Source organism: Nocardioides sp. F233 (assembly GCF_057813895.1).
In genome coordinates, this window is record NZ_JBVASH010000003.1 from 897,328 (window position 1) to 945,335 (window position 48,008).

The window sequence follows — 48,008 nt, forward strand, 5'->3', positions numbered from 1 at the left end:
CCTCACCGGGGCCGGCGGCTACTTCTGCGCCGGCATGGACCTGAAGGCCGCCGACGACAAGCCGCCGTCGGAGAGCTTCGAGTCCGGCGCCTACGACCCGACCACGATCAAGGGCCTGCTCAAGGGCTTCCGGCTCACCAAGCCGCTGATCGCCGCGGTCGAGGGCCCGGCCATCGCCGGCGGCACCGAGATCCTGCAGGGCACCGACATCCGGGTCGCCGGCGAGTCGGCCAAGTTCGGTGTCGCCGAGGCCCGGTGGTCGCTGTACCCGCTGGGCGGTTCCGCGGTCCGGCTCCCCCGCCAGATCCCCTACACCGTCGCGGCGGAGCTGCTGCTGACCGGCCGCACCCTCGGTGCCCCGGAGGCCAAGGAGCTCGGCCTGATCGGCCACGTCGTCCCTGACGGCGAGGCGCTGGCGAAGGCGCACGAGATCGCGGACAAGATCGCGGCCAACGGCCCGCTCGCCGTCCAGGCGATCCTCAAGACGATGCGCGACTCCGAGGGCAAGCACGAGGAGGAGTGCTGGGCCGACGACGCGAAGATCGGCGCAGCCGTGTTCTACTCCGAGGACGCCAAGGAGGGCCCGCGCGCCTTCCTCGAGAAGCGGGCGCCGGAGTTCAAGGGCCGCTGAGAACTCTCAGCTGCGCGCCGCCGCCAGGTGGTCGTCGAGCCAGGCCGGGAAGTCGACCAGGCACGGCAGCACGACGTCCGTCCCGGCGGCGCGCAGCTCCTCGGCGGTGCACCCGCCGGTGAGCACCGAGACGCTGGTGACGCCGGCCGCCAGCGCGCCCTCGACGTCGTGGACGTGGTCACCGACGTAGATCGACGCGCCCTCGCGCCGCAGCACGTCCGCCTTGCCGACGCCCCACACCCAGCCCTCGAGCAGGTCGACGTCGAGGCCGGTGTGGTCCAGGTGCAGCTGCGCGTTCGGGGCGTACTTGCCGGTGACCACGACGACCCGACCGCCGTGGCGTCGTACGGCGGCGATGGCGTCGTGCGCGCCGGGCAGCACCGGCACGTTGGCGATCGCGTGGTCGGGGTAGAGCGCACGGAACCGGTCGCCCGCGGCCGGGATCACCTCGGCCGGCAGGTACGGCGCGAGCAGCATGTCGAGCGGCGGACCGAGCTTGTCCGTCATCTCCTCGACCGGGAAGTCCACACCCAGCTCGCGCCCGAGCTCCAGCAGCACGTCCCGGAAGCCGGGCACCGTGTCGATGAGAGTCAGGTCGAGATCGAACCCGACGACGAGATCCGCCATGGGCGCACGCTATCCGTCGGGATCCGGCGAGGCGTGGGCGGACGGCGACTGGGGAGGATGGGGCCATGGTCGCCCTCCTCGTGTTCACCCTGTTCGGGCTGGTGCTCGTCACGGTCGTCGTGCTGCTGGTGCTCGCCGTGGTCGCGAGCTCGAAGCGCGCGGCCGCGCGACGCCAGGGCCTTGCCGGCCTGGCGTACCAGCGCGAGTGGGAGTACCGGTCCAGCGACCCCGCCCTCGTCGAGCGCTTCGACGGCGCGCCGTTCGGGCGCGGCCACGCGCGCCGGGCCGTCAACGTCCTCGTCGGACGCCACGACGGACGACCGTTCACTGCCTTCGACCACCACCACACGACCGGCAGCGGCGACAGCGCGAGCCACCACGTGCACTCGGTGCTGGCCCTCAACCTGGGCGTGCAGGCGCCGCCGCTCGCGGTGGGCCCGACCACGATGGTGGGGCGCTGGATGGACTCGCTCACCGGCCGCGACATCGAGATCGGCGACCCGGCGTTCGACGCGTACTTCACCGTGCACTCCCCCGCACCGGAGTTCGCGGTCGACGTCCTGCTCTCCGACGTGCGCGCGGTGATGCAGCAGCACCCGAACGTCGCCTGGCGGATCACCGGCGACTCGTTGCTCGTCATCCGCTCGGGCGAGCACTCACCGGAGGAGATCGACGCCAAGCTGCACCTGATGGACGCCCTGCTCGACCGGATCCCGGAGCGGGTCTGGGAGCGGCTCCGGGCCGAGTGGCCCCACCAAAAGTAAAACATTCTCAGGTTTTCTGGCGCCGGCGTCGGCGCAGGAACATAGTGATCCTCGCACTTCCTGCGCTGCTCCCATCCCCCCTCACTGGCAGGTGAACACCGTGCGTCCTCGGATCTTTTGTGCTGCCCTCTCGACGGTCACGATGCTGGCCGTCCTCGTCCATCCCACCGCGGCCCAGGCCGAACCGGGATCGCCCGGTACGCCGGCCGCGGGGGCTGCGGTCACCTGCGCCTCGCCGCCCCAGAGCGACGGCGCGACGCCGGAGAACCGGGACCGGTTCGTCGACCTGTGGTCCGACCGGTTCGCCGACAACGCGTGGCGCAAGCGGTTCATCGCGCTGACGAAGGTCCCCGACGACATCCTCGCCGAGGGCTTCCACGCGCTGCCCGAGGCCACCCAGCTCTGGCTGAGCGCCTGCCTGCTCGACGACCTGCTCACCACCGCGGGCGAGCAGCCCACCGCACAGGACCGCGAGCGGCTCCTCACCGGCGTCGCGCTGGTCATCTTCGGCAAGAAGAGCACCGCGAAGATGCGTGAGGAGCTCAACGAGCCCGCTCCGCCGCCGCCCGCCGACACCCCGCCGGTGAACCGCGACCTGACCGGCCAGCAGCTCGATGCCATGACCGAGGACCTGGCCGACGCCCCGACGCTGACCTCGGCGCAGCAGCCGCGGACGTCCGTGGCCGCGCCGAACGCCAAGGTCTCGAGCAACATCACCGCCGGTGCGCCCTCGTCGTTCAACGACAAGCTGACCGCGCTGCCCGCCGTACCGCTGGTGCTCGACGCGCTGGACGCGCTGCTCCAGGAGGTCAGCAAGGTCCAGGGCAAGCTGTTCACCCTCCCGGTGCTCAACCTGCTCTCGCCGCTCTTCTACAAGATCTGCGCGGAGTCCGCGACGATGGAGCTGGCGTGCAGCGTGTCGGTGCCGGTCGGCGTACCGGTGCCGGCCGACGTCACCGGTGACCACCTCCCGGACGTGCTCGCGCAGCTCACGCCGCTGACCAACCTGATCGACGTGGGCGCCAAGTTCTCGGTCGCCCGGCTCAACGGCAACATCGACCTGCCCGCGCACGTGTTCGCGGTCTACGACACCCCGGTGGTCAAGAAGCGCATCACCGTGGGCATCGACGGCCGCGGGTCGACGCTCGGCTGGAGCAACTCGGCGAAGGTCGTCCTCAAGAACGTCGTCGCCGCCCTGACCGGTGACATCCAGGTCGCGGCCAACGTCTCCACGACCCACCCCGGCGCCACCGAGGCCCTCACGTTCGGCGTGAAGTCGCTGACGGGCGGGAGCGCAGGAGTGCCGGCCACCGAGCAGGACCCGCTGACCGGGTCGGTACAGCTCAGCCCGTTCCCGACGACCCTCGACGTGGGCGCCCGGATGACCCACAGCAGCACGCGGAGCAAGGACACGATCACGGTCGCGACCCCGACGCCGACGAAGGTCGACGCCGTCGTCGACCAGGCCGTCACGTCCGGACCGGTCGACAGCAACCGCCGCTTCACCGCCACCGTCGACCAGCTGCCCAGCAACGTGCAGATCGACCTCACCCGCCAGGGCAAGCACCAGAACATCGAGTACACCGCCAACAACGAGATCGGCTTCGTCCAGGCGACCGACACCACCACGCCGGACGTCACGCAGCCGACCAAGGTCGACCACGCGGTCTACCAGGTGCACGGCGTACCGGCGCACATGCAGGTCGACCTCGACGGCAACCTGATCGAGTACGGCGCCAGCGACACCATCGACAAGGTCTACGCCGGCGTCGAGCGGATGAACGGCGATGCCGTCACCGCCGAGGTCCGTGACATCCCCGACCACGCGAAGGTCATGTTCGACGGCAAGAACTCCGTCCTCGACTGGGACGCGTCGGCAGCGACCACCAGCGTCGCGGCCTCCGCGCACCTGACGGCGGACACCCTCGGCACCGACCGCGCCTTCGACGCGGGGCTCACCATCGACTCGATCCCCGCGAAGTGGAACGCGAGCTGGGCCGACGGCAACGTGCTGTTCGAGGCACCACAGGCCGGGATCGGCGCGATCACGGCGAATGTCACCAACCACGAGACCTACCAGACGCTCCCGGGCGACCACCTCAGCGCGTACTACGACGAGGCCTCCGGCAACCTGGACGCGAGCCTGCGGATCAGCAACCTGCGTCGGGCGGCGTTCAGCAAGGTTCCCGACACCGGCAACGGCGGGGGCTTCGAGGCTGGCCTCGACATGGGCGACCACGGCGCCTTCGCCTTCTCCGGGGAGGTCCACGCGGCCCTCGGGGACCTGAAGGCCACCGGCAACCTCACCAACCTGCCGGCCAGCATCACGCTGCGCAGCGAGGGCGGCCGGATCACCTACACCGGCGACTCGCACCCGGACGCCACCATCTCGGTGGCGGCGGGCAAGGCAGCGGCCCTGGCTGCCACACCGGAGCCGCCGCAGGTCCACGGTGTCGCGGTTCGCGACGGCGCCAGCGGCACCGACAAGGCGGTCCGGGCGAAGGTCTACCTGACCGGTCTCCCCACGGGTCTCGACCTGGACACGGTCCACGGCACCTACACGCTGACGGGCTACCACCCGACGATCGGCACCCTGGTCGTCGACGCCGTGCTCCAGGCCCTGGCCCCGAAGCCGCTGAGCCTGCAGCTGCAGCAGGGCGTGCCGACCGCGACGCCGGTCGACATCACGATCGGGCCGATCACCACGGCGACCCGTCCGGACGGCACCCACACGATCGCGCTCGACTACAACGCGAGCCAGCCGCTCGGCGCGTTGCACGCGAACGCGACGTACGACAACACCGACGAGGCGCAGCTGGACATCAGCGCGATCCCCGCCTCGATCAGCGTCGACGCCGCGTTCGGGGCCGACACGAAGACCGTCAACGTCGACATGAGCCAGGGCATCAGCGACATCACCGCCGCCTACAAGCATGTCGGTGACCTCGACCTGGCGGCCTCGGTGCACCTGCACGACGTACCGAAGACGGTCGACATCACGATCGGGAAGGACACCACCTCGGGCGGCGGCACCACCGTCGACGCACCGGTGTTCACGATGGAGACCGACGCCGCGGGCCTGGACATCGACGCCTTCGCCTCGGCCGCGATCACCGACCCGGTCGACGCCACCGCCGCGGTCGCCCTGACCGTGACGAACCTCGGCAAGACCGTCACCGCCGCGCTCGACGGTGCCCGGCTGCACCTGACGTCGACGCCGGCCACCGAGGCGTTCGCGCTCGAGGCCGCCGGGCGGGTGCAGAAGACGATCGACCTCGGTTGGGACGGCGGCATCTTCCAGAACAGCGGCCACCTCGCCGCCGACCTGAGGATCAAGCGGGTCACGCTCGGGCTGACCGACTTCTCCGACGTGAACCTGCGCCTGGGCTTCACGACCGGTCTCGACGGCAGCTTCGGCACCTTCACCTTCGGCCAGGACAGCAACCTGACCGTCGGGCTCGAGGAGCACTTCTCGGTCTACATCGACTGGCCCGACCCGCTCGGCTCGGACACGATCCCGCTGGTCGACATCGACGCGCTGACGATCCCGTTCGGCAACGTCGCGCCGCGCTGGCACATCAACACGAACGTCTACGGCCGGATCTTCCACATCCCGGTGCTGGAGTTCGGGATCGCGAACTGCGGTGTCACCTTCGACGCCCGGCCCGCACCCGGCTACACGACCGGCGGCAACACGTTCACCCTCGGCCAGCCGCCCAACGACGGGACCCACACCCCCGCCTGGCTGATCACGCCCGACATCAACCTGCTCGGCTTCTCGCTGCCGGACTTCGGGCTCGACATCATCGCGTACTTCCTGTCACCGTACGGCCACGGGATCGACGCCTACCCGGAGTGCGAGTGGGGTCCCTGACGAAGGAGCCGCACGCCATGACCAAGCACGGTCCGGCCACCCTGATCCTCGGGGGGCTGGCCGTGCTGGTCCTGGCCAGCGGCTGCAGCGGCGGGTCGGACGAGCCGAAGGGCGCGCCGGCCACCGAGCTGACCGAGATCACCGTGGAGTGCAGCCGGTACGCCGACACGGCGAAGCGCATCACCGACGCCCAGACGGCGCTGTACGACGGCAAGGAGTCACCCGACGACGCCGCCGCTGTCGACGCCCTGGTGAAGGAGCTGGACGCGTTGCAGGAGGGCGCGCCGTCCGACGTACGCACGGCGCTGACCGACCTCGGCGAGGGCTTCCGGTCCGCCCAGCAGCTGCTCGCCGACCCGACCGAGGCCGACCGGGCCCAGCTGGCCGAGCTCACCCCGAAGCTGTCCGAGGACGGCCAGACGGTGACCGGCTGGATCGTCGAGCAGTGCGGGAAGTGAGCCGTCAGCGACCGGTGCGCTTGCCCGCCCAGCGCAGCGGGCTCGCCGGATCGGTGCCGCGCCGGCAGCTGCCGACCTGGTAGGACAGCGTGCCGTCCTTGACCTTGCGCTTCTTCGCGACCAGCTTGCCGCCGACCTCGATCCGGTAGGTGGTGCCGTTGTCCTGGGTGCCGGCGAAGACGCTGGTGAACCGGCCGTTCTTCCTGACCTTCATGGTCGGCATGGTCTGCTGCACCAGCTTCACGTCGAGCCCGCAGACCACGTTCATCGTGACCAGCCAGCCCTTCACCGTGCGGCCGTTCTTGGCCACCTTGAACCGGATGTCCAGGCGGTCGAGCGGGTTCGGCTCGGTCGGCACCTCGGCGCCCGTGTAGCTGCCGTCGGGGCCGGCGGCGGCCTGGGCCGGCACGGGCGACGAGGTGAACGAGGTCAGCAGCAGGGTGAGGGCCGCGAACGCCACGGCGAGGGCCCGAGAGAGTCGACGCATGCCGGGCACGGTAGCACTCAGCCGACGGAGCGCTCCCCCGTCCAGAACCGCGCCCGCAGCGCCTTCTTGTCCGGCTTGCCGAGCGCCGTGAGCGGCAGCGCGTCGACGGCGAGGACGTCCTTCGGCGACTGCACGGAGCCCTTGCGCTCCTTGACCGCGTCCTTGATCTCGGCGACGACCTCGTCGGTCAGCTCGAAGCCCTCACGCAGCACCACGACCGCGGTGACCGCCTCGCCGAACTTCTCGTGCGGCGTACCGATGACACCGACCTGGGCGATCGCCGGGTGCTCGGCGATGACGTCCTCGACCTCGCGCGGGAACACGTTGAAGCCGCCGGTGACGATCATGTCCTTGGTGCGGTCCACGATGTACCAGAAGCCGTCCTCGTCCTCGCGCGCGACGTCACCGGTGTGCATCCAGCCGTCGCGGAAGGTCTCCGCGGTCGCCTCGGGCAGCTGCCAGTAGCCCCCCGAGAGCAGCGGACCGGCCACACAGATCTCGCCCGGCTCCCCCGGCGCGACCGGGTTGCCGGACTCGTCGAGAAGCGCAGCGCGCAGGTACGCCGACGGCCGGCCGCACGACGTCAGGCGGGACTCGATCGGAGCGCCCGAGGCGTCCACGTGGTCGCCCTTCGGGAAGTAGCTGATCACCATCGGCGCCTCGGACTGCCCGTAGTACTGGGCGAAGATCGGGCCGAACCGCTCGATGGCCTCCTTGAGCCGGACCGGGTTGATCGCGGACGCGCCGTAGTAGACGGTCTCCAGCGACGACAGGTCGCGGGTGCGCGAGTCGGGGTGGTCCATCAGCGCGTAGAGCATGGTCGGCACGAGCATCAGCGAGTTGATCCGCTTCTCCTCGATGGTCTGCAGCACCTCGGCCGGGTCGAACCGCGAGGACACGAACAGGGTGCCGCCCTTGAGCACGACCGGCACGAAGAAGGCCGCGCCGGCGTGCGACAGCGGCGTGCACATGAGGAAGCGCGGCTCCTCGGGCCACTCCCACTCGGCCATCTGGACCTGCGCCATCGTCGAGAAGGCACGGACCGTGCCGATCACGCCCTTGGGCTTGCCGGTCGTGCCGCCGGTGTAGGTGATCGAGGTGATGTGGTCGGGCTCGAGCAGTGCGGCCTGGAAGGGCTGCGGCTCGAAGGAGGCCGCCACCTCGGTGAGGTCGGTGCCGACCTCGGCGAGCTCGGGCGGAACGGCGCCGATGGTCAGGACCTGCTTGAGGCCCGGGCACTTGCCGAGCAGCTCGACCGCGCGGGCGGCGAAGTACGGGTCGATCACGAGGGTGGTGATGCCGGCGTCGTTGATGACGTAGGCGTGGTCGTCGGCCGAGCCGAGCGGGTGCAGCGAGGTGCGCTGGAAGCCCTGGGTCTGGCCGGCGCCGAGGATGAAGAGCACCTCGGGACGGTTCAGCGCGAGCAGCGCGCCCGGCGTACCGCGTCCCGCGCCGAGCGACTCGAAGGCCTGGATGTACTGCGAGATCCGGTCCGCGGTCTCCTTGCCGGTCAGCGTCACGTCGCCGAGGTGCACGATCGGGCGGTTCGCGTGGCGCTTGAGGGCGGCGACCATGAGGTGGCCGTTGTGGGCAGGCATGCGGAGCGTGTCGGTCACCCCCGCAGACTAGAACGTGTTCTACGCGGCGGGCAAGAAACCCCTACCAAGGTCGCGGCAGCCACCTTCCCGCGACCGATGTGGCCCGCCGCCACGCCGGCCTAGCGTCGCCCCATGGCGTACGACGACCTGGGCTCCACCCGCGAGGACAAGTTCTGGACCCACGTCATCTTCGCGGCCGGCGGCGTCCTGCTCCTGACCGTCGGGCCGCTGCTGGCGCGCTGGCTCGCCGACGTGCCCTTCGTGCCGCTCAAGGACCCGCTGCGCTGGGTCGGCGACTTCGACCAGCCGTGGGCCTGGGTGGCGCGACCCGCGATCGGGCTGGTCGCCGGGCTCGTCGTGGCCTTCCTGGTGCTCGTCGACGAGTGGCGCCTCGAGGTCCACGACGACGCCGTCGTGGTCGTCCACGACCGGGACCGACGCCGCCTGGCCCGGGAGACGGTCGTCGGGGTGCACCTCGACGGGAAGAAGGTGGTCATCGACGGCACCGACGGCCGCCGGCTGTTCGAGAAGCCGGTGGAGGCGAAGCGCGAGCGGATCAAGGCGGCGTTCACGGCCCGCGGCTACCCGCTCGAGTCGGAGTAGCCGGAGGAGCCGGGCGCGTCCTCAGGACCGGTCGGCGAGCCGGTGGGCGAACGCGTAGGCGGCGGCAGCGGTCCGGGACGAGACGTCGATCTTCGCGAAGATGTTGCTCAGGTGCCGCGCCACGGTCTTCTCACTGAGGAACAGGGCTCGGGCGATCTGCAGGTTGGTGCTCCCCCGGGCCACCAGGCGCAGCACCTCGACCTCCCGCGTGGTGAGCCCGTCCGGGAGAGCCGGGGCCAGCAGCCGGTCGAGACGCCCGAGGTCGTCGCGGGCCACGAGGTCGGCGAACGTACGGCGCGCGACGGCCAGCTCCGCGAGCGCGGAGTCCTCGTCGCCGAGTGCCCGGAAGGCGAGTCCGATCAGCGTGCGGGCTCGGGCCGCGTCGTACCGGGCGCCGAGGTCCAGCCAGAGCCGCCAGCCCCGGCGCAGGAACGGAAGGGCGCGGGCCGGGTCCCCTGCGGCCAGGCACACCGCTCCGCGGGCGCAGGCCGCCTGGGCCGTGAGAGCGGGACAGGCGAACGACTCCGCGATGGCGTCGAGCTCGTCCGCGGCGACGCGCGCGGCGGCCAGGTCCGGCTCCGCGAGGTGGATCTCCACCGCCGCCGGCAGCAGGCGGCAGCGGTGCACGGGATCGACGAACTCGCCCAACAGCCGGCGGATCGCCCCCGAGGCAGCCTCGCCCCGGCCGCTGGCGAGCCACAGCAGCGCCAGGCCCGGCTGCGGGTCGTGGCCGTGACCGGCCGCGGCCTCGTAGGCGGCGGCCGCGTCGTCGTGCTCACCGCGCAGCCGCAGCACCTCGGCACGCTCGTAGACCGCCACGCCCGCAGCCGGGTCGTTGCCGTTGGCTCGGTAGCGCTCCAGTGCGACGAGGATCTCGGCCAGCGCCTGGTCGTACTCGCCACGCCAGCGCATCGCCTGGGCACGGTGCGCCGCACACTGCCCGGTGAACGGCACCAGCTCGGGCTGGGCGTCGCACCACCGGGTGAGGACCGCCGTCCACTCGGTCATCCGGCGGAAGTCGCCGATCTCCTGACAGGCCTCGATCAGCGAGCAGATCGCCATGCCGGCGACGATCGGTGACACCTCGCCCTCGCTCACGCAGAGCATCGCCTCGTCGAGGAGCGCGACCCCGGCGCGGACCTCGCCGCCGTAGAGGAGCAGCCGGCCCTGGCTCGCCAGGCCCTCGGCGAGGAGGTCCGGGTCGTCGTGCGCCCGGCCGGCCTCGGCGATCCGCGTCGCCACGGCGAGCGCCTGCGGCATCTCGCCGCCGAAGATGTGCCGGTACATCCGGTGGATGTCCAGGTAGGCCCACTCCACCGCCCCGTCGGCCTCCTCCTCGAGCAGCCGCGCCGCCCGGGCCGCCCAGCCGCTCCCCTCGGCCTCGCGGCCGCTGATGAGCAGCACGAAGGCCAGCCAGCAGGCGGCCCGGACCGAACGCAGGTTCGCGTGGTCCCGGGCGTGGGCCCGGAACTCGCGCTGCCAGGCCTTCAGGCAGGTGTCGCGGTCCCCGGCCAGGTAGGCCGCGACGGCCAGCGCGCCGAGATCGTCGGGGTCGAGGTCACCGTCGGCGGCCGCGAGCCGGTCACGGGCGCGCGCCCACTCGCGGCGGGCGAAGGCCGCGCGGCCCTGGACCAGATCATCGACACCCATGGCTGCCTCTCTCGAAGGCTACGCCGCCGCAACCTCCTGGTGCCGCCGCTGGCGCTGCACGATCCGCCGGGCGACGTACGACGCGTCCCGGCACGCCCCGGTGATGAGCATCGACGCGGCGGCCGACTGGAACGCGAGGCCGCAGAAGAACAGACCGGGCGCCTTCTCGACGACGCCGCGGACCTCCTCAGGCCAGCCTCGCCCGTCGAAGACCGGGACGTCGATCCAGTCGAAGGCCTGCTCGAAGCCGGTGCACCAGATGACGTTCGCGACGTCCAGCGCCCGACCGTCGGCCAGCACCGGTCGGCCGTCGTGGACGTCGACGACCCGCTCGGGGACACGCTGGACGCCGCGGGCCAGGAGGTCGGAGCGCTTGACCCGCAGGGCCGGGCCGCCGTGGAAGCGGAACTCGTCCATCTCCTTGCGGCCGATCGGGGTGCGGCGGGACAGGACGTGCCGGAAGAGGAACACGATGACGGGGAAGGCGACCTTGAACATCGGCGTGCCGAGGCGGACCGGGATCTGACCGGGGTCGCGGCCGCACAGGATCACCTCGCGCGACTCGGCCAGCTCGAAGGCCACGTCGGCGCCGGAGTGGGACGCGCCGACCACGAGCACCGGCCCGTCCCGGAGCTGGCCGGGCCGGCGGTACTCGCTGGAGTGGAGCTGCATGGTCATCGGGTCCAGCCGGTCGGCGTAGTCCGGCACGAACGGCGCGCGACCGAAGGTGCCCGTGGCGACCACGACGTTGTCGGCGGTGACCGTGCGCTCCCCCAGCCGTGCGACATACCGCCCGTCCACTGCCGCCAGGTGGTCGACGCGCTGGCCGAGGTCCACGGGCAGCGCGAAGTGCCGGGCGTAGGACTCGAAGTAGTCGGCGACCTCGTCCTTGGCCGGGTAGCTCCAGGGCGGTGCCGGGAACCGGAGGCCCGGCAGTCCGTCGTACCGGGCCGGGCTGTAGAGGCGCAGCGTGTCCCACTGCCGACGCCAACCGTCGCCGATCCGTTCCTGGGCGTCGACGACGAGCACCTCGCGGCCGTGCCGCTGGAGCTCGTGCGCCGTGGCGAGGCCGGCCTGGCCGGCTCCGATGACGAGGGTCTCGACATGCTCGTGCGCCATGACCTGCTCCTTTCGCGTCGGTGGGACCTCCACGCTAGGAGTGCGGCCGGGGCGCCCGCATCGGGCGAACCACCCATCGCCCCGGCCGGCGATGAGAGGGTCGACGCACGATCAGCCGGCGCGCCGCTCGACCGGGGCGACGAGCGGCCGCACGCCGCCGAGCCGGCGGTGGAACCGAACCTGGTCGGCATGTGCGTCGAGCAGGTCCCACAGCGCCCGGTGGGCGGCCCACGGCAGCGGATCGTCGCCGCTGCTCCAGCGCTCGCCGAAGCTGATCCACACCGGCACCCACGCGGCCGCGCAGTCCCAGGCGCCGCGCTGTGCCTCGACGAGGCGGCGGCGTACCTGGAACGCCATGCGCGGTCCGTCGGCGCAGATCGGCGCACTCCGCACGGGCCAGACCCACAGGTCGAGCTCGACCAGCTCCAGCTCGAGGTCAGGCAGCAGCGCGGGATCGACCAGCACCGTGGCGACGTTCTCGTGCGGCTCGCGCCTCATGCCGAGGACGGTAGCCCGCACCGCCGACGGGCGCCCGCGGATCAGGCCAACAGCTCGGCGATCCCCCGGATCTCGGCGGCGCTGCGGCAGGACAGGAGCAGCGTGGTCACACCGGTCTCCTCCCACTGCGCGACCCGCTCCTTCACCTCGCCGGGCGTGCCGATGATGTGCATGTCGTCGACCAGCTCGTCGGGGATGAGCGCGGTGGCCTTGGCCTTCTCGCCGGAGAGGTAGAGCTCCTGCACCTCGTCGGCCAGGTCGCCATAGCCCATCCGCGTGAAGACCTGGTGGTGGAAGTTCTGCTCCTTGGCGCCCATGCCGCCCATGTAGAGCGACACGAACGGCTTCATGCCGTCGATCACCATCTGCTTCTGCTCGGCGTTCTCGACGACCTGCAGGTGGCAGGTGGCGGCGATCTCGAAGTCGTCACGCGTACGACGGGCGCCGGGTCGGGCGAAGCCCTCGTCGAGCCACGGCTGGTACATGCCGGCGCTCTTGGGCGTGTAGAAGATCGGGATCCAGCCGTCGGCGATCTCGGCGGTCTGGGCGACGTTCTTGGGACCCTCGGCGCCCAGCCAGATCGGCAGGTCGGCGCGCAGGGGGTGCACGATCGGCTTGAGCGGCTTGCCGAGACCCACGGCGCCGGGGCCGTCGTAGGGCAGCGGGTGGTGCGGGCCGTCGTTGGTGACCGGCGCCTCGCGGGCCAGGACCTGGCGGATGATCGAGACCACCTCGCGGGTGCGGGCGAGCGGCTTGGAGAACGGCACGCCGTACCAGCCCTCGACGACCTGCGGACCGCTGACGCCCATGCCCAGGATCACCCGGCCACCGGTGAGGTGGTCGAGCGTGAGGGCGTGCATGGCGATCGAGGCTGGCGTGCGGCCGGACATCTGCACGATCGAGGTGCCGAGCCGGACCTTCGAGGTCTCGCGGCCCCACCAGGCCAGCGGCGTGAACGCGTCGCTCCCCCACGCCTCGGCGGTGAAGACCGCGTCGAAGCCCGCGTCCTCCGCGGCGGCGACGATCTCGCCGACGCCCTGCGGGGGCTGCGCGCCCCAGTACCCCAGCTGCAGTCCCAGTTTCATGGGTCGCATCATGCCGTGACCCGACACGCCATTTCTAGAACATGTTTCACTTTTGGGCAGAACATGTTTCACTTTGGGCCATGAGCCGCACCCTCTCGGCGCCGGTCACCGTCGCCTTCGACTACACCCGATCGACCGGCCCCGTCGTCGGTCGCTTCCTCTCCGGACTCCGCGACGGAGTGGTCGTGGGCGGACGGACCTCGGCCGGTCAGGTCGTCGTCCCGCCGCTCGAGTTCGACCCCGTCACCCACGAGGCGACGACCGAGTTCGTCGAGGTCTCCTCCGTCGGCACGGTCACGTCCTGGACCTGGGTCCCGGAGCCCGTGAAGGGCCAGCCGTTCGACCGGCCGTTCGCCTTCGCCCTCGTCACCCTCGACGGTGCCGACGTGCCCTTCCTGCACGCCCTGGACGTCTCGTCGCCCGACCAGGTGACGACCGGCATGCGGGTGCGCGTGCGCTGGGCCGCCGAGCGGGTCGGCCACATCAACGACATCGCGTGCTTCGAGCCGCTCGCCCCCGGCGAGGCCGCTGCCGCCGCCCCGTCTGCCGCGTCCGACGAGGCGGTCACCGGCGTCGTCACCACCGTCTCCCTCGACTACCTCTACGCGGCCTCGCCCGAGGAGTCGCTGTTCTACCGCGGCCTCAACGAGGGCCGGATCATGGGCCAGCGCTGCCCCACCTGCCAGAAGGTCTACGTCCCACCGCGCAGCGCCTGCCCCACGGACGGTACGCCGACCGTCGAGGAGGTCGAGCTCTCGCAGACCGGCACGATCACGACGTTCTGCATCGTCAATGTGCCCTTCCTCGGCCAGAAGATCACCCCGCCGTACGTCTCGGCGTACGTCCTCCTCGACGGCGCGGACATCGCGGTCCTGCACCTGATCCTCGGCGTCCCCGCCGACGAGGTGCGGATGGGCATGCGGGTCAAGGCGGTCTGGAAGCCGGAGGACGAGTGGGCGTACTCCCTGGAGAACATCGACCACTTCGCGCCGACCGGCGAGCCGGACGCCGACTTCGACACCTACAAGCACCACCTCTGAGACGGGAGACAAGGACAGATGCGTGACGTCGCCGTCGTCGGGTTCGCCCAGCGACAGATGCCTGAGTTCGACGGGTCGCCGACCTGCGTCGAGCTGCTCGTGCCGGTCTTCAAGGAGCTCTACGAGCAGACCGGCTGGACCCGCAAGGACGTCGGGTTCTGGTGCTCCGGCTCCTCCGACTACCTCGCCGGACGTTCGTTCTCGTTCGTCCAGGCCGTCGACGCGATCGGCGTGATCCCGCCGGTCAACGAGTCGCACGTGGAGATGGACCTCGCCTGGGCCATGTACGAGGCGTGGCTCAAGATCCAGACGGGCGAGGTCGACACCGCCCTCGTCTACGCCTTCGGCAAGAGCTCGGCGGGCGTGCTGCGCCGTACCCTCGCCCTCCAGCTCGAGCCGTACACGATGACGCCCCTGTGGCCCGACACCGTGTCGCTGGCCGGCCTCCAGGCCCGCGCGGGCATCGACGCCGGCATCTGGGACGAGCGCGCCATGGCCGAGGTCGCCAACCGCTCGCTCACCGACGCCGAGAAGAACGAGCACGCCATCCGCAAGGGCGGCTCGTCGGTCGAGGAGCTGCTCGCCCGACCGATGTACGCCGACCCGCTGCGCAAGCACGACTGCTCCCCCGTCACCGACGGCGTGGCGGCCCTCGTGCTCGCCGCCGGCGACAAGGCCCGCGAGGTCCGGGAGCGTCCCGCCTGGCTCACCGGCATCTCCCACTACGTCGACCCGATGGGCATGGGCGTGCGCGACCTCACCCGGTCCCCGTCGGCCCAGCGGGCCGGTGCGGCACTCGACCTCGGCGGCGTCGAGGTGGCCGAGCTGCACGCGCCGTTCAGCCACCAGGAGCTCATCCTCCGCACGGAGCTCGGGCTCGGCGACGACATCGCCATCAACCCGTCCGGCGGCGCGCTGGCGAGCAACCCGATGTTCTCCAGCGGTGGCATCCGCGTCGGCGAGGCCGCGAAGCGGATCTGGTCCGGCGAGGCCGACAAGGCCCTCGCCCACGCCACCAGCGGCCCCGCCCTGCAGCAGAACCTCGTCTGCACCCTGGAAGGAAGCATCTGATGGGCAAGCAGCCTGCAGCGATCATCGGCATCGGGCAGACGCACCACCGCGCGAAGCGCGAGGACGTCTCCATGGCCGGCCTGTGCCGTGAGGCCATCGACCGTGCGCTCCTCGACGCCAACCTGACGCTCGACGACATCGACGCGATCGTCGTCGGCAAGGCGCCGGACCTGTTCGAGGGCGTGATGATGCCCGAGCTGTTCCTCGCCGAGGCGCTCGGCGCGGCCGGCAAGCCGCTCCTGCGCGTCCACACGGCCGGCTCGGTCGGTGGCTCGACCGCGATCGTCGCCTCCTCGCTGGTCCAGGCCGGCGTCCACAAGCGGGTCCTGACGGTCGCCTACGAGAAGCAGTCCGAGTCGAACGCGATGTGGGCGCTCTCGGTGCCGCTGCCGTTCAACATGCCCGTCCACGCCGGCGCGGGCGGCTACTTCGCGCCGCACGTGCGGTCCTACATCCGCCGGTCGCAGGCTCCCACCCACGTGGGCGCGATCGTGGCAGCCAAGGACCGCAACAACGCGCTGAAGAACCCCTACGCCCACCTCCACAACGAGGGCACGACCGTGGAGTCGGTGCTGGCGTCGCAGATGCTCTGGGACCCGATCCGGTACGACGAGACCTGCCCGTCGAGCGACGGCGCCTGCGCACTGGTCATCGTCGACGAGGACACCGCCAAGTCGTCGCCGAACCCGGCCTGGATCCACGGGACGGTGATGCGGTCGGAGGCCACCACGGCAGCCGAGCGCGACCAGGTCAACCCGCAGGCCGGTCGCGACGCCGCGGCCGCGCTCTGGAAGCAGGCCGGGATCACCTCACCGATCGACGAGATCGACGCGGCCGAGATCTACGTGCCGTTCTCCTGGTTCGAGCCGATGTGGCTGGAGAACCTCGGCTTCGCCGCCGAGGGCGACGGCTGGAAGCTGACCGAGGCCGGCGAGACCGCGATGACCGGCAAGATCCCGGTCAACTGCTCCGGCGGCGTGCTCTCCTCCAACCCGATCGGCGCCTCGGGCATGCTCCGCTTCGGCGAGGCCGCCCTCCAGGTCCGCGGTGCGGCCGGCGAGCACCAGGTCGACGGCGCCCGCAAGGCCCTCGGCCACGCGTACGGCGGCGGCTCGCAGTTCTTCGCGATGTGGGTCGTCGGCGCGGACAAGCCGACCAGCTGACGCACCTGCAGTTTCGGCGGGCGCGGGGGTGGCTAGGTTCACGACGTGAGTGACGCGTCGTACCCGCCGCCCCCGCCGCCCGGTCCCCCGTACGGGTCGCCGTACGGCGCTCCTCCGGCACTCCCGCCGCAGGGCAACGCCCAGGCGGTGGCCGCGTTCGTGCTCGGCGTCATCGCGCTCGTCCTCGCCGCCGTCCCGCTCGTCGGCGCGGTCGGGGTGGTCCTGGCGCTGATCGGCGTCGGCCTCGGCATCGCAGGACTGGGACGCGGTCGCCGGGTCGGCCGCGGCACCCGCCTGGCGGGCTGGGGCATCGGGCTGTCCGTCCTCGCGCTCGCCGTGTGCGCGGTGGTCTCGTACTACACACTGCGCTACCTCGGGGACTGGTTCGACACCGTCGACCCGCCCGAGCCGAGCGCCGAGGTCGGCGAGTGGTTCACCACCGACGACGGCGACCTGGCCGTGAAGGTCACCGCACTCACCTGTGGACCCGCGCAGGACGATCCCACCGGTCCTGACGTCGGCTGCGACCTCACCTTCGAAGCACGCAACGACAGCGACGAGACGATCTCCCTCGGCGACATCACCGTCAAGTCGGTCCTCGACGGCGCCTGGGGTTCGGTCACCCTTCAGGATCCCGTCGATCCCGACGGCTACTCCCACAGCTACTACCTCGAGCCCGGCGACTCGGTCACCCTCAACGGGAACATCCGGCTCGGGAACGGCGAGCGGTTGGACGGGATCGCGTTCGATGCCAACGACGCATCGAGCCACAGCGCGGTCGTCGTCGATGCCGGGGAGGCCTCGTCCGGTCAGTAGGCTGAGCCCTGTGATCGAGCTGCGCACCCCCACCCAGATCGAGCAGATGCGCCCCGCCGGGCGCTTCGTCGCCTCGGTGATCCAGGCCCTCTCCGAGAAGGCCGCGGTCGGCGTCAACCTGCTCGAGCTCGACGCCCTGGCGCACCAGATGATCAAGGACGCCGGCGCGGAGTCGTGCTACATCGACTACCACCCGTCCTTCGGTGCCAGCCCGTTCGGCAAGGTGCTGTGCACGTCGGTCAACGACGCGGTGCTGCACGGCCTCCCCCACGACTACACGCTGCAGGACGGCGACCTGCTGTCGGTCGACTTCGCGGCCTCCGTCGACGGCTGGGTCTCCGACTCGGCCCTCTCCGTCGTCGTCGGCACCCCGCGGGAGGAGGACGTCCGGCTGATCGAGGTCACCGAGAAGGCCCTCGCGGCCGGCATCGCCGCCGCCCGCGCCGGCAACCGGCTCGGCGACATCTCCGCCGCCATCGGCGACGTCGCCCATGCGGCCGGACTCAAGGTCAACCTGCAGTTCGGCGGCCACGGTGTCGGCCGGACCATGCACGGCGAGCCGCACGTCGCCAACGACGGCCGCCCCGGCCGCGGCATCAAGCTCCGCCCGGGCCTGGTCATCGCGATCGAGCCCTGGTTCCTGCACACCACCGACGAGATCGAGTTCGACCCCGACGGCTGGACCATCCGCAGCGCCGACGGCTCGCGCGGCGCGCACGCCGAGCACACCGTGGCGATCACCTCCGGCGACCCGCTGGTGCTCACCGCCCGCGACTGACCCCCGCCCGTCGGGGTACCGCCTGCGTCACGACCCCGAGCGGCCGGGAGGTGGGATGGAGCGGCGCACCGTGGGCGTCGAGGAGGAGCTGCTCCTCCTCGACCCCGGGACCCGGGCGACGACGCCGCGCGCCGAGCAGGTGCTCCGGTACGCCGCGGCGCACGACCCGGAGCCCGCGGACGAGCTCGACCACGAGCTGTTCGCGCATCAGCTGGAGACCCGTACGCCGCCGGTCGACGACGCCGAAGACCTGCACGCGCACCTGGTGCGGCTCCGCGCACGCGCCCGCCGCGCCGCGGAGGCTGTGGGTGCACGGACCGCGGCCACCGGCGCCGTGCCACTGCAGGGTGGTCCGCCCCGGACCACCCGCGACGACCGATACCTCGCGATGGTCGAGACGTTCGGGGAGATCGCCCGTCCGGGAGGGACCTGCGGGCAGCACGTGCACGTCCAGGTCGACTCCGACGAGCAGGGCGTGCGTGCGATCGACGCCATCACACCGTGGCTCCCGGTTCTCCTCGCCATCAGCGCGAACTCGCCGTACTTCCACGGCCGCGACACGCACTACGCGTCCTGGCGGGCGGAGGCCTGGACGCACTGGCCCAGCGCCTGCTCGACCGAACGCTTCGGCTCGGCGGCGGCGTACCGCGCCCTCGGCCGGGCGCTGGTCGCCTCGGGTGCGGCGATGGACGACGGCATGCTCTACTTCGACGCCCGCCTCTCGGCCCACCAGCCCACGGTGGAGATCCGGATCGGTGACGTGTGCACCGACACCGACGACGCCGTCCTGGTGGCGGTGCTGGTCCGCGCACTGGTCTGCCGCGAGATCGACGGGGACGGGCTGCCGAGCGGTTGCTGGCGAGCCGAGCTGCTTCGAGCGGCGCGCTGGCGGGCGGCACGATACGGCCTGACCGACCGGCTCCTCGACCCGGTCACGGGCGCCCTGACGCCGGCGCGCCAGGTGTTGAGCGGACTCGTCGCGACGGTGCGGGAGCAGCTCGAGACGTACGACGACACAGACGTCGTCCACGCGGGGGTGCCCCGCGTCCTGGCCGAGGGTGGCGCGAGCCGGCAACGTGCCGCCTTCGAGCGCAGCGGCGGCAGCATCCCGGCGGTGGTCGACGACCTGGTCAGCCGCACGAACGCGGGCTGACCAGGTCGGTCTAGCTCAGTGGCTGACGCCCCAGATGAAGCCGAAGATGCCGGCGGCGACGCCCAGGCCGACGATGATCCACAGCGAGATCCAGGCGAGGGAGTGCATCCCGTGCTGGTAGTGGTTCTCGGAGAATCCGGGGAACTGCTCGGCGTTGATCTCGCTCATCGCATCGTCCTTCTGATGATCGGCGTCCTGCACGAACAAACGCTACTGCATCCGCGGCATCAACGATCCTCGGTCTTCGTGACGACCGCGAAGGCCGCATCGAGGTCGACGTTCCACTCGACGCCCGTGCGGTCGCGGACGTCGGCCTCGTACGCAACGCCCGGGTCGTCGCTCGCGCTGGCCTCGAGCAGGGTGCCCCCGCCGACGGCGTCCAGCGCCGCCTTCTCGACCGACGCCCGCTCCTCGGCGGAGAGCACGCGGTCGTCGGCTTCGTTCGTGTCGTTCGTGTCGTCGTCCTGGTCCTGACCCACGACCGCGAGGTCCGCGTCGAGGGTGATGTCGACCTCGGCGCCGTCAGGCCGGTGCACCTCGACCTCGTAGGCCTCACCGGCATCGTCGCTCTTCTCGACCGACACGGCCTCGCCGCCACCGGCGGCCTTCTCGGCTGCAGCGGCAACCCGATCGCGCTCGTCGCCACCGACCTCGTCGTCTCCGGAGGTCGCCCACACGGTGCCCCCGACGGCCAGAGCGGCCACGGCGACGACGGTGGGGATGAGGACGCGCTTGCTGCGCAGTGCGGTGTTCATGACGGTTCCTTGTCTCGGAGGGGATCGTTCTGCCCGACCCTCGCACCCGTGTGCTGAACCCTCGCTGAATCCTCCTGAAGACCCCTTCAGCCCGGCAGGCGTACGACGAAGCGCGCGCCCCCGAGCGACGACGAGTCCAGCGCCACCGATCCTCCGTGGGCCGCCACGACCTCACGCACGATGGCCAGGCCGAGGCCGCTGCCGCCTGCGTCGCGGCTGCGGGCGTCGTCGAGGCGCCGGAACCGCTCGAAGACCCGCTCGCGCTCGGCCACGGGCACGCCGGGCCCGTCGTCCTCGACGCTGAGCACGACGCCGTCCCCCTGCTGCCGGACACTGACAGCGACCCGCTGGTCGGCATGCCGCACGGCGTTGTCGAGGAGGTTGCGCACCACCTGGCCCAGCGCCACGGCGTCACCACGGACCCGGCCGGGACCGACCCCAGCGGTGTCGATCTCGGGACCCCGCTGCCGGCCACGGCGGGCGTGGACCAGGACAAGGTCATCGACGTCGACGTCGACCCGGGGCATCCGGGGCGCGCCCTCGCCGGCCCGGGCGAGCACGAGCAGCTGGTCGACGAGCAGCTGCATCCGCAGCGACTCCTCCAGCACGGTGGCGGCCAGCTCGCCCTCGGGCAGGGCGCCGGGGTGGGTCTGCGCGACCTCAGCAGCCTGACGCAGGCTGGCCACTGGGGAGCGCAGCTCGTGGGAGGCGTCGGCGACGAACTGCTGCTGCAGGTCGCTGGCCTCCTGCACCCGGCCGAGCATCAGGTTCATGGTCCGGGCGAGCCGACCGATCTCGTCCTTGCCCGCCGGGACGGGCACGCGACGCTCGAGGCTCGATCCGCTGATCCGCTCGACCTCGGTCCGGATCCGCTCGACGGGGCGCAGGGCGCGCCCGACGACCAGCCAGGTCGTGGCGCCCACGACGAGCAGCAGCAGCGGGACCCCGACGAGCAGCGGCACCGCCAGCGCCGCGGTCGTCTCGTCGAGGTCCTCCAGGGACACCGCGACCGCGACGACGCCGTCGGCCCCCGTGTCCTCGGTGACGACGAGATAGCGGTGCTCGCCGCCGCGCAGGGCGACCGTCTCGCCGTCGTCCAGCGGGATGCGGTCGCTCAGGGACGCCGACGCAGCGAGGAGCTGCCCGTCCGCGTCGGTGACCTGCCAGACGACGTCGTCGGGCTCGTCGTCGGCCTCCCCCGGCGCTGGGAGGCGTCCCGCGTCGACCTGGGCCACGAGGTCGCTCGCACGGTGCTCGGCCGTCGTCTCGGCTGCGTCGCGCAACGACGAGCGCACCGCCAGCACGAGCAGGGCGGCGGCGAGGACCAGGGTCACCGCCACGACGAGGACGGCCGCGAGCGTCGTACGCAACCGCACGTCAGCCTCCGTCGCTGGCGAGGCGGTACCCGGCGCCGCGCAGGGTCTCGATCGCCTCGCGGCCGAAGGGGCGGTCCACCTTGTTGCGCAGATGGCGCACGTAGACCTCGACGATGTTGGGGTCGCCCTCGAAGTCGCCGTCCCAGACCGCGTCGAGGATCTGGCGCTTCGACACGACGTCGCCGCGGTGACGGGCGAGGAAGGCGAGCACCGAGAACTCGCGAGCGGTCAGCGAGATCTCCACGTCCCCGCGGTGCACCCGGCGGGCCGCCGGATCGACGACCAGGTCGCCGATCTCGAGCGCCGTCGGGCGTTCCCGGGCCCCGCGTCGCGCGACCGCCCGGAGCCGGGCGACGAGGACGGGGAACGAGAACGGCTTGGTCAGGTAGTCGTCGGCCCCGGTGTCGAGGCCCTCGACCTGGTCCCACTCGCCGTCCTTGGCGGTCAGCATCAGGATCGGGGTCCAGTTGCCCTCCTCGCGCAGGGCCCGGCACACCTGGTAGCCGTTGATGCCCGGGAGCATCAGGTCGAGCACGATCGCGTCGTACGGGTTCTCGCGGGCCAGCCACAACCCGTCGGTCCCGTCATGGGCGAGGTCGACGGCGAAGCCCTCGGCGCCGAGGCCGACCTGCAGCGTGCGGGCGAGCCGTCGCTCGTCGTCGACGACCAGGACACGCATGCGACCTCCGGGAAAGGCGTTCAGGGTGGCCCCATTCTCACGGAGCCACCCTGAACCTGCGCTGAAGAGGGGCGCTACTTGGTGTTGTAGTTGACCTGCATCTCCTTGATGGCGTTCAGCCATCCGGAGCGGAGGCGGCGCGGCTTGCCCACGAGCTCGATGTCGGGCGCGAGGTCGGCGATCGCGTTGAAGATCAGGTTGATCTGCAGGCGGGCCAGGTTGGCGCCGAGGCAGTAGTGCGCACCGTGGCCGCCGAAGGCGACGTGCGGGTTGTTCTCGCGCAGGATGTTGAAGGAGAACGGGTCCTCGAAGACGGTCTCGTCGAAGTTCGCGGAGGCGTAGAACATCGCCACCCGGTCGCCCTTCTTGATCGCCTGGCCGGCCAGCTCGGTGTCCTTCTTGGCGGTGCGCTGGAAGACGGTGACCGGGGTCGCCCAGCGGACGATCTCGTCGATGGCCGTCTCCGGGCGGTCCTTCTTCCACAGCTCCCACTGGTCGGGGTGCTCGAAGAAGGCGTGCATGCCGTGGCTGGTCGCGTTGCGCGTCGTCTCGTTGCCGGCGACGGTCAGCAGGATCACGAAGAACCCGAACTCGTCGTTGGTGAGGGCGCCGTGGTCGTCGTCCGCGCCGACGCTGATCAGCTTGGTGACGATGTCGTCCTGCGGGTTCGCGCGACGCTCGTTGGCGAGGTTGTCGAAGTAGACGAGGATCTCCATCGAGGCGACCGCGGGGTCGGCACCGATGTCGGGGTCGTCGTAGCCCATCATCTGGTTGGACCACTCGAAGAGCTTCTTGCGGTCCTCCTGCGGGACGCCGAGGAAGTCCGCGATCGCCTGGAGCGGCAGCTCGGCGGCGATGTCCTCGACGAAGTCACCGGAGCCCTTGGCGACGGCGCCGGCGACGATCTCGCGGGCGCGGTCCTCGAGGACGGTCTTGAGCGCGGCGATCACGCGCGGGGTGAAGCCGCGGGAGACGATGCCGCGCATCTGGGTGTGGTCCGGCGGGTCGTGGTGGATCAGCATCGCGCGCTGGACCTCGACCTGGTCGCGGGTCATGTCCGGGGCGAACCGGATGATCACGCCGTTCTCCATGGCGGACCAGTTCTCGTTGTCCTTGGAGACCTGGCGGACCTCGGCGTGCCGGGTCAGCGCCCAGTAGCCGGTGTCGAGGAAGCCGGCACGAGCCTCGGGGACCTGCTCGATCCAGCGGATCGGCTCGTTGGTCCGCAGCGCACGGAACTCGTCGTGCGGCACGGCCACTTCGTTGATGTCGGGATCGGTGGGATCCCATCCCTCCGGAATGAGGAGCTCGGTCACGCGACGAACCTTTCGCTACTGGACGACCATGGGGGGTGGAACACGTTCTAAAGGCAACCGTACAAAGCATCGCGGCAATACGAAAGGGTTTCGTGAAATGACTTTTTTCGTGGCGCGGCCCACACGGGGCCACGGCTAGAACGTGTTCTACTTCGGTGCTACCGTGCGGACATGGGCAACCCTGTGATCGTCGAAGCAGTTCGCACCCCCCTGGGCAAGCGCAAGGGCTGGCTGGCCGGCCTGCACCCGGCCCAGACCCTGGGCTTCATCCAGGCCGAGGTGCTCCGTCGCGCCGGGGTCGACCCGGCCCTCGTCGAGCAGGTGATCGGCGGCTGCGTCACCCAGGCGGGCGAGCAGTCCAACGACATGGTGCGCCGGGCGTGGCTGTACGCCGGCCTCCCCCAGGCCACGGCCGGCACCGCGCTCGACGCGCAGTGCGGCTCGGGCCAGCAGTCCACCCACCTGGTCAACGACATGGTCGCCGCCGGCACCATCGACGTCGGCATCGCCTGCGGCGTCGAGATGATGTCGCGCATCCCGCTGGGCGCCAACGTCCCGCCGGGGATGGGCGACCCGCGCCCCGATGACTGGTCGATCGACATGCCCAACCAGTTCGAGGCCGCCGACCGGATCGCGAAGAACCGGGGCATCACCCGTGCCGACCTCGAGGCCCTCGGCCTCGCCTCGCAGGCCAAGGCCCGGGTCGCCGTCGACGAGGGCCGCTTCAAGCGTGAGATCGCCGCCATCGAGGCACCGGTGCTCGACGACGAGGGCAAGCCGACCGGTGAGACCCGTCTCGTCGACGCCGACCAGGGCCTGCGCGAGACCACTGCCGAGGGCCTGTCCAACCTGCGCACCGTCCTCGAGGGCGGCCTGCACACGGCCGGCACGTCCTCGCAGATCTCCGACGGCGCCGCCGCGCTGCTCATCATGGACGAGGACAAGGCCCGCGCCCTGGGTCTCACCCCCCGCGCCCGGATCAAGGCCCAGTGCCTGGTCGGCTCGGACCCCTACTACCACCTCGACGGCCCGATCGACGCCACCCAGCGGCTGCTCGACAAGACCGGCATGGCGATCAGCGACTTCGACCTGTTCGAGGTCAACGAGGCGTTCGCCTCGGTCGTGCTGTCCTGGGCCGGCGTCCACGGCGTCGACCTGGACAACGTCAACGTCAACGGCGGCGCGATCGCCCTGGGCCACCCCGTCGGCGCCACCGGCGTCCGGCTGATCACCACCGCCCTGCACGAGCTGGAGCGGCGCGACCAGAGCACCGCACTCATCTCGATGTGCGCCGGCGGTGCGATGGCGACCGGCACCATCATCGAGCGGATCTGACGCTCGTCGCACGCCTGAGCGAGAGGGTGGCCCGCAGCTGCGGGCCACCCTCTCGGCATCTCCGGGCTCAGCCCTCGGTCAGCGCCGGCCGCGCTTCTCGCGCGGCTGCACCTTGATCTCGATGGGCGTGCCGACGAACCCGAACTCCTCGCGCAGCCGGCGCTCGATGAACCGCTCGTAGCCCTGGTCGAGCTTGCCGGTGGTGAACAGCTTGAACACCGGCGGCGCGCTCTGCACCTGGCTGCCGAACAGGATCCGCGGCTGCTTGCCGCCGCGCACCGGGTGCGGGTGCTCGGCGACGATCCGGCCGAGGAAGGCGTTGAGCGCGCCGGTGGAGATCCGGGTCTCCCAACCCTCGATGGCGCGGTCCAGCGCGGGCACCAGGCGGTCGATGTGCCAACCGGTCATCGCGGTGATGTTGATCCGCGGCGCCCACTGGACCTGCACGAGGTCGCGGTCGATCTCGCGGTCGAGGTAGTAGCGGCGCTCGGCGTCGACGAGGTCCCACTTGTTGAAGGCGATCACGAGCGCCTTTCCGGCCTCGCGAACCTCCTGCAGGATCCGCATGTCCTGCTCGGCGATCGACTCGTTGCCGGCGAGGACGAGCACGCACACCTCGGCGCGCTCGATCGCGGTGGAGGTGCGCAGCCACGCGTAGTACTCGTGGCCCGAGGCCTCCTTGACCCGCTTGCGGATGCCCGCGGTGTCGATGAAGCGCCACTCGCGGCCACCGAGCTCGACGAGCTCGTCGACCGGGTCGACCGTCGTACCGGCGACGTTGTCGACGACGACACGCTCCTCGCCGGCGAGCTTGTTGAGCAGCGAGGACTTGCCGACGTTCGGGCGGCCGACGATGGCGATCCGGCGCGGGCCGCCGATCTCCTCCGCGACCCGGTCCGGCGCCTCGGGGAGCACGGCGAGCACGGCGTCGAGCAGGTCGCCGGAGCCGCGGCCGTGCAGCGCCGAGACGGTGAAGGGCTCGCCGAGCCCGAGGTTCCACAGGCCGTGGGCCTCCGCCTCGGCCCGCTCGTCGTCGACCTTGTTGGCGGCGAGCACGACCGGCTTGCCGGACTTGCGCAGCACCCGGACGACGGCCTCGTCGGCGTCGGTGATGCCCACCGACGCGTCGACCACGAAGAGCACCGCGTCAGCGAGGGTGACGGCGACCTCGGCCTGGGCCTTGATCCGCTCGGCCATGCCGCGCGCGTCGGGGTCCCAGCCACCGGTGTCGACGAGCGTGAACGCCCGACCAGCCCACTCGGCGTCGTACGACACACGGTCGCGGGTCACGCCGGGGATGTCCTCGACGACGGCCTCGCGGCGACCGAGGATCCGGTTCACCAGGGTCGACTTGCCGACGTTCGGGCGGCCGACGACGGCCAGCACCGGGACCACCCCGGTCGGGGTGTCTTCACTCATCACGTTCTCCTTGCGGGAGCGGGCCGGGCAGGCTCCGCCCCGTCTCGTCCAGGGCTTCGACCAGCTGCTTCTGCATGTGGGCGCGCAGTGCTGCCGAGGTCGATGAGACATTCTCCCGCGTCCGGGGCCACGGGACCGCATCGACGACGTAGGGCTCCCCCACGACGATGTCGATCCGGGCTCCCCGGGGAGGGAGCGAGCTGCTCCTCCCGCCCGGTTCCCGGGACCCCAGGAAGGTCAGCGGTACGACGGGCGCCCCCGTCACCAGCGCCAGGTACGCCGCCCCTCCGTGGAACCTCTCGAGGTCGCCCGGCCCCCGTGTGCCCTCCGGGAAGACCCCCACCGCATGCCCCTCGCGGAGCACCCGCAGCGCGATCCGCACGGCGGCCGGGTCGGTGTGGTCGCGGTCGAGCGGGATCTGCCCCGACGCCCGCAGGAACGGCCCCAAGGGCCCTGCGAACATCTCGGTCTTGGTCAGCGCGTGCACCGGCCGGGGCGCGAAGATCGCCATCAGCGGGCCGTCGACGAACCCGATGTGGTTGCCCGTGACCACGGCCGCGCCGTGGTCCGGGAACCGCTCCGGGTGGTGCACCCGCACGTCCCAGCGGCGCCGGATCAGCCAGCGCGAGGTACGACGCCCGCGCACGAGCAGTCCGCGCGCCGGGGTGGAGACCGCGTCGCTGCGCGGGTGCTGGGTGTGCGCGCTCTCACGCGCTCCCGCGGTCACACGCGCTCCATCACCAGGCCCACCACGACGTCGACGACCTCGTCGAGGGTCAGCTCGGTCGAGTCCACGTGGACCGCACCGTCGGCCATGGTCAGTGGCGCCACGGCCCGGCCGGAGTCGATCTTGTCGCGGGCGAGCAGGGACTCCCGGGTGGCGGCGACGTCGGCGCCACCGTTCTCCAGGGCGCGGCGCGCGGCGCGGGCCGCGGGGTCGGCGGTCAGGTAGACCTTGAGCTCGGCCTGCGGCCACACCACGGAGCCGATGTCGCGGCCCTCGACGACGATGCCGCCACGGGGTCCACCAGAAGGGGCGATCAGCTCGCGCTGGAGCTCGACGAGCCGGGTGCGGACCTCGGGAACGGCGCTGACGGGTGAGACGGCACCGTTGACCTCGTCGTTGCGGATCTCGACGGAGACGTCGCGGCCGTCGACGGTGATCGTCGGCGCGAGCGGGTCGGTCCCGGAGACGAGCACCGGCTCGCCGGCACGTGCCGCGACCGCGGCCGCGTCGTGCACGTCGACGCCCCGGTCGAGCATCCACCAGGTGATGGCGCGGTACTGCGCACCGGTGTCGAGGTAGCGCAGACCGAGCCGGTCGGCCACCGCGCGGCAGGTGCTGGACTTGCCCGAGCCGGAGGTTCCGTCAACAGCAACAACGACATTCACCGGCACGTTCACGGCCCGCACCTTACCGGTGGGTCACCCAGCCCCTCGACTCCAGAGCAGCCCGCAGCTCCTCGGCACGGCCCACCACGACGTCCAGCTCGACCTGACCCACGGGGCGGCCGGGGTCGTGGTCGATCCGCACGTCCTCGATGTTGACGCCGCTGTCGCCGGCGTCCGAGAACAGCCGCGCGAGCCCGCCCGGCTGGTCGGGAAGGGCCACCCGGACGGCCTCCATCGGCTCCGGCGCCGCACCGTGCTTGCCCGGGATGGCGCGGGTTCCGGCCTGTCCGTAGGCCAGCAGCGACTCCAGGCCGACCCGGTCGCCGCCGGCAACCGCCTCCAGCGCGAGGTCGAGCCGGTCGCGGACCTCGGCGAGCAGCGCGGCGACCGCCGTCGCGTTGCCACCGATGATCTGGCTGTACAGCTGCGGGTCGCCGCCGGCGACCCGCGTGACATCGCGCACACCGGTGCCCGACAGGGCCAGGTGCTCGGCCGACGCGCCCGCGAGGGTGCCGGCGACGAGCGAGGCCATCAGGTGCGGGACGTGCGAGGTACGTGCGACGGCGCGGTCGTGCTCGACCGGGCTCAGGTGCACCGGCACCGCGCCGCACACCAGGGCCAGGGCCTCGACCACGCGGGTCGCCGACGAGGTCGCGTCCGGCCCCGGCGCGATCGCCCACGGGCGGCCGTCGAAGAGCTCGGCGTTGGCCGAGAGCGGACCGGAGTGCTCGGTGCCGGCCATCGGGTGGCTGCCGACGTACCTGCTGATCGCGGCGTGCCCGGCGACCGCGGCCAGCGGACCCGCCTTGACGCTGCCGACGTCGGTGACGATCGTCTCGGGTCCGACCGTGTCGAGGACCTGCTTGATGACCGTGCCCAGCGCGTCCGGGGGTACGGCGACCACCACCAGCTGCGGCACGTCCTCCTCAGTGCGTGCCCGGCCGGCGCCGAGCCCGGTCGCCGTACGCACGTGGTCGGACGTGGTGTCGGTGAGCAGCACCTCGAGGCCCGCACGACGGCAGGCCAGCGCGATCGAGGTGCCGATCAGGCCGGTCCCGACGATCTCGACCGGGCCCGTGAGCAGACTCGTCTCAGACACGCAGGCAAGGCTAGGGGATCAGCCGCTGGTGTCCGCGCCGGGCTGGTAGGACCCGAAGGACCAGTGGTTGCCCTCAGGGTCTCGGACGCTGCCACCGCGGCCGCCGTAGTCCTGGTCGACCATCGGGCGCTCCACGCTCGCGCCGGCCGCGACGGCGGCGTCGAAGACGGCGTCGGGGTCGTCGGTGACGAGGTACGCCGCCCCGGTTCCGACCGGCTGCAGGGGCGCGTCGGCGCGCACCGCGCCGAACATCAGGCCGCCGCCGGGCGGCCACAGCCACTCGGCGTGGACCACCGTGCCGCTCTCGTCGCGGTGGGTGGCGTGCTCGACGAAGCCGATCGCCCGCAGCCACGCGGTCATCGTGTCGGTGTCGCGGAACTGCAGGGCGGGCCAGAGCCGGACTCGTGCCGCTGCGTGCTCAGTGCTCATGGGACGAGCCTGCTCCTCCGTCGTCGTCGCGGTCTTGAAGGAACGGGAACTCCTCGCGCAGCCAGGTCGTCGGTGTGCAGCCCGCCAGCGCGGTCCACTCGCGCGTCAGGTGCGCCTGGTCGGCGTACCCGCACGCCGCGGCCACCTCCGCCAACGGCCGGCGCCCCAGCAGGCCTCGTGCGGTCTCCAGCCGCGCCACCCGCTGGAAGGCCTTGGGCGCGAGCCCGCACTCCGCCCGCACCAGCGTCCCGAGCCGGCGCCGGCTGTAGCCGACCTCCTCCGCGACGTCCGCCACCCGTGCCCCCGACGTGAGCAGGGCGAGTGCGTGCGCCACCTCCGCCTGCGGTGCCGGGTCTCCCCCGCGCGCCGCCAGACCCGCCAGGGTCCGATCGACCAGCGCCACCCGCGCAGGCCAGGACGTGAGTGCGGGCAACCGCTCCGGCAGCTCCCGCAGCGCGTGGGGGACGACGGCCTCCTCGAGATCGGTCAGCGCCCCGGACAGGTCCGCGGCCGGACACCCGAGCAGCACCCGGACGCCCTCGACCGTCAGCGCCAGCTGCACGCCGCGCTGCGAGCCGTCGTGGTGGATCGCCGCCGGCTCGGTGTGCAGCCCCGACAGCGACGCCCAGGCCGCGTGCATGGTCGCCGGCCGGCCCGCCCACGACACCCGCAGCGGGACGTCGAGCGGCAGGACCAGGGTGATCGTCGTGGACGGCAGCCCGCGGTGGACGCCGGGCGCGCCGAAGTCGACGTCGTACGGGATCCGCGCGACGACGTACCTCCGCAGGGCCGCAGGCACCGGTGGGACCGGGATCACCCGACCCACGGTAGGTCTAGAGACCGACGAGCTCCAGCAGCTGGCCGAGCTCGTCGTCGGACAGCTCGCGCAGCTTGCCGCCGCCGAGCGTGCCGAGCTCGATCGGCCCGAACTTCGTCCGGCTCAGCTGGCGCACCGGGTGCCCCACCTGGTCGAGCAGCCGGCGCACGATCCGGTTGCGACCCTCGTGGATCACCAGCTCGATGATCGACTTGTCGGCCGCAGTGGCGATCATCCGCGCCCGGCGTACCTCCACCGGGCCGTCCTCCAGCGTCACGCCGGCGAGCAGGTCGGCGACGGTGCCCTTGGCGAGCCGGCCGGCCACCTCGGCGACGTAGGTCTTCTCGACCTCGAACGACGGGTGCGCCATCCGGTGGGCGAAGTCGCCGTCGTTGGTGAGGAGGAGAAGGCCCGACGTGTCGGTGTCGAGGCGCCCGACGTGGAACAGGCGCTCGGGCCGGTCGGCCACCAGGTCGGAGAGGGTACGACGCCCCTCCGGGTCGGACATCGTCGAGACGACGCCGCGCGGCTTGTTGAGCACGAGGTAGACGTGGTCGGAGATCGGGGGCAGCCGCTTGCCGGACACCTTGATCACCGCGGTGCGCGGGTCGACCTTGGTGCCGAGCCGGGTGACGACCTCCCCGTCGACCTCGACCTCGCCCTCGAGCATCAGCTCCTCGCAGCGGCGTCGCGAGGCGACGCCGGACTGGGCGAGCAGCTTCTGCAGCCGGATCTGGCCGTCGTCGTCGACGGCGATGTCACGCGTCATCGTCGGTCTCCTCCACGGTCTCCTCGACCGGCTCGGCCACGCTCTCGCGCAGCTCCTCCTCGACCTCGGCGAGGTCGGGCAGGTGCGGTGCCAGGTCGGGCAGCTCGTCGAGCGAGACGATGCCGATCCGCTCCAGGAAGTAGGTCGTCGTCCGGTACAGCGTGGCGCCGTGCTCGCCGTCGCGGCCGGCCTCCTCGACCAGGCCGCGGCTGAGCAGGGTCCGCATCACGCCGTCGACGTTGACGCCACGCACCGCCGACACCCGGGCCCGGGAGACCGGCTGCTGGTAGGCGACCACGGCGAGGGTCTCGAGCGCGGCCTGGGTGAGCCGGGCCTGCTGGCCCTCGAGCACGAACGCCTCGACGACGGGGGCGAGCTCCTCGCGGGTGTAGTAGCGCCAGCCACCGGCGACGTTGCGCAGCTCGAAGCCGCGGGCCTGCTCGTCGTACTCGGCAGCGAGGGCGGCGAGCGCCTCGACGACCTCCGCCTCGGGGTAGCGGGCCGCGGTCGCCAGGGCCACCGCGTCGAGCGGCTGGTCGGCGACCATGAGGATCGCCTCGAGCGCCGGCCGCAGCGCGGCCACCGGCTCGGTGGCGGCCTCGGCCTCGTCGGTCTGTTCAGTCATCGCTCGGATTCTCCTCCGCGGGCGTGTCGTCGTCGGGGGTGTCCTCGGCCGGCACCGCCCCGTCGAACTCGTCGGTGATCAGGTCCTCCACGTCGACCGCGTCGTCGCCGGTCCAGCGGACCGTCAGCTCGCCCAGCGGGGTGACCTGGTCGAAGGCGATGGCGCCCTCGCGGAACAGCTCGAGCAGGGACAGGAAGCGCGCCACCGTGGTCAGCGTGTCCGGCGAGTCGCCGCACAGCGCCCGGAAGGTCAGCGTCCCGCTGCGCCGCAGGCGGTCGACCACGATCGCGGCCTGCTCGCGCACGCTCACGGTCGGGGCGTGGATGTGGTGCAGGGTCAGCTGCAGCTCGGGTTTGGGCGTCATCGCCTTGGCCGCCAGGGCCGCGAACGCATCGAGGCCGATCCCGATCAGCACCTCGGGCAGCAGGCCGGCGTACCGCTCCTCCAGGCCGACCGCGCGGGGGTAGCGCCGCGACTCGGCCTGCAGCCGCCGGTCGAGGACAGCCGCGACCTGCTTGTAGGCCTTGTACTGCAGCAACCGCGCGAACAGCAGGTCGCGGGCCTCCAGCAGGGCGAGGTCCTCCTCGTCCTCCACGTCACCGGCCGGCAGCAACCGGGCGGCCTTGAGGTCGAGGAGGGTCGCGGCGACCAGCAGGAAGGACGTCGTCTCCTCGAGCGCGTCGTCCGGGAGCTGCTTGATGTGTGCGATGAACTCGTCGGTGACCTTCGAGAGCGCGATCTCCGTGACGTCGAGCTTGTGCTTGGAGATCAGGCTCAGCAACAGGTCGAACGGGCCCTCGAAGTTGGCCAGGTGCACGTCGAACCCACCGTGCTGCTCGCCCGCCTCGACCTCGCTCACGCCTGCATCATGACTCACGCAGGCGCCTGACCAGCGCGGAGCCCTCCCCCTCGGCCTCGAGCTCGCCCAGGACCAGGTGCAGCGCCTCGCGGACCAGGCGACCGCGGTCGACCGCCATGCCGTGCTCGCCGCGCAGGGTGAGCCGGGCCTTCTCCAGCTCCATCAGCTCCGCCGAGGAGACGTAGACCGTGATCTTCTCCTCGTGGCGGACCCGGCCGGAAGGGCCCTTCTGCGGCTTCTGCGGTACGTCGGCCGGCGGGTCGGGAACGGCCCGGACGGCAGGCCCCGACGAGTCGGCGGTCGGCCGGAACAGGTCGTCCGCGGCCGGCATGCTCACACGTCGAGACACCGGACCGCCACCTCCTTCGCGAGCTGGCGGTACGCCTCCGCCCCGCTCGATCCGGAGGCGTACGACGTGATCGGCTCGCCCGCGACGGTGGAGTCGGAGAACTTCACGGTGCGGCGGATGACGGTGTGGAAGACCTTGTCACCCCACGCCTGGACCAGGCGCTCGAGCACCTCGCGGCCGTGCAGCGTGCGGCCGTCGTACATGGTGCCGAGGACGCCGTCGACCTCGAGACCGGGGTTGAGGCGCTGCTTGACCTTGTCGATGGTGGCCTTGAGCAGCGCGACGCCGCGCAGCGCGAAGTACTCGCACTCCAGCGGCACGATCACGCCGTCGGAGGCGGTGAGCGCGTTGACCGTCAACAGGCCGAGCGAGGGCTGGCAGTCGATCAGGATGACGTCGTAGTCCGCGATCGCCGGGGCCAGGACGCGCTGCAGCGTCTGCTCGCGGGCGACCTCGTGGACCAGCTGGACCTCGGCGGCCGACAGGTCGATGTTGGAGGGCAGCAGGTCCATGCCGGGCACGCCGGAGGGCACGACGACCTCGTCGAGCGTGGCCTCCGGGTCCATGAGCAGGTTGTAGACCGTGCTCTCCATCTCGTGCGGGTTCAGGCCGAGGCCGACCGAGAGCGAGCCCTGCGGGTCGAAGTCGACGAGCAGCACCTTGCGGCCGTACTCGGCCAGCGCCGCCCCCAGGTTGATGGTCGTCGTGGTCTTGCCGACACCACCCTTCTGGTTGCACATCGAGATGACGCGCGCCTGACCGTGGGCGGTCACCGGCTTCGGGTCCGGCAGTACCGGCATCGGGCGCCCGGTCGGGCCCTTCTCGCCGGTCATCGTCTGCACGGCGGCCCGCTCGGCGGCGGTCTCCACCGCCGGCTCGGGCACCGGGAACTGCAGCGTCATCGCGTCCTCGCGCGTCGCCTCGCTGGTCACGACTGCGTCCTCCGTGCCGAGCGGTACGTCGCTGCCGGGCGCCGGGATCGGCATCCTCGGCGGCATGTCGGGTGCACTGGATCCTCCGTAGAAGCCGGCCATCGCCCTCACCTTTGTCTGGAGTGGTTGCGGGCTCCTTCCCCAGAGCCCGGGACTCCTCCATCCAACAATGTCGACACGGAGACATTCGGGAGGCGCGCCGACGGGCGCCCGCACTAGCCGGTGAGGCTGACCATCTCCAGGGTCCGCACGACGGCCTCGCCGGCCTCGTCGCTGGCCGCGAGGTCGACCTCGGCCCGGATCACCCAGTCGTGGTTGCCGTCCGGGTCGTGCAGGGTCTGCGTGGCGACCCACCGGTCGGCGGACCTCTCGATCGCCAGCAGCACCGGACCGCGCGCGTCGGCGTCGGTGAGCAGCCGGTCGTGCTCGGCGTAGTAGTCCTCGATCGCCTGGTCCCAGTCGGCCTCGGTCCACTCCGCTCCGTCGTCGAGAACGGCCAGCGCCGGCACGTCGTCGCGGGCGACCAGCTCGAGCCGGCGCCACAGCGCGTTGCGGACCATCACCTCGAACACCCGGCCCTGCTGGCTGAGCGGCCGCGGCGGGGGCGGGGGTGCGTGGTCGTGGACCGCCCGCGAGGCGTGGTCGGGGTCGTTGAGCGCCTCCCACTCGTCGAGCAGCGAGGAGTCGACCTGCCGGACCGTCTCCCCCAGCCATTCCACGAGGAGGTCCAGCTCCTCGGTGCGGTACGACGCCGGCACGCTCTGCCGCAGCGCCCGGTAGGCGTCGGTGAGGTAGCGCAGCACCAGCCCCTCGGAGCGGGCCACCTGGTAGCGGGAGACGAGGTCGGTGAACCCCATGCCCTGCTCCCACATCTGGCGTACGACGGACTTCGGTGCGAGCGCGTCGGGCGCGAGCCAGGGGTGCCGCTCGCGGTAGGTCTCGAAGAGCGGCTCGAGCAGCTCGCCCAGCGGCTCGGGCCAGGTGATGTCCTCGACCAGGGCCATCCGCTCGTCGTACTCGACGCCGTCGGCCTTGAGCGCCGCGATCGCTTCACCGCGCGCGCCGTGCCGCTGGGCCATCAGCAGCGGACGCGGCGCCTCGAGGGTCGCCTCGACGACCGAGACGACGTCGAGGGTGAAGGTCTCGCTGTCGGGGTCGAGGACGTCGAGCACCGCCAGCGCGAAGTGCGAGAGCGGCTGGTTGAGCGCGAAGTCCTCGGGCAGTGCCTCGGTCAGCACGTAGCGCCGGCCGAACCCGTCGACCTGGTCGAGCCGGGTCAGCACCTCGGAGGTGACCAGGCTGCGGGCCAGCCGGACGGCCCGCTTGGCCAGGCGAAGCTGGCTGCGCCGTTCCTCGTGGTTGTCCATCAGCAGCCGGCGCAGCACCGGGAACGCGTCCTCCTCGCGGGAGAGCACGTTGACCAGCATCGCGTTGTCGACCTTCATCTGCGACTTGAGCGGCTCGGGCCGGCCCTCGACGAGCTTGTCGAAGGTCTGCTCGGTCCACACCACGGTGCCGGCAGGCGGCTTCTTCAGCTGCGCCTTCGAGCCCCGCTTCGCCTGCTTCTCCGCGCTCATCGCGGCGTTCTTCGCGGCCGCCTTGGCCTTGGCCTTCTCGTTCTCGATGACGTGCTCGGGCGCCTGGACGACGACGTAGCCCGCCGTGTCGTAGCCGGCGCGCCCCGCCCGCCCGGCGATCTGGAGGAACTCGCGGGTGCGCAGCACCCGCTGACGCGACCCGTCGAACTTGGCCAGCCCGGTGAACAGCACGGTGCGGATCGGGACGTTGATGCCGACACCGAGGGTGTCGGTGCCGCAGATGACCGTCAGCAGTCCCGCCTGGGCGAGCTGCTCGACGAGTCGGCGGTAGCGAGGCAGCATGCCGGCGTGGTGGACGCCGATCCCCTGCCGCAGCAGCTTGTTGAGGGTCTTGCCGAAGCCGGCGGCGAAACGGACGCTCGCGATCCGCTCGGCGATCTGCTCCTTGCGGTCCTTGGGCAGGACCGTGTCGAGCCGGCCCGGACCACTCAGCAGCGATACGGCGTGCTCGACCGCCGCGGCCTGGGTGAAGTGGACGACGTAGACCGGGCCCTGGCCGGTGGTGACCAGCTCCGCGAGCCGATCCCCCATCGGCTCGAGCGACCACGAGAAGTCCAGCGGGACGGGGCGCTCGGCCTGGTCGACGACCGAGGTGTCGCGCGCGTTGCGCCGGGTCAGGTCGGCCGCGAGCTCGGTCGTGTCGCCCAGGGTGGCCGACATCAGCAGGAACTGTGCCTGCGGCAGCTCGATGAGCGGCACCTGCCACGCCCAGCCGCGGCCGGGCTCGCCGTAGAAGTGGAACTCGTCCATCACGACCATGCCGACGTCGGCCCGGTCGCCCTCGCGCAGCGCGATGTTGGCGAGCACCTCGGCCGTGCAGGCGATGATCGGGGCGTCCGCATTGACCGCGACGTCGCCGGTGAGCATGCCGACGTCGGCGGCGCCGAAGATCTCGACCAGGTCGAAGAACTTCTCGCTCACCAGTGCCTTGATCGGCGCGGTGTAGAAGGTGACGCGGTCGTCGGCGAGCGCACCCATCGCGGCCGCCATGGCGACCAGCGACTTCCCCGAGCCGGTCGGGGTCGCGAGCACCACGTTGTCGCCGGCCAGCAGGGCGAGGATCGCGTCCTCCTGGTGGGGGTACAGCTCCAGGCCGCGCCCCTCGGCGTACTCGAGGATCCGGTCGTACGCGTCAGCCATGGCGGGCCCTCGGGTGCGCGGTGGCGAAGACCTCGCGCAGGTTGTCGACGGTGACGAGCGTGTAGACCTGCGTCGTGGTGACCGACGCGTGCCCGAGCAGCTCCTGGACCACGCGGACGTCGGCGCCACCGTCGAGCAGGTGGGTCGCGAACGAGTGCCGCAGCGTGTGGGGCGAGACGTCGCGGGTCACCCCGGCCCGCTCGGCGGCCTTGACCAGCACCGCCCACGCCGACTGCCGCGAGAGCCGGCCGCCGCGGGCGTTGAGGAAGAGAGCAGGCGTCGCCGCCGAGGTGAGGGCCGGACGCCCCCGCACGAGGTACGCCGACAGCGCGGCCCGCGCGTACGACCCGACCGGTACCATCCGCTCCTTGCCGCCCTTGCCGCGCAGCAGCAGGGTCGCGTCGGCGGGGTCGAGGTCCGGCTCGGCCAGGTGGCTGACGTCGTCGACGTCGAGGCCGACCGCCTCGGAGATCCGCGCCCCGGTGCCGTAGAGGATCTCCAGCAGCGCCCGGTCACGGAGAGCGAGCGGGGTGTCCGCCGCACCGGCCGCCTCGAGGATCGCCTCGACGTCGGCGAGCGGCAGCGCCTTCGGCAGCCGCTTCGCCGGCGTCGGTGGCTTCACGCCCGCCGCGGGGTCGGCCTGCGCCAACCCGTCGGCGACGGCGAACTTGTGGAAGCCCCGCACCGCCACGACCGTGCGCGCCGCGCTGGACGCGCTCAGCGGCAGGTGGTCGTCGTCGCCCTCGCGCAGCCACACGAGGAAGTCGGTCACCGTCTGCTCGGTGACGGCGGCGAGCGTGTCGATACCGGCGGCGGCCAGGTGCACGCGGTACCGGCGCAGGTCGCGCTGGTAGGACGTCAGCGTGTTCGCCGCCAGTCCCTTCTCGACCGCGAGGTGGTCCAGGTACGTGCGGACCGCCCGGTCCACCGCACCTGGTCCACTCACGCGGTCAGGTTAGGCCATCGGTCCGACGCGTCAGGCGAGCGCCTCCGCGAGCGGCACCGCGGCGATGCCGGTGGCCTCGCCGACCGGGCCGTTGGTCAGCAGGCCGGCGTGGGTGTTGAGGCCCAACGCCAGGCTCGCGTCGGCGCGGCACGCGTCGGCCCAGCCCTTGTCGGCCAGCGCCACGGCGTACGGCAGGGTCGCGTTGGTCAGTGCGTACGTCGACGTGTTCGGCACCGCGCCCGGCATGTTCGCCACGCAGTAGAACGTCGAGTTGTGCACCTGGTACGTCGGGTCGGCGTGCGTGGTGGGCCGGGTGTCCTCGAAGCAGCCACCCTGGTCGACCGCGATGTCGACGAGCACCGAGCCCGGCTTCATCCGCGAGACCAGCTCGTTGGAGACCAGCTTCGGCGCCGCGGCACCCGGGATCAGCACCGCGCCGATCACCATGTCGGCCTCCATCACCTGCTGCTCGATCGCCAGCTTGGAGGACGCGAGGCCGTGGACCCGGTTGTTGTAGCGCCAGAACGACATCCGCAGCTTGTCGAGGTCGGTGTCGAGCAGGGTCACGTCGGCGCCCATGCCGAGCGCGATGTTGGCGGCGTTCTGGCCCGAGACACCCGCGCCGATGATGACGACCTTGGCGTTGGCGACACCGCCGACACCGCCCATCAGCACGCCGCGACCGCCCTGGGCCTTCATCAGGGAGTACGCACCGACCTGGGGCGCGAGGCAGCCCGCGACCTCGGACATCGGGTACAGCAGCGGCAGCGCGCCCGAGGGCAGCTGGACGGTCTCGTAGGCGATCCCGGTGACCTTGCGGGCGATCAGCTCCTCGGTGAGCGCCTTGTCCGCGGCGAGGTGGAGGTAGGTGAACAACACCTGGCCCTCGCGCATCCGGGCGTACTCCTCGGCGATCGGCTCCTTGACCTTGAGGATCATGTCGGCCGCGCCCCACACCGCGTCGGCGTCGGGGAGGATGGTGGCACCCGAGGCGACGTAGTCCTCGTCGGCGATCTGCGAGCCGACGCCGGCACCGGCCTGGATGACGACCTCGTGGCCGTGGGCGACCAGCTCGTGCACACCGATCGGCGTGATGGCCACCCGGTACTCGTTGTTCTTGACTTCCTTGGGCACACCGACGCGCATGTGGGATTCCTCCTGGTCACGGAATCCGTCGCGGATTCCCCTGTGAAGAGAAATCATGAAGATCAGTCGAGGTGCCCGCTAGTGGCTGGAGCGAAAATTCGCACCCGGCGCGGAAACCCGGATCGGATCGTCGGCGATCAGCCTTGTGACGGACGCCGCGCCGAACCCTGTTCGGCCGGTCGGCCCCGCAGGTGCTCGAAGATCAGACTGGTCTCGGTCATCGCGACGTCGCGCGTGCCGCTGAGGTGGTTCAGCACGAACTCCCGCAGCTCCTCCGAGCCGGCCGTCGCGACGTGGATGAGGAAGTCGTCCGCGCCGGCCAGGAAGTAGACGTTGAGGACCTCGGGCAGCGTCGTCATCGCCTGGGCGAAGGCGCTCAGCTCCCCCCGGGCGTGCGGCCGGAGCCGGACCGAGATCATGGCCTGCAGCGGGCGTCCGATGCTGGCCTGGTCGACCTCGGCGTGCGCGCCCCGGATCACGCCGCGCTCGAACAGCGAGCGGACCCGGCCGTGGCAGGTGGACGGGGCGATGCCGACCCGCGCGGCCAGCACGTTGTTGGCCAGCCGGGCGTCGTCCTGCAGCTCGCGGACGATGGCGGCGTCGATCGGGTCCAGCTCAACCACGCGCGGCCTCCCGGTCGCGACGGACCTGGACGGCGAGCACCGCCTGCACGACCGGTCCGTCGGTCACGTCGCCGGCGAGGATCGCGTCGACCAGGTCCGCGAAGGGCACCCAGAAGACCTCGAGGTCGGCCTCCTCGTGGCGCAGCTCGAAGTCGCCCCGGTCGGCCGGCGAGAGGTCCTCGGCCAGGTAGTAGTGGATCCGCTCGGCCGAGTAGCCCGGCGAGCTGAGCGTCGAGAGCAGGTGGGTCCACCGCTCCGCCGCCAGCGCCGCCTCCTCGCGCAGCTCGCGCCGGGCGACGTCCTCCGGGTCCTCGCCCGGGTGGTCGATCACGCCCGCGGGCAGCTCGACCAGGCGGGACTGTGCCGGGTGCCGGTACTGCTTGAGGCACAGCACCCGGTCCTCGGCATCGATCGCCAGGATGACCGCCGCCCCCGGGTGCTCGAGGACGAGGCGCCGGAACGGCTCCTCGTGATCGGCACCCGGACGGCGGATCCGGTCGGAGCGGAACGCCACGACCCAGCTGTCCCGGTGCAGGTCGACGCTGTCCTCGACCGGCCAGGACTCCGGGACGTCGCGCAGCTCGCTCATGGGCGCGAGGTCACTCGTCGTCGGTGGGCTCGGCGTGCAGGTTGGTGTCGTCGATCTCGAGCCGGGTCTCGCGCTGACGCTTGATCGCCGCGCCCACCAGGCCCGCGAACAGCGGGTGCGGGCGGGTCGGCCGCGAGCGCAGCTCGGGGTGGGCCTGGGTGCCGATGTAGTAGGGGTGCACGTCGCGGGGCAGCTCAACGAACTCGACCAGGTCGAGCTCGTCGTTGAGGCCGGAGAAGACCAGGCCGGCCTCCTCGAGCGGGGCACGGTAGGCGTTGTTGACCTCGTAGCGGTGACGGTGCCGCTCCTCGATCAGCTCGGCGCCGTAGACCTCGCGGGCGAGCGTGCCGCCCTTGAGGTGCGCAGGGTAGAGGCCCAGGCGCATGGTGCCGCCCAGGTCACCGGCGCCGTCGACGATGGACTTCTGCTCCTCCATCGTGGCGATCACCGGCTCCGGGGTGTCCGGGTCGAACTCGGTCGAACCGGCCTTGGCCAGGCCGAGCTCGGTGCGGGCGTACTCGATCACCATCGACTGCAGGCCCAGGCACAGGCCGAGGGTCGGGATCTTGTTGTGGCGGGCGTAGGTGAGCGCGCCGAGCTTGCCCTCGAGGCCGCGGATGCCGAAGCCGCCCGGCACGCAGATCGCGTCGACGTCGGACAGGTGCCGGGCCGCACCGGCCTGCGTCTCGCACTCGTCGGAGGCGACCCAGCGGATCTCCACCTTGGCCTCGTGGGCGAAACCACCGGCGCGCAGCGCCTCGCTCACCGACAGGTAGGCGTCGTGCAGGTCGATGTACTTGCCGACCAGCGCAATCGTGACGTCCTCCTTCGGGTGGTGCACCCGGCGGAGCAGGTCGTCCCAGATCGTCCAGTCGACGTCGCGGAAGGGCAGGTTGAGCCGGCGTACGACGTACGCGTCGAGGCCCTGGCGGTGCAGCACCTTCGGGATGTCGTAGATCGAGGGCGCGTCGGCCGCGGTCACGACCGCGTCCTGGTCGACGTCGCACATCAGCGAGATCTTCTTCTTGATGCTCTCCGGCAGCTCGCGGTCGGCGCGGCAGACCACGGCGTCGGGCTGGATGCCGACCTGGCGCAGCGCGGCGACGGAGTGCTGGGTCGGCTTGGTCTTCAGCTCGCCCGAGGGACCGATGAACGGCACCAGCGAGACGTGCAGGAAGAAGACGTTGTCACGGCCGATGTCGTGGCGGACCTGACGCGCGGCCTCGAGGAACGGCAGCGACTCGATGTCGCCGACGGTGCCACCGATCTCGGTGATGACCACGTCGACCTGCTCGTCGCCGTACCCCATCGCGAGGATCCGGTCCTTGATCTCGTTGGTGATGTGCGGGATCACCTGGACCGTGTCACCGAGGTAGTCGCCGCGGCGCTCCTTGGCGATCACCGACGAGTAGACCTGCCCCGTGGTGACGTTGGCGATCTGGTTGAGGTCGGTGTCGAGGAAGCGCTCGTAGTGACCGATGTCGAGGTCGGTCTCCGCGCCGTCGTTGGTGACGAAGACCTCGCCGTGCTGGAACGGGTTCATCGTGCCGGGGTCGACGTTGAGGTACGGGTCGAGCTTCTGCATCGTGACCCGCAGCCCACGCGAGCGCAGCAGCCGACCGAGGCTGCTGGCAGTGAGTCCCTTGCCCAGCGAGGAGGCGACGCCTCCGGTGACGAAGACGTGCTTTGCCTGCCGATTCTGTCCGCTACCGGGCGCCATGTTCACGGGATTCCATCCTACGTCATGTCGGGCTGATTCACCGTGCTCGCGGTGCGTTTCGCGCCAGCTCGAGCAGCTCGCGGGCGTGCGCGAGCGCGGTGTCGGACTCCGCGAGGCCGGCCAGCATGCGGGAGAGCTCCCGCTCCCGGCCCGCGTCGTCGAGGGTGACCAGGCCCGAGCTGGTGACCGATCCGTCGCTGGACTTCTCGACCAGCACGTGCCGGTCGGCGAAGGCCGCGACCTGGGGCAGGTGGGTGACGACGAGGACCTGGGCGTCGTCGGCCAGCTTGGCCAGACGCCGCCCGATCTCGACCGCGGCCGCGCCACCCACGCCGGAGTCGACCTCGTCGAACACGAAGGTCGGCACCGGGCTGGTGCCGGCGAGGCAGACCTCGACCGCGAGCATCACCCGGGAGAGCTCACCACCGGATGCACCCTTGTGCAGCGGACGCGGCTCGGACCCGGTGTTTGCGGCGAGCAGGAACTCGACCTCGTCGAGCCCGCTGCGCCCGAACCGCACCCAGCGGTCCCCCACCTGCAGCACGTCGGCCGGCGGGTGCGCGGGGTCGCTCGGTGCCTCGGCCGCGCGCGGCGAGACCCGGATGGTCACGATGGCGTGCGGCATCGCCAGCAGGGTGAGCTCGTCGGAGACCGCCGTGCCGAGCCGGCTCGCGGCCTTGACCCGCGCCTCGCTGAGCTTGCTGCCCGCGGTCGCCAGGTCGGCCCGGAGCCGGGTCGCCTCCGCGGTCAGCTCCTTGATCTTGTCGTCGGTCGAGTCGAGGTCGAGCAGCCGCATCGCCGACCTCTCGGCCCAGACGAGCACCTCGTCGATGGTGTCGCCGTACTTGCGGGTCAGCCCGATCAGCGCCGCACGCCGCTCGGAGACCGCGGCGAGGCGGTTCGGGTCGGTGTCGATGCGCGTGGCGTACGACGCCACGTCGGCCGCGACGTCGGAGAGCAGGTAGCTCACCTCGGCCACCCGGTCCGCCAGCGCCGCCGCCTCGGGGTCGTGGTCGCGCACGCCCTCGAGCTGGCCACGTGCGGCAGCCACGGCGCCGAGCGCGTCGGGCGAGCCGTGCTCGCTGGAGAGCGCCTCCCGGGCCTGCTCGGCCGCACCGCGCAGCGTGTCCGCGTGACCCAGCCGCGCCTCCTCGGCGGCGAGCTCGGCGTCCTCACCCGGCTGCGGCTCGACGGCCGCGACCTCGTCCACGCCGAAGCGCAGCAGGTCGGCCTCCCGGGCTCGCTCGCGTGCCGTCGCGACGACCTCGGCCAGCTCCTTCTCGGTGTCGACCAGCCGGTCGTGCACCTTCGCGTACGCCGCCAGCAGCTTCTCCAGCGCCCCGAACCGATCGAGGGCGTGGCGCTGGGTCTGCGCCTTGAGCAGCCGGTGCTGGTCGGACTGGCCGTGCACCGCCACCAGCGGCTCGGCCAGCTCGGCAAGCGTGGCCACCGGGACCGCTGCGCCACCGGCGAACGCGCGGGACCGGCCCTCGGCGCTCACGTTGCGCGCCAGCACCACGCCGTCGTCATCGGCCTCGCCGCCGGCCGCCTCGACGGCAGCGACCAGGTCGGGCAGCGCGGTCGCGGCGATCAGTCCCTCGACCCGGGCCTGCTTGGCGCCGGCGCGGACCGCGCCGCTGTCGGCGCGACCGCCGAGCAGCAGCCCGAGCGCGGTCACCACCATGGTCTTGCCGGCACCGGTCTCACCGGTGATCACGGTGAAGCCGGGTCCCAGCTCGAGCGTCGAGGAGTCGATGACCCCGAGCGAGCTGATCCGGATCTCCTCGATCATGCGTCCTCCCCCCGGGCCCGCGCCTCGCGGCGCTGCTCCGCGGCACCTCGCCAGCCCTCGACGGACAGTCCGAACTTCGCCACCAGTCGATCGGTGAACGGCGCCGAGTGCAGCCGGACCAGCCGGACCGGCCGCTTCCCGCGGCTCACCTCGATCCGGGCGCCCGGCGGCAGGTCGACGCTGCGCCGACCGTCGCACCACAGCACCCCGGACCCCTGGTTGCCCTCGAGCACCTCGATCGCGATCACCGACGACGGCGCCACCACCATCGGCCGCGCGAACAGCGCGTGCGCGCTCAGCGGCACGATGCACAGCGCCTCGACCTCAGGCCACACGATCGGGCCGCCGGCGCTGAAGTTGTAGGCCGTCGAGCCGGTCGGCGTCGCACACACGACCCCGTCGCAGCCCCACCGCGACAGCGGCCGCGCGTCGATCTCGACGACCACCTCGAGCATCCGCTCCCGGGCCGCCTTCTCGACGCTGGCCTCGTTGACCGCGAACGTCGAGTACACGAGCTCGCCCCCGACGTACGCCTTCACGTCGAGCGTGAGCCGGTCCTCGGTCCGGTAGCGCTGCTCGACGATCGCCTCGATCGTCGCCGCCACGTCCTCGTGCTCGGCCTCGGCCAGGAAGCCGACGTGCCCGAGGTTGACGCCCAGCACCGGCGTCGAGCGCTGATGGGTGACCTCCGCGGCGCGCAGGATGCTCCCGTCACCGCCGATCACCACCGTCAGCTCGCAGCCGTGGCTGGCGTCGGACTCGGAGTCCGTCAGCTCGACCTCCGGCACGTACTCCCCCGGCACCAGGTCCAGGTCGTCGGCCTCGTGGCGCAGCAGCCGAACGACGATGCCGTGACCGGTCAGCTCCTTCACGAACGCGCGCGCGACATCGCGGGCCTCCGCTCGCCCGGTGTGGGCGAGCACGAGCACCCGGCGCGGGTTGTCGGCGGACGTCATGAGGTCACCCTCTCATCCGGGTCCGACGTTCCGCGCCGCACGATCACAGCCATGGACTCGTCGTCCATGGTCGCCGGCCCATGCCGCAGCCACAGGAAGAACTCCACGTTGCCCGACGGACCCGGCAGCGGGCTCACGGTCACCGCCCGAGCTCCCCACCCACGCTCGGCGGCGGCGTGCGCCACGCCCAGCACGGTCTCCACCCACAGCTCGGGGTCACGGACCACGCCGCCCTTGCCGAGCCGGTCCTTCCCGACCTCGAACTGCGGCTTCACCATCAGCGCCAGGTCACCCTCGGGCTGGGTCACGCCGAGCAGGGCGTCCAGCACCAGGGTCAGCGAGATGAACGACAGGTCGCCCACCACGAGGTCCACCGGTCCACCGATGTCGTCGGTGGTCAGCGTGCGGACGTTGGTCCGGTCGTGCACGACGACCTTCTCGTGCTGTTGCAGCGACCAGTGCAGCTGCCCGTAGCCCACGTCGACCGCCACCACCTCGGCCACCCCGGACCGCAGCAGCACGTCGGTGAACCCACCCGTCGACGCCCCCGCGTCCAGGGCCCGCCGTCCCTCGACCTGCAGGCCGAGCGGGACGAACACCGCCAGCGCACCCACGAGCTTGTGCGCACCCCGCGACACGTAGTCAGGCCCGTGCTCGCCCTCCTTGACCACGATCGCGACGTCGGTCGTCACACCCGTGGCCGGCTTCGACGCCACGGCCCCGGCGACCTTGACCCTGCCCTCGGCGATCAGCTGCGCAGCGCGCTCCCGCGACGGCGCCAGGCCGCGGCGGACCAGCTCCGCGTCGAGGCGCAGTCGGCGCGGCGGCACTACGGGACGGCCGGTGCGGCCGGTGGGTTGTCGAGGGTGCGCCGGAGCTCGCCGTGCGCCTCCTCGAGCACGCCCGCGTGCTCCTCGAGCGGCCGCTCGGTGAGCCCCGCAACCAGGTCGAGCACCCGGTCGACGGCAACGATCCCGGTCGGCGTGGGCGCCGGAACAGGTACCTCGGTCATGGCCCGAGGCTACCGCGCCACCCCGCCGGATCCGGGGACCCCTGCCGCGGTGATGTCCGGCACCGCGCCCGTCCGGTCCCGGTGCTCCCACGCCGTGACCGCTGCGACCCGCCACCAGTCGCCGACGGCCCCGTCCGGCTCCGTCTGCTCCACCACGAGCCGTCCGTCGCTCACCCGCCCGGACCACCCGCCAGCGCGCCACCCGTCCGCAGTCCGCTCAGGCGCCGAATGCACCTCGGTCAGCCCACCGAGGTCCACCGCCACGTACGTCGGGCGCTCCCCCGGCGCCGCCGCCACCAGCTCCGCGAGCCCGGTCACGCCGGTCAGCACCAGCAACGAGTCCACCCCCGCGTTCCGCGCCCCCTCGATGTCGGTGTCCAGCCGGTCGCCCACCATGAGCGGTCGCCGGCCGCCCACCCGTCGGACCGTCTCGTCCAGCAGCGGCCGCGCCGGCTTGCCCGCCACCTCAGGCGTCACGCCGGAGAAGCGCTCCACCATCTCCACCAGCACACCGTGCCCCGGCGCCACGCCGTACGTGGTCGGGATGGTCAGGTCGGTGTTGCTCGCCACCCACGGCAGGCCATCCCGAATCCGCACCGCCGCGTGCATGATGTCGCGCCACAGCAGCTCCGGCCCGTAGCCGCTCACCACCGCGACCGCCCCCGCCTCCACGTCGACCGCCACCAGGCCCGCCTCGTCGAGGGCGCTCTGCAGCCCCGGACCGCCCAGGCACACGACCCGGGCTCCCGACCCGAACCGCTCGGCCAGCAACCGCGACGCCGCCTGGGCACTGGTCACCACGTCCGCCGGCTGGGCCGCCACGCCGAGGTCGCGCAGGTGCTCGGCGACCACGGCCGCCGACCGCGACGCGTTGTTCGTGATGAACGCGACCCGCATCCCGACCGCCCGCGCCCGCCCGATGTGACCCGCCGCACCGTCGACCGCCTCGTGCCCGATGTAGACGACGCCGTCGAGGTCGAGCATCGCCAAGTCATAGGCACTGGCCAGGGGTTCGGTCGATGTGAGCAACACGTCCCCACCTTGCCAGCCCGCACCACCACGGGCTCCGTACGATGCCCTGATGGACGCAACGGCCCTCGTGACCCCGCCCTACGTGGCCGGTCCGTTGCGTCTCGAGCCGTTTGCGGCGCTCATGCTCGCGCCCGCCCGCGTCGGCAACCCGACCACCGGCCGCGCCTTCGCACGCCCCTACAAGGACGTCTCCTCCCGACTCGTGCGCTGGCAGGCACGCGGCCTGGTCACGGCCGACACCGAACCCGCGCTCTACCTCCACGAGTACAGCTCCAACGGGATGACCGTGCGCGGCCTCGTCGGCGCGCTCGACGTGTCCCGCCGCGCCGCGGACCCCGCCCACCGCGCGGTGCTGCCGCACGAGGGCATCCACCCCGTCCAGGCCGACGAGCTCGCCGACCGGATGGACGAGATGCAGCTCAACCCCGCACCGATCCTTCTCGTCCACCAGGGCAGTCCACGGCTGCGCGAGGTCGTCGCCGGCATCACCCGCCGCGACCCGGACCACGCCTTCACCGACCGTGGCGGCCAGGAGCACCGGATCTGGGCCGAACGTGCACCTGAGACGCTCGCCGCCATCGCCACCGAGCTCGCCGAGAGCCGCGCCCTCATCGCGGACGGCCACCACCGCTATGCGGCCTATCTCCGGCTCCAGCGCCGTCGCGTCGGCGACCCCACCGGTCCCCGTCCGACCGACCTCGGGCTCGCGATGCTGGTCGACCAGACCGACACGCCCCTCTTCCTCGGCCCGATCCACCGGACGCTGAGCGGCACGTCCCTCGACGACCTCCGCGATGCCGCCGAGACCCTCGGCCTCGAGTACCGCGAGCAGCCGCAGGCGGACGCCGTCCACGCCCTGTCCTCAGCGCGCCTCGCGGCGACCGACGGTCAGCGCTGGGCGGTGATCGACCTCGGGATCGACGCCGACGAGGCAGCGGTGGAGGCGCTCCACCACCGGATCGTCCCCGCGCTCCCCCACGGACCCGCGGCGATCGCCTACCACCACACGGTCGACGACGCCCTCAGCGGCGCCCGACCGGACTCCATCGCCGTCCTGATGCCGGCTCCATCCGTCGACCTCGTCATCCGGGTCGCGGAAGCAGACCGGCTGCTGCCTGAGAAGGCCACCTCGTTCCAGCCCAAGCCGAGCCTCGGCGTGCTCATCCGGTCACTGCGCGACGCACCAGTCGAGCCGTCGTGACCTCGACCTCCATCCGCGACGCTGTCTGACCACCCGCTCGGTAGAACCTCCGCCGCAGCGAGCCCTCCACCCCGACGATGTCGCCGGCGCGCCACGTCCGCATGGAGCGGCGCACCTTCGACGACCAGCCCGCCAGGTCGACCACGTCGACCGTCGGACCCTTGCGCCCCGACGCGAGCATCCGCACGTCCGCACGGGGCACGATCACCCGACAGGTCCAGAGCCGGTCGCCGCTCGGCAGCACCCGCTCCTCGGGCTCGGCGGCGAGCCGGCCACTGAGCTGCACCGTGTTCGCCGCCTCCGGCGCCACCACGTCCATCGTCATCCTCGACCACCCTCACATCACCGGTGAGCCCCGATGGCTCACCCACGTGACGATCCTGCGAACCAGCTCCGACACGAACCTCCACCGTCGCTGACCGCTGTGGAAAGCGTCTCCCCAGAGCCCGCCTGGGGACGAGCAACGGCCTCGAATCACAGCAACGGGACAAGAGCGAGAGAAGCGAAATGACGCCGGAAAAAGCACTCAGGGCCAGCACACGAGGTGCTGGCCCTGAGCCAATGTTTGTCCGGCGGCGTCCTACTCTCCCACATCCTCTCGGTTGCAGTACCATCGGCGCTGGCAGGCTTAACTTCCGGGTTCGGGATGGGACCGGGTGTTTCCCTGCCGCTATGGCCGCCGTAACT

Annotated in this window: 48 protein-coding genes and 1 rRNA gene (1 of these 49 running past the window's edge); 13 read left to right on the forward strand and 36 right to left on the reverse strand. The window is 71.8% G+C overall.

From position 1 onward, the window contains the following. Positions 1 to 631, forward strand: partial view of a crotonase/enoyl-CoA hydratase family protein gene (locus ACZYRU_RS15740; protein ID WP_488958031.1) — the 3' portion only. Its footprint begins 152 nt before the window's first position; 631 of the gene's 783 nt are visible here — the last part of the coding sequence; the start codon falls outside the window, past its left edge; its stop codon occupies positions 629 to 631. A gap of 6 nt (positions 632 to 637) precedes the next feature. Here the strand turns inward: ACZYRU_RS15740 and ACZYRU_RS15745 are convergent, their stop codons facing one another. Beyond that, entirely contained in the window at positions 638 to 1,258 is a 621-nt protein-coding gene (locus ACZYRU_RS15745) for an HAD family hydrolase (protein WP_488958032.1), read from the reverse strand. Between the two features lie 65 nt (positions 1,259 to 1,323). On the opposite strand from ACZYRU_RS15745, the gene ACZYRU_RS15750 reads away from it, so the two are divergent. The 3 genes from ACZYRU_RS15750 to ACZYRU_RS15760 all read left to right on the forward strand — a co-directional run bounded on the left by ACZYRU_RS15750 (position 1,324) and on the right by ACZYRU_RS15760 (position 6,354). After that, positions 1,324 to 2,022 (forward strand): hypothetical protein, encoded by a 699-nt coding sequence (locus ACZYRU_RS15750; protein ID WP_488958033.1) that lies wholly within the window; start codon positions 1,324 to 1,326, stop codon positions 2,020 to 2,022. Positions 2,023 to 2,122: 100 nt separating this feature from the next. Then, positions 2,123 to 5,896: a hypothetical protein gene (locus tag ACZYRU_RS15755; RefSeq protein WP_488958034.1), complete on the forward strand. Its 3,774-nt coding sequence runs from the start codon at positions 2,123 to 2,125 to the stop codon at positions 5,894 to 5,896. A gap of 17 nt (positions 5,897 to 5,913) precedes the next feature. Further along, the gene (locus ACZYRU_RS15760) at positions 5,914 to 6,354 is read left to right on the forward strand and encodes a hypothetical protein (RefSeq protein ID WP_488958035.1); all 441 of its coding nucleotides are present in this window, start codon (positions 5,914 to 5,916) and stop codon (positions 6,352 to 6,354) included. A gap of 4 nt (positions 6,355 to 6,358) precedes the next feature. On the opposite strand, the gene ACZYRU_RS15765 is transcribed toward ACZYRU_RS15760, so the two are convergent. Both ACZYRU_RS15765 and fadD8 read right to left on the reverse strand, forming a co-directional pair. Next, positions 6,359 to 6,841, reverse strand: a complete 483-nt coding sequence (locus ACZYRU_RS15765; protein WP_488958036.1) for a hypothetical protein — start codon at positions 6,839 to 6,841, stop codon at positions 6,359 to 6,361. Positions 6,842 to 6,858: 17 nt separating this feature from the next. Then, positions 6,859 to 8,457 (reverse strand): fatty-acid--CoA ligase FadD8, encoded by a 1,599-nt coding sequence (gene fadD8 / locus ACZYRU_RS15770; protein WP_488958037.1) that lies wholly within the window; start codon positions 8,455 to 8,457, stop codon positions 6,859 to 6,861. A 114-nt stretch (positions 8,458 to 8,571) separates the two neighbouring features. Between fadD8 and ACZYRU_RS15775 the strand changes: the two genes are divergently transcribed. Continuing rightward, positions 8,572 to 9,042 (forward strand): YqeB family protein, encoded by a 471-nt coding sequence (locus ACZYRU_RS15775; protein WP_488958038.1) that lies wholly within the window; start codon positions 8,572 to 8,574, stop codon positions 9,040 to 9,042. 21 nt (positions 9,043 to 9,063) lie between these two features. Here ACZYRU_RS15775 and ACZYRU_RS15780 read toward each other — a convergent pair whose 3' ends face one another. The 4 genes from ACZYRU_RS15780 to ACZYRU_RS15795 form a co-directional block, all read right to left on the reverse strand. After that, entirely contained in the window at positions 9,064 to 10,692 is a 1,629-nt protein-coding gene (locus ACZYRU_RS15780) for a LuxR C-terminal-related transcriptional regulator (protein WP_488958039.1), read from the reverse strand. 18 nt (positions 10,693 to 10,710) lie between these two features. Further along, positions 10,711 to 11,811 carry a flavin-containing monooxygenase gene (locus ACZYRU_RS15785; RefSeq protein ID WP_488958040.1) on the reverse strand — a complete coding sequence of 367 codons (1,101 nt, stop codon included), beginning with the start codon at positions 11,809 to 11,811 and terminating at the stop codon, positions 10,711 to 10,713. A gap of 111 nt (positions 11,812 to 11,922) precedes the next feature. Then, on the reverse strand, positions 11,923 to 12,309 hold the full coding sequence (locus tag ACZYRU_RS15790) for a hypothetical protein (protein WP_488958041.1): 387 nt from the start codon (positions 12,307 to 12,309) through the stop codon (positions 11,923 to 11,925). Positions 12,310 to 12,350: 41 nt separating this feature from the next. Further along, entirely contained in the window at positions 12,351 to 13,394 is a 1,044-nt protein-coding gene (locus tag ACZYRU_RS15795; protein ID WP_488958042.1) for an LLM class F420-dependent oxidoreductase, read from the reverse strand. A gap of 80 nt (positions 13,395 to 13,474) precedes the next feature. Between ACZYRU_RS15795 and ACZYRU_RS15800 the strand changes: the two genes are divergently transcribed. The 6 genes from ACZYRU_RS15800 to ACZYRU_RS15825 are packed head-to-tail and all read left to right on the forward strand — an operon-like array spanning position 13,475 to position 19,415. After that, entirely contained in the window at positions 13,475 to 14,434 is a 960-nt protein-coding gene (locus ACZYRU_RS15800; RefSeq protein ID WP_488958043.1) for a Zn-ribbon domain-containing OB-fold protein, read from the forward strand. An 18-nt stretch (positions 14,435 to 14,452) separates the two neighbouring features. After that, positions 14,453 to 15,505 (forward strand): thiolase domain-containing protein, encoded by a 1,053-nt coding sequence (locus ACZYRU_RS15805; protein WP_488958044.1) that lies wholly within the window; start codon positions 14,453 to 14,455, stop codon positions 15,503 to 15,505. Then, positions 15,505 to 16,668 (forward strand): thiolase domain-containing protein, encoded by a 1,164-nt coding sequence (locus ACZYRU_RS15810; protein ID WP_488958045.1) that lies wholly within the window; start codon positions 15,505 to 15,507, stop codon positions 16,666 to 16,668. Before ACZYRU_RS15805 ends, ACZYRU_RS15810 begins: the two co-directional genes overlap by 1 nt. Positions 16,669 to 16,713: 45 nt before the next feature. Then, positions 16,714 to 17,484: a hypothetical protein gene (locus tag ACZYRU_RS15815; RefSeq protein ID WP_488958046.1), complete on the forward strand. Its 771-nt coding sequence runs from the start codon at positions 16,714 to 16,716 to the stop codon at positions 17,482 to 17,484. Positions 17,485 to 17,494: 10 nt separating this feature from the next. Next, entirely contained in the window at positions 17,495 to 18,262 is a 768-nt protein-coding gene (map, locus tag ACZYRU_RS15820; protein ID WP_488958047.1) for a type I methionyl aminopeptidase, read from the forward strand. A 55-nt stretch (positions 18,263 to 18,317) separates the two neighbouring features. Next, positions 18,318 to 19,415 carry a carboxylate-amine ligase gene (locus tag ACZYRU_RS15825; RefSeq protein WP_488958048.1) on the forward strand — a complete coding sequence of 366 codons (1,098 nt, stop codon included), beginning with the start codon at positions 18,318 to 18,320 and terminating at the stop codon, positions 19,413 to 19,415. A gap of 15 nt (positions 19,416 to 19,430) precedes the next feature. Here ACZYRU_RS15825 and ACZYRU_RS15830 read toward each other — a convergent pair whose 3' ends face one another. The 5 genes from ACZYRU_RS15830 to ACZYRU_RS15850 form a co-directional block, all read right to left on the reverse strand. Next, positions 19,431 to 19,583, reverse strand: coding sequence for a hypothetical protein (locus ACZYRU_RS15830; protein WP_488958049.1), 153 nt, complete (start codon positions 19,581 to 19,583; stop codon positions 19,431 to 19,433). 59 nt (positions 19,584 to 19,642) lie between these two features. After that, positions 19,643 to 20,170, reverse strand: coding sequence for a PepSY domain-containing protein (locus ACZYRU_RS15835; RefSeq protein WP_488958050.1), 528 nt, complete (start codon positions 20,168 to 20,170; stop codon positions 19,643 to 19,645). A gap of 86 nt (positions 20,171 to 20,256) precedes the next feature. Beyond that, entirely contained in the window at positions 20,257 to 21,546 is a 1,290-nt protein-coding gene (locus ACZYRU_RS15840) for a sensor histidine kinase (RefSeq protein WP_488958051.1), read from the reverse strand. Between the two features lies 1 nt (position 21,547). After that, positions 21,548 to 22,225 carry a response regulator transcription factor gene (locus tag ACZYRU_RS15845; RefSeq protein ID WP_488958052.1) on the reverse strand — a complete coding sequence of 226 codons (678 nt, stop codon included), beginning with the start codon at positions 22,223 to 22,225 and terminating at the stop codon, positions 21,548 to 21,550. A gap of 74 nt (positions 22,226 to 22,299) precedes the next feature. Next, on the reverse strand, positions 22,300 to 23,541 hold the full coding sequence (locus tag ACZYRU_RS15850) for a cytochrome P450 (RefSeq protein WP_488958053.1): 1,242 nt from the start codon (positions 23,539 to 23,541) through the stop codon (positions 22,300 to 22,302). Between the two features lie 171 nt (positions 23,542 to 23,712). On the opposite strand from ACZYRU_RS15850, the gene ACZYRU_RS15855 reads away from it, so the two are divergent. Further along, on the forward strand, positions 23,713 to 24,876 hold the full coding sequence (locus ACZYRU_RS15855) for a steroid 3-ketoacyl-CoA thiolase (protein ID WP_488958054.1): 1,164 nt from the start codon (positions 23,713 to 23,715) through the stop codon (positions 24,874 to 24,876). 78 nt (positions 24,877 to 24,954) lie between these two features. Here ACZYRU_RS15855 and der read toward each other — a convergent pair whose 3' ends face one another. From der to ACZYRU_RS15965, 22 genes are all read right to left on the reverse strand, one after another. Beyond that, complete coding sequence (gene der, locus ACZYRU_RS15860) at positions 24,955 to 26,295, reverse strand: ribosome biogenesis GTPase Der (RefSeq protein ID WP_488958055.1); 1,341 nt, start codon at positions 26,293 to 26,295, stop codon at positions 24,955 to 24,957. Beyond that, the gene (locus tag ACZYRU_RS15865; protein WP_488958056.1) at positions 26,288 to 27,022 is read right to left on the reverse strand and encodes a lysophospholipid acyltransferase family protein; all 735 of its coding nucleotides are present in this window, start codon (positions 27,020 to 27,022) and stop codon (positions 26,288 to 26,290) included. Before ACZYRU_RS15865 ends, der begins: the two co-directional genes overlap by 8 nt. Next, complete coding sequence (gene cmk, locus ACZYRU_RS15870) at positions 27,019 to 27,699, reverse strand: (d)CMP kinase (RefSeq protein ID WP_488958057.1); 681 nt, start codon at positions 27,697 to 27,699, stop codon at positions 27,019 to 27,021. Before cmk ends, ACZYRU_RS15865 begins: the two co-directional genes overlap by 4 nt. A 10-nt stretch (positions 27,700 to 27,709) precedes the next feature. Next, positions 27,710 to 28,786 (reverse strand): prephenate dehydrogenase, encoded by a 1,077-nt coding sequence (locus tag ACZYRU_RS15875; protein WP_488958058.1) that lies wholly within the window; start codon positions 28,784 to 28,786, stop codon positions 27,710 to 27,712. 18 nt (positions 28,787 to 28,804) lie between these two features. Continuing rightward, the gene (locus ACZYRU_RS15880; RefSeq protein WP_488958059.1) at positions 28,805 to 29,215 is read right to left on the reverse strand and encodes a VOC family protein; all 411 of its coding nucleotides are present in this window, start codon (positions 29,213 to 29,215) and stop codon (positions 28,805 to 28,807) included. Further along, on the reverse strand, positions 29,205 to 30,032 hold the full coding sequence (locus ACZYRU_RS15885; RefSeq protein ID WP_488958060.1) for a helix-turn-helix domain-containing protein: 828 nt from the start codon (positions 30,030 to 30,032) through the stop codon (positions 29,205 to 29,207). The genes ACZYRU_RS15880 and ACZYRU_RS15885 overlap by 11 nt, the downstream gene beginning before the upstream one ends. A gap of 16 nt (positions 30,033 to 30,048) precedes the next feature. Further along, positions 30,049 to 30,801: a pseudouridine synthase gene (locus ACZYRU_RS15890; protein ID WP_488958061.1), complete on the reverse strand. Its 753-nt coding sequence runs from the start codon at positions 30,799 to 30,801 to the stop codon at positions 30,049 to 30,051. Further along, positions 30,791 to 31,426, reverse strand: a complete 636-nt coding sequence (scpB, locus tag ACZYRU_RS15895; protein ID WP_488958062.1) for an SMC-Scp complex subunit ScpB — start codon at positions 31,424 to 31,426, stop codon at positions 30,791 to 30,793. Before scpB ends, ACZYRU_RS15890 begins: the two co-directional genes overlap by 11 nt. Next, positions 31,419 to 32,285 carry a segregation and condensation protein A gene (locus ACZYRU_RS15900; RefSeq protein WP_488958063.1) on the reverse strand — a complete coding sequence of 289 codons (867 nt, stop codon included), beginning with the start codon at positions 32,283 to 32,285 and terminating at the stop codon, positions 31,419 to 31,421. Before ACZYRU_RS15900 ends, scpB begins: the two co-directional genes overlap by 8 nt. Before the next feature lie 7 nt (positions 32,286 to 32,292). Next, positions 32,293 to 32,616, reverse strand: coding sequence for a hypothetical protein (locus ACZYRU_RS15905; protein ID WP_488958087.1), 324 nt, complete (start codon positions 32,614 to 32,616; stop codon positions 32,293 to 32,295). A gap of 2 nt (positions 32,617 to 32,618) precedes the next feature. Further along, complete coding sequence (locus ACZYRU_RS15910) at positions 32,619 to 33,467, reverse strand: ParA family protein (RefSeq protein WP_488958088.1); 849 nt, start codon at positions 33,465 to 33,467, stop codon at positions 32,619 to 32,621. 314 nt (positions 33,468 to 33,781) lie between these two features. Continuing rightward, positions 33,782 to 36,304 carry a DEAD/DEAH box helicase gene (locus ACZYRU_RS15915; protein ID WP_488958064.1) on the reverse strand — a complete coding sequence of 841 codons (2,523 nt, stop codon included), beginning with the start codon at positions 36,302 to 36,304 and terminating at the stop codon, positions 33,782 to 33,784. Next, positions 36,297 to 37,250 (reverse strand): site-specific tyrosine recombinase XerD, encoded by a 954-nt coding sequence (gene xerD / locus ACZYRU_RS15920; protein ID WP_488958065.1) that lies wholly within the window; start codon positions 37,248 to 37,250, stop codon positions 36,297 to 36,299. The genes ACZYRU_RS15915 and xerD overlap by 8 nt, the downstream gene beginning before the upstream one ends. Positions 37,251 to 37,280: 30 nt before the next feature. Next, positions 37,281 to 38,396, reverse strand: a complete 1,116-nt coding sequence (gene ald / locus ACZYRU_RS15925; protein ID WP_488958066.1) for an alanine dehydrogenase — start codon at positions 38,394 to 38,396, stop codon at positions 37,281 to 37,283. A gap of 137 nt (positions 38,397 to 38,533) precedes the next feature. After that, entirely contained in the window at positions 38,534 to 39,019 is a 486-nt protein-coding gene (locus tag ACZYRU_RS15930; protein ID WP_488958067.1) for an Lrp/AsnC family transcriptional regulator, read from the reverse strand. Further along, a complete protein-coding gene (locus ACZYRU_RS15935) occupies positions 39,012 to 39,608 on the reverse strand; it encodes an NUDIX domain-containing protein (RefSeq protein ID WP_488958068.1) in 597 nt (198 codons plus the stop codon). Before ACZYRU_RS15935 ends, ACZYRU_RS15930 begins: the two co-directional genes overlap by 8 nt. A gap of 10 nt (positions 39,609 to 39,618) precedes the next feature. Next, positions 39,619 to 41,328 carry a CTP synthase gene (gene pyrG / locus ACZYRU_RS15940; protein WP_488958069.1) on the reverse strand — a complete coding sequence of 570 codons (1,710 nt, stop codon included), beginning with the start codon at positions 41,326 to 41,328 and terminating at the stop codon, positions 39,619 to 39,621. A 37-nt stretch (positions 41,329 to 41,365) separates the two neighbouring features. Further along, on the reverse strand, positions 41,366 to 43,120 hold the full coding sequence (recN, locus tag ACZYRU_RS15945) for a DNA repair protein RecN (protein WP_488958070.1): 1,755 nt from the start codon (positions 43,118 to 43,120) through the stop codon (positions 41,366 to 41,368). Beyond that, complete coding sequence (locus ACZYRU_RS15950) at positions 43,117 to 44,076, reverse strand: NAD kinase (protein WP_488958071.1); 960 nt, start codon at positions 44,074 to 44,076, stop codon at positions 43,117 to 43,119. Before ACZYRU_RS15950 ends, recN begins: the two co-directional genes overlap by 4 nt. Further along, on the reverse strand, positions 44,073 to 44,906 hold the full coding sequence (locus tag ACZYRU_RS15955; RefSeq protein WP_488958072.1) for a TlyA family RNA methyltransferase: 834 nt from the start codon (positions 44,904 to 44,906) through the stop codon (positions 44,073 to 44,075). Before ACZYRU_RS15955 ends, ACZYRU_RS15950 begins: the two co-directional genes overlap by 4 nt. Further along, positions 44,906 to 45,088: a hypothetical protein gene (locus tag ACZYRU_RS15960; RefSeq protein ID WP_488958073.1), complete on the reverse strand. Its 183-nt coding sequence runs from the start codon at positions 45,086 to 45,088 to the stop codon at positions 44,906 to 44,908. Before ACZYRU_RS15960 ends, ACZYRU_RS15955 begins: the two co-directional genes overlap by 1 nt. 9 nt (positions 45,089 to 45,097) lie before the next feature. Further along, positions 45,098 to 46,072: an HAD-IIA family hydrolase gene (locus ACZYRU_RS15965; protein WP_488958074.1), complete on the reverse strand. Its 975-nt coding sequence runs from the start codon at positions 46,070 to 46,072 to the stop codon at positions 45,098 to 45,100. Between the two features lie 97 nt (positions 46,073 to 46,169). Here ACZYRU_RS15965 and ACZYRU_RS15970 point away from each other — a divergent pair, with 97 nt between their 5' ends. Then, positions 46,170 to 47,321 (forward strand): DUF1015 family protein, encoded by a 1,152-nt coding sequence (locus tag ACZYRU_RS15970; protein WP_488958075.1) that lies wholly within the window; start codon positions 46,170 to 46,172, stop codon positions 47,319 to 47,321. Here ACZYRU_RS15970 and ACZYRU_RS15975 read toward each other — a convergent pair. Then, positions 47,281 to 47,646 carry a single-stranded DNA-binding protein gene (locus tag ACZYRU_RS15975; protein ID WP_488958076.1) on the reverse strand — a complete coding sequence of 122 codons (366 nt, stop codon included), beginning with the start codon at positions 47,644 to 47,646 and terminating at the stop codon, positions 47,281 to 47,283. The two genes, ACZYRU_RS15970 and ACZYRU_RS15975, sit on opposite strands and share 41 nt — an antisense overlap. Positions 47,647 to 47,888: 242 nt before the next feature. Next, positions 47,889 to 48,005 (reverse strand): 5S ribosomal RNA (gene rrf / locus ACZYRU_RS15980). Positions 48,006 to 48,008 lie beyond the last annotated feature (3 nt).

Coding starts and splice junctions, on each gene's coding strand:
- ACZYRU_RS15855 (WP_488958054.1), top strand. CDS start 23,713: ATGGGCAACCCTGTGATCGTCGAAGCAGTTCGCACCCCCCTGGGCAAG.
- ACZYRU_RS15805 (WP_488958044.1), top strand. CDS start 14,453: ATGCGTGACGTCGCCGTCGTCGGGTTCGCCCAGCGACAGATGCCTGAG.
- recN (WP_488958070.1), bottom strand. CDS start 43,120: ATGATCGAGGAGATCCGGATCAGCTCGCTCGGGGTCATCGACTCCTCG.
- ald (WP_488958066.1), bottom strand. CDS start 38,396: ATGCGCGTCGGTGTGCCCAAGGAAGTCAAGAACAACGAGTACCGGGTG.
- ACZYRU_RS15890 (WP_488958061.1), bottom strand. CDS start 30,801: ATGACGCGTGACATCGCCGTCGACGACGACGGCCAGATCCGGCTGCAG.
- ACZYRU_RS15760 (WP_488958035.1), top strand. CDS start 5,914: ATGACCAAGCACGGTCCGGCCACCCTGATCCTCGGGGGGCTGGCCGTG.
- ACZYRU_RS15825 (WP_488958048.1), top strand. CDS start 18,318: ATGGAGCGGCGCACCGTGGGCGTCGAGGAGGAGCTGCTCCTCCTCGAC.
- ACZYRU_RS15800 (WP_488958043.1), top strand. CDS start 13,475: ATGAGCCGCACCCTCTCGGCGCCGGTCACCGTCGCCTTCGACTACACC.
- ACZYRU_RS15810 (WP_488958045.1), top strand. CDS start 15,505: ATGGGCAAGCAGCCTGCAGCGATCATCGGCATCGGGCAGACGCACCAC.
- ACZYRU_RS15830 (WP_488958049.1), bottom strand. CDS start 19,583: ATGAGCGAGATCAACGCCGAGCAGTTCCCCGGATTCTCCGAGAACCAC.
- ACZYRU_RS15845 (WP_488958052.1), bottom strand. CDS start 22,225: ATGCGTGTCCTGGTCGTCGACGACGAGCGACGGCTCGCCCGCACGCTG.
- ACZYRU_RS15745 (WP_488958032.1), bottom strand. CDS start 1,258: ATGGCGGATCTCGTCGTCGGGTTCGATCTCGACCTGACTCTCATCGAC.
- ACZYRU_RS15950 (WP_488958071.1), bottom strand. CDS start 44,076: ATGACGTCCGCCGACAACCCGCGCCGGGTGCTCGTGCTCGCCCACACC.
- ACZYRU_RS15880 (WP_488958059.1), bottom strand. CDS start 29,215: ATGAGCACTGAGCACGCAGCGGCACGAGTCCGGCTCTGGCCCGCCCTG.
- ACZYRU_RS15905 (WP_488958087.1), bottom strand. CDS start 32,616: ATGCCGGCCGCGGACGACCTGTTCCGGCCGACCGCCGACTCGTCGGGG.
- scpB (WP_488958062.1), bottom strand. CDS start 31,426: ATGACTGAACAGACCGACGAGGCCGAGGCCGCCACCGAGCCGGTGGCC.
- ACZYRU_RS15780 (WP_488958039.1), bottom strand. CDS start 10,692: ATGGGTGTCGATGATCTGGTCCAGGGCCGCGCGGCCTTCGCCCGCCGC.
- ACZYRU_RS15975 (WP_488958076.1), bottom strand. CDS start 47,646: ATGACGATGGACGTGGTGGCGCCGGAGGCGGCGAACACGGTGCAGCTC.
- ACZYRU_RS15750 (WP_488958033.1), top strand. CDS start 1,324: ATGGTCGCCCTCCTCGTGTTCACCCTGTTCGGGCTGGTGCTCGTCACG.
- ACZYRU_RS15970 (WP_488958075.1), top strand. CDS start 46,170: ATGGACGCAACGGCCCTCGTGACCCCGCCCTACGTGGCCGGTCCGTTG.
- ACZYRU_RS15915 (WP_488958064.1), bottom strand. CDS start 36,304: ATGGCTGACGCGTACGACCGGATCCTCGAGTACGCCGAGGGGCGCGGC.
- ACZYRU_RS15935 (WP_488958068.1), bottom strand. CDS start 39,608: ATGAGCGAGCTGCGCGACGTCCCGGAGTCCTGGCCGGTCGAGGACAGC.
- ACZYRU_RS15965 (WP_488958074.1), bottom strand. CDS start 46,072: ATGCTCGACCTCGACGGCGTCGTCTACATCGGGCACGAGGCGGTCGAC.
- ACZYRU_RS15765 (WP_488958036.1), bottom strand. CDS start 6,841: ATGCGTCGACTCTCTCGGGCCCTCGCCGTGGCGTTCGCGGCCCTCACC.
- ACZYRU_RS15960 (WP_488958073.1), bottom strand. CDS start 45,088: ATGACCGAGGTACCTGTTCCGGCGCCCACGCCGACCGGGATCGTTGCC.
- ACZYRU_RS15790 (WP_488958041.1), bottom strand. CDS start 12,309: ATGAGGCGCGAGCCGCACGAGAACGTCGCCACGGTGCTGGTCGATCCC.
- ACZYRU_RS15835 (WP_488958050.1), bottom strand. CDS start 20,170: ATGAACACCGCACTGCGCAGCAAGCGCGTCCTCATCCCCACCGTCGTC.
- ACZYRU_RS15795 (WP_488958042.1), bottom strand. CDS start 13,394: ATGAAACTGGGACTGCAGCTGGGGTACTGGGGCGCGCAGCCCCCGCAG.
- der (WP_488958055.1), bottom strand. CDS start 26,295: ATGAGTGAAGACACCCCGACCGGGGTGGTCCCGGTGCTGGCCGTCGTC.
- ACZYRU_RS15910 (WP_488958088.1), bottom strand. CDS start 33,467: ATGACCGGCGAGAAGGGCCCGACCGGGCGCCCGATGCCGGTACTGCCG.
- ACZYRU_RS15775 (WP_488958038.1), top strand. CDS start 8,572: ATGGCGTACGACGACCTGGGCTCCACCCGCGAGGACAAGTTCTGGACC.
- pyrG (WP_488958069.1), bottom strand. CDS start 41,328: ATGGCGCCCGGTAGCGGACAGAATCGGCAGGCAAAGCACGTCTTCGTC.
- ACZYRU_RS15785 (WP_488958040.1), bottom strand. CDS start 11,811: ATGGCGCACGAGCATGTCGAGACCCTCGTCATCGGAGCCGGCCAGGCC.